Source organism: Streptomyces sp. NPDC087428, from assembly GCF_044744085.1.
Classification (GTDB): Bacteria; Actinomycetota; Actinomycetes; order Streptomycetales; family Streptomycetaceae; genus Streptomyces.
Genome location: NZ_JBIUXR010000008.1, coordinates 57,672 through 112,990, shown reverse-complemented (window position 1 = coordinate 112,990; position 55,319 = coordinate 57,672). Strand labels below are relative to the sequence as shown.

Genomic DNA, 55,319 nt, shown 5'->3' with positions numbered 1-55,319 from the left:
ACCAGCAGGTTGCGGGTCGTGGTGGTGTGCCGGCCCTTGCCGTCCATGTCACGGGTGGCCCGCACCTCCATCTCGTCGTGTCCGAGCAGGGTGTTGGCGAGGGTGGACTTGCCCGCACCGGAGGCCCCGAGGAGCACACTCGTACCGCCGGAGACGATCGCGGCGAACACGTCGACGCCCTCACCGCTCGCGGAGCTGACGGGCAGCACCTGCACCCCGGGCGCGAGGCGCTCGACGTCCTGGACGAGGTGGGACAGCGTGGCGGCGTCCGGGACCAGGTCGGCCTTGGTCAGGACGACGATCGTCTCGGCCGCCCCGTCGCCGGCGGACGCCCCGTCACGCAGCAGTGCGTCACCGCCGGTGCTGGACATGGCGAGGGCCAGGAACCGTTCGACCCGGCCCAGGTCGAGTTCCACCGCCAGCGAGACGCAGATGGCGATGTGGTCGACGTTGGTGGCGAGCACCTGGCCCTCGGAGCGCTTGGACGAGGTGGAGCGGACGAACGCCGTGCGCCGGGGGAGCAGCGTACGGACGAACTGCGGGTCGCCCTCGGGGTCGACGGCGGCCCAGTCGCCCGTGCAGACGATGCGCATCGGGTCGCGGGGCACGACGAACGCGGTGTCGGCGCGCAGGGTGCCCCGCGGGGTGACGATGTCGCACTGCCCGCGGTCCACCCGCACCACGCGGCCGGGCAGCAGCCCCTGTGCGGCGTACGGGGCGAACTCGGCCGCCCAGTCGTCGTCCCAGCCGTACGCGGCCAGCGGGTGCGACGGCGAGAAACCCTGCGGAGCGGAGGAGGAGAGGGAGGAAAGAGAGGATGAGGACGGGAAAGACAAGGGAAACCCTTCACAGGGTGGCCCCGGCACTGCGCACGGCGGCGCAGAAGTCTCGAAGAAGGTCAGCCGGCGGCCACGGGGGTGGGAACGATGCACTTCGGCTTGTGGGCAGCGCCCACCGCAACGACAGTCATCAATGTCCTCACCTCCTGGTTCACGCACGGTCCTGGAACAGCGGTCTCGCCCGCCGTCCGTCACGTCGCAAAAGATAGCCCGTGGCGGCCGGGGAGCGTCAAGCGAATTAACGCGTCGTCCGTACCGGTACTCGGGAACGGGCCGTTCCCGGTGTGCGCACCACCGATATCGGTAACTCTCCCTCGATCGGGTGATACGCATGCAGATCGACCGGTCACAGCCGGTTAGGGTGCCGGACATGACCTCCCCCCAGACAGCCAATGGCACGTTCACCCAGGCCCAGTTGGGCACCCTCACCCTGATCGGCTGGAGCGGCGAACATCCCCACAACGGGCAGGACGTCGCCTTCCTGCTCGTGTACTCACTCGGCGACGGATCGGACGGCCCGGCGGCCGGTGAGGCCGCCATGCGCGTCGCACTGGAGCGCAGCGGGCTGCACATCGGCGGCGCCCCGGTGCGCGCCGACGAGACCCCCGGGCTCCCGGTGAAGCTCCTCGTCCAGGCCGGTCAGGCCGTTCTGACACTTCCTCACTTCACCGCCCAGTACCCGGCCCGGTCGGAGTGGCTGGCGGCCGCCGGCGAACAGGGCGAGGTACAGGCGATGTTCGCCACCCGCCCCTGGCCGCAGGGGGCGCCGGGCAGTCCGGTGACCGAGGAGACGCTGCGGTCCTTCGCCGGCGACCCGGAGGTCATCGCCACCTCGGCGCACTGCGTGCTGCCGGTACGCAGCCTGGGCTGACCGCCCGGACACGCGCGATGCCCACCGCCCCCGTGGAGCGGTGGGCATCGTGCGTACTCAGGTGCCCCGCCGACGCGCGACGGGCGGCCCTGGACTTCCCGGACCGCCCGCGGCACGTGTGTCCCGCGTCAGTTGTTGGCGACGCCGTTCCCGGAGAGGACCGGGATGCCGTCCACCAGGTGCGACAGGGGCTCGTCGCCCTTGGCCTGGACGGAGTTGTCGGCGCACTGCTGGTTCTGCGGGTTGGACAGGACCTGGACGTCCTGAACCGCGATCGGGACGAGGCCGATCAGCGAACCGACGTTGGCCTTGACCGGCACGCCGAGGCAGAGGTCGTTCAGCGTGCCCTGGATGAGCTGGGCCTGCGGGCTGCCGTCGCCCCGGGTCACACTGTTGCCGTACGAGGACTGGGCACCGTTGCCGTTGACCGACGTCGTGCCCTGGTCGTTGCCGATCGCCATGGCCGCGGGGGCCACCGCGGCGGACAGGCCGACCATGGACACGGCTACGGCCGCGCCGGCCATCATCTTCTTCATCACACTTCACCTTTCGGAACGTCCCGTTCAGGGACGTACTGATCAACCGCGTACAGCCCAGACAGTTGCGCAGTACCACTCAAATGGGTTCGATCCCGCGTAAGTTCGACACTTTTCCGTCAACCCCGCAGAGCCTCGCCCGAGGTGCGCGCCGCCGGCACGAGGCCGCCCGCGCGGGGCGGGTCGGGCTCCGGATCGCCGCGGGTCGCCTGCCATTCGGCGAGGAGGCGGTCGTAGATCGGCGTGAGGCCTTCCGCGCCGCGGCGGTCGTGCGGGCTCCTGCTGTCGTACTGGTCCATGAGAGGGCCCTACCCGGTACGGCGGAAACGGCCCGGCACCACTGCGGCAACCGGCCCAGCGGGCAGCCCTTTCGAGGGAGACGGGACCTGCACCGGCACACACGAGAGGGCCGACGCGTCCCGGGCGGCCTTGGATCGGCAGCCACGTGAACGGGTCGGCCCCACGGGTACGGCAGAAGGGACTAGTCGTTGGCGGCACCGTTGCCGGACAGGATCGGGATGCTGTCCAGGATGTGCGACAGCGCCTCGTCACCCTTGGCCTGGGTGGAGTTCTCGGTGCACTGCTGGTTCTGCGGCGACGACAGGACGTTAAGGTCCTGGACCGAGATCGGCACGACGCCGAGCAGCGAACCGGCGTTGACCTTGGCGGGCAGGGCGATGCAGGGCTTGTTGAGCGAACCCTGGATGAGCGCGAACTGCGGGCTCCAGTCGCCGTGGGTGGCGGAGTTGCCGTACGACTGCATGGCGCCGTTGCCGTTGACCGAGGTGGTGCCCTGGTCGTTGCCGATCGCCATGGCCGAGGGGGCCACCGCGGCGGAGACGCCGACGATGGAAGCGGCGACGGCTGCCGACGCCATAATCTTCTTGATCATTGAATAGCCCTTCTGGGGTTTTCTGTTGCCCGCTGTCCTGAGCGCTTTGATCAACTCGCGGCGGCGGGAATGGTTGTGGCGCTTCACTCGAACGGTGCGTCTGTCGTCCGTCTGTTCACGGGAGGCACGGCACCGGAGCGACGCGGAACGCTTTTGGATCGGGAACTGCCGCCCTGGGGCGGGTCAGCCACCGAGCGGGAGGCCGCCCACGAGCGGGGCAGCACCCTTGGCCGCACCGGTGGCCTGGCCCGCGAGCTTGGTGATGGTGCCGTCCTTCTGCAGCTGCTGGGCGGCGCCGCCGACGGTGTCGACGATCGGGTCGACGGCCTGCGGGGCCGCGGCAACCACCTGGTTGACACCGCCGTCGAGGCTGAAGTTCGGGGCCGTCGCGGTGGAAACGGCGAAGGCGGGAGCAGCCGTTCCGAGAGCGACTACGGAGCCGGCAACGAACGCGGCGGTCTTCGCGTACTTCACTTTCAGGTTCCCTTCTGCAGCGGCAGCCGTTTCGGTCGCGTCCCCGCGCCGCACCAGCCTTCTTTAGCTGTGACTTCTGCCGCTTTCCCCATGACTAACGACCCGACCGCGGACGGGCAACTGGAGCTTTCGGCTTTTCTCGGAACGACTCGCAGGACACTCGATCGATTGCATGACTAATCACTGAATCGGGTGTGACTGCGGGACAGCGGACGCACATCGGTGGTGGACTGTCGGTACTCCGCCCCGCGCGCCCGCCCGGATGTCAGCCCCCAGCCGCCGGCGCACCGCGCCCCGGGCCGATGGAAATGGCGCAGGCCTTTCCATCGCGTCCGGGCAGGGCAGCGAACTCCCGGGACGGAGAACGCAGGAAAGAGGAAAGCCCCGGATCGCAGGAGATGCGATCCGGGGCAGACCGGTGCCGGGAAGGGCCCCGGCGGTACAGAGATCAGGCGTTGACGCAGGTGTTGCCGAAGGACGGGTTCAGCAGACCGATGACGTTCACGGTGTTGCCGCACAGGTTGATCGGAACGTGGATCGGGACCTGGATGACGTTGCCGGACAGGACGCCCGGGGAGCCCACGGCCGCACCCTCGGCGCCGGAGTCGGCGAACGCCGGGGTGGCGGCACCCATCGCCATGAGGGTTCCGGCGGCGACGGCGGCAATCTTGGTGTACTTCACGTTCAACCCTTTCTTTGACGGAGTCCGCAGCGGCAACGAATTTCGTGCCGCACGAGCGCGGGTCCTGAACACTCGTAACTCCGCTGCTGTAATTCGTAACGATTTAAGACGGTAAGCGAAACTCTTCGAGGCGAAGATTCCTCAAGGTCCGCCCGAATGACGCAGTTCCGATCGCACGACGTCACCGTCGCGATCGACGGACCACGCGCGGGCGGGCCTTTCGGAGGACAGCAGCAGGCCCGAGCCGCTCGGAGGAGGAGGAACGCCCGCGGCTCGGGCCTGAGCACAGCTGGATCAGCTGTTGCCGGCACCGTTGCCGGAGAGGACCGGGATGTCGTCCAGGATGTGCGACAGCGCCTCGTCGCCCTTGGCCTGGGTGGAGTTCTCGGTGCACTGCTGGTTCTGCGGCGACGACAGGACGTTGACGTCCTGGACCGCGATCGGGATGAGGCCGATCAGCGAACCGACGTTGGCCTTGAGCGGCAGGCCGACGCAGGGCTTGTTCAGCGAGCCCTGGACCAGGCCGAACTGGGGGCTGCCGTCGCCGTGGGTCTCGGCGTTGCCGAACGACTGCGAGGCGCCGTTTCCGTTGACCGACGTGGTGCCGCCGTCGTTGCCGATGGCCATCGCCTGCGCGGCGCCGAGACCGAGGATGGAGGCGGCAACGGCACCCGTAGCCAGGACCTTCTTGATCACGATGAACCCTTCTCGTACTGGATGCCCCGTACCGGAGCGCACTGACCAACTCGCTTCCGGACGTTTGGTTATGTCCATTCACCCGAATGCTGAGACTTCACGGACACCCGTGCGAAAGAGGCCGGGTAATCCACAGCGCATTCGGTAGACGCGCATCCTGATTCAAGAATCAACAGCCATGCCTCCATCCGGCGTCATGTGCGGCCACATGCGGCCACATGTACCGAATCCCGAAAACGAACACCCATGCGTAGTCCGTCCGAGTGGTCACATTCTTTTCACGGATTCCGCGTTTCCCGGCCACACGTGCGTCGTTATGGGTGGAGTCAAGCCCGCCCGACGGGACGCTCACCCAGCAGTAGTGGCATGCCCGACGGTTGCTGCCGGCTGATGAATGAACTGCGGGCAATGCGCCCGCGCGAAATGTCCTAAGGAAGGGCAACCAATGCGAAAAGCCTTGAGTAAAAGCGTGCTCGTCATGGCGGCGGCGTCAGGCATCCTGACCGCCTCCGGCGGCTACGCCTTCGCGGACGCCTCGGCCGACGGCGCCGCCGTCGGGTCACCCGGAGTCGTTTCGGGCAACGCCGTGCAGGTGCCGGTGCACGTGCCCGTCAACCTCTGCGGCAACACGGTCAACGTGGTCGGCCTGCTGAACCCGGCGTTCGGCAACGAGTGCGAGAACACCGACGGCGGATCGGGCACCGGCGACGCCCAGGGCGCGAGCGCCAACGGCGTCGCGGCCAACTCCCCCGGCGTGCTCTCCGGCAACCTGATCCAGGCCCCGGTGGACATCCCGGTCAACGCCTGCGGCAACACGGTCGACGTCGTCGGCCTGCTGAACCCGGCGTTCGGCAACGAGTGCGAGAACGGCGAGGGCGGGACCGAGACCCCGAAGCCCCCCACGCACCACAAGCCGCCGACGCACCACAAGCCGCCGACCCACCACCAGCCCCCGACGCCGCCGAAGACGGGCCACCATCATCACCACGGTGACTGCCCTCCCGGCCACCACCACAACCCGCCGACCCACACCCCCCCGAAGCACAACCCGCCGACCCACAACCCCCCGCACCACAACCCGCCCACGCACACCCCGCCGACCCACAACCCGCCCACCCACAACCCGCCCACCCACAACCCGCCGACGCACGCCTGGCACCCCCACAAGCCGGCGCACCACCACAAGCCGCCGCAGATGGCGCACACCGGTGCGAACAGCAACCTGGGCATCGCCGGTGGCGCCAGCGCCGCGATGGTGCTCGGTGGCGGCCTGCTGATGCGCCGCAGCCGCAAGTCGCAGAGCTGACACACCCCGCACGCTGAAAAGGTCCGGCCGGACAGCCCAAGCTGTCCGGCCGGACCCTTCATCGTCCCCGTCCGTACGACGGGGCGGGGCCGTCAGGCCCTGGAGAGCCCCGCGCGGTCCAGGCACGCGGCGATCGTCGCCGTCTCCGCCGCGTCCAGCGGGCGCATCGGCGGGCTCATCACATTGGTGGCGATGATCCCGCGCAGCATGAGCGCGGTCTTGAACGCGCCGAGTCCGGCGGCGGTGGCGGAGGCGGTTCCCGGGCGGGCGGCGCGGATGATGTCGAAGAGCGCGACGAGGCGGTCCTGTTCGGCCGTAGCCGCGGCCCAGTCACCGCGTACCGCGGCTTCGTGCAGGCGTACGTACCCGTGCGGGTCGACGTTGCCGAGCCCGGGGACCGAGCCGTCGGCGCCGCCGAGCATCATCGAGTCGACGACCAGCTCATGGCCGGTGAGCACGGAGAACCCGGGCAGTTCCCGGGCGCCGATGACGAGCCGGCGGAACGAGCCGTCGTCGCCGCTGGAGTCCTTCACTCCGGCCAGGACCCCGTCGGCCGCCAGCGGAAGCAGCAGTTCCGGGTCGAGCTTGCTGTGGACGCAGACCGGCACGTCGTACGCGAGGAGCGGCAGGTCGACGGCGGCCGCCACGTCCCTGAAGTGGCGGTCGATCTCGATGTCGTGGGTGCGGGTGTAGAACGGCGCGGTGACGACGACGGCGTCCGCGCCGAGCTCGGCGGCGCGGTTGGCGCGCTCGATGGCACGGTTGGTGGTGGTCTCGATCGCTCCGACGAGGACCGGCACCTGGCCCGCGGCTGCCGCCGTGATGACCTCGATGACCTGGTCCTGCTGTCCCGGCGTCAGATAGGCGGTCTCGCCGGAGCTGCCGAGGGCGAAGAGCCCGCTGACACCACCGTCGAGAAGATGCCCCACGACCCGCTCCAGGGAGGGGCGGTCGAGCTCGCCGTCCGCGGTGAGCGGGGTGACGACGGGCGGGATCACTCCCGAATAGCGGGGGGTTCGGGCGGTCATGCGGTGCTCCTTGCGGACGGTACGGGGATCGGGTCCCCGGAGGGGGACGCGGGGGTCTGGGGGTGGACGCAGTGCCAGCGGTGTCCGTCGGTGCCGTCGGTACGGACCGGGAAGACCGTGGCGCACGCGTCGTCCGCCTTCCAGCAGCGGGTGCGGAACGGGCAGCCGGTCGGCGGGTTGGTCGCCGAGGGGACCGGGCCGGTGAGCACGATGCGCTCGGTGGTCTCCAGCAGGCTGGGGGTCGCGGAGAGCAGTGCCTCGGTGTACGGGTGCGAGGGGGCGCCCGCGACGTCCGCCGCGCGCCCCTCCTCGACGATGCGGCCGAGGTAGAGGACGGCGATGCGGTCGGCGAGGTAGCGCACGGTCTGGATGTCGTGCGAGATGAACACCATGCCGAGGCCGAGCCGTTCGCGCAGGTCCACCAGGAGGTTCAGGACCTGGGCGCGGACCGAGACGTCGAGCGCGGACGTCGGTTCGTCGGCGACGATCAGTTCCGGTTCGAGCGCCAGGGCGCGGGCGATGGCGACGCGCTGGCGCTGGCCGCCGGAGAGCTGTCCGGGCAGTGCGGCCAGGGTGTGGCCGGGGAGGCCGACCAGGTCGAGGAGTTCCTCGACGCGTGCCTCCCGCTCCTCGCGGGTGCCGCGGCGGTGCACATCGAGCGGGTCGCGCAGGATCTGGCGGACCGTGAGCCGGGGGTTGAGGGCGGTGGAGGGGTCCTGGAAGACGACGCCGACGGCGGAGCCGAAGTCGTCGCGCCGCTGGGTCCCGGACATCTCCCACAGGTTCTTGCCGTGGAAGGTGACCGTGCCCTCTGTGGGCTTCTGCAGACCGGTCAGCACCCGGGCCATCGTCGACTTGCCGCAGCCGGACTCGCCGACCAGGCCGACGATCTCGCCGCGCTTGACCTCCAGGCTCGTGTCGGTGAGGGCGTGCACGGCGTCGCGGCGGAACACGCCTCCGCTGCGTGCCTTGTGGCGTACGTGGACGCCGTCGAGCCTGATCACAGGGCGCTCCCTTCCAGCTGTACGGCCTTCGCCGGGTGGTGGCAGGCGAAGCCGTGGTCGTGCGCGCTGCCGCGTGCGGTGAGTGCGGGGGTGGTGGTGCGGCACAGTTCGGTGGCGGCGCCGCAGCGCGAGGCGAACCGGCAGCCCTCGCCGAAGCCCTGGGGTGCGGGGACGACGCCGCGGATCTGGTGGAGCCGTTCGGCGCCCGCCTCCAGGGAGACGACCGAGCCGAGCAGGCCGCGGCTGTAGTGGTGGGTGGGGGCGGTGAGTACGGAGCGGGTGTCGCCGATCTCGGCCAGCCGGCCCGCGTACATCACCGCGACGCGGTGCGACAGGTCGCCGACGAGGGCGAGGTCGTGGCTGACGAGCACCATCGCGAAGCCGAGTTCCTCGCGCAGCCGGACGAGGAGTTCGACGACCTGGGCCTGGACGGTGACGTCGAGGGCGGTGGTCGGCTCGTCCGCGATGAGCAGGCGGGGGCTGCGGGACAGCGCCATGGCGATCAGGACGCGCTGGCGCTGGCCGCCGGAGAGCTCGTGCGGGTAGCTGCGCAGGGTGCGTTCGGGTGCGAGGCCGACCAGGTCGAGGAGTTCGGCCGGGGTCTTCGTGCCGCCGCGCGAGGTGAGCTGCTTGAGCTGGGTGCCCACGAGCACGGACGGGTTGAGGGAGGAGAGCGCGTCCTGGTAGACCATCGCGATCTCGGGGCCCATCAGGGCGCGGCGTTCCTTCGGCGGGAGCTTCAGCAGGTCCCGGCCGCGGTAGAGGATCTCGCCGCTGACCTCGGCGTTGCGGGCGAGGAGGCCCATCACGGCGAGGCTGGTGATGGACTTGCCGCAGCCGGACTCGCCGACCAGGCCGAGGGTCTCGCCCTCGTGGACGGTGAAGTCCAGGGAGTCGACGACCGGGACGGTGCCGTACCGGTCGGGGAAGCGGATGGCGAGGTCCCGTACGACCAGGAGTTCGGCGGCGTCCTCCGGTACCGGGGTGATGGCCGGTCCGTTGGCGTGGATGCGCTCCGCGAGCTTGGTGAGGGCGGCGTCGATGTCCACGGTGGAGCTCGCCTCCACCGGGTCCGGTGCCGTGGTGGTGTGGGAGGGGTCCGCGCCGGCACGGGCCTTCTTCGGGGCCGCCGAGGCGTCGGTGAGGCCCTCGGAGAGGATGTTCAGCGCGAGCACGGTGACCAGCAGGGCGAGGCCCGGGAAGAACGTGGCCCACCAGCCGCCCGCGAGGAGGATCTGCCGGCCGTAGGCCAGGACGCTGCCCCAGCTGGGGTCGGGGTCCTGCACACCGGCGCCGATGAAGGAGAGGCTCGCCTCGAAGATGATCGCCTCCGCGACCATCACGGTGGCGAACACCATGACCGGGGCCATGCAGTTGACGGCGACGTGGCGCAGCACGATGTACCCGCGCCGGGCGCCGATGACCTTCTCGGCCGCGACGTAGTCCTCGCCGTACTGGGAGAGGACGTTGGCGCGGACCACCCGGGCCAGCGACGGGGTGTAGACGAAGGCGATGGTGAAGATGATGACCGGGATGCTGGTGCCGAAGACCGCGACGAGAACGGCGGCCAGGGCGATCGGCGGGAACGACATCACCACGTCGAGGGTGCGCATCACGGACTCGTCGCCGAGCTTGCGCGAGGTGGCGGCGAGTGCGCCGAGCAGGGCGCCGGCGATCAGGGCCAGGGCGGTGGAGCCGAGTCCGATGATCAGCGAGTAGCGCGAGCCGTGCACGACGCGGGCGAAGACGTCGCGGCCGGCCCGGTCGGTGCCGAACCAGTGGTCGGCGCCCGGGGCCTGGACCGGGGTGCCGGTGGTGAGCGGGTCCTGGGTCAGCAGCGGGGCGAACACCGCGCCGAGGATGACGACGAGCAGCACGCAGAGCGCGACGCGGGAGGTGACCGGGAGGGCGCGGAACGCGATGCCCGGTCGGGACAGCTTGTTGGCCAGACGGCCCGTGGTGAACATGTCACACCGTCCTGATGCGCGGGTTGACCAGCAGATAGAGCAGGTCGACGATGACGTTGACCACCAGGAACGCGATGGCGATGGTCAGTACGGTGCCCTGGACCAGCGCGACATCGCCGCCGGTGACACCTTCGAGGATGAGCTTGCCCATGCCGGGCAGGTCGAAGATCGCTTCGATGACGACGGCGCCGCTGAGCAGGTAGCCGACCTTGACGCCGAGCACGGTGAGCGGGGTGACGAGCGCGTTGCGCAGCACCGAGCGGATCACCAGGAACACCGGCAGGCCGTTGCCGCGTGCGGTCCGGACGTAGTCGCGGTCGAGTTCGGCGACCATCGAGGTCCGGACGAGACGGGCGAGCGACGCCGCGACGGGCACGGCGAGCGAGAAGGCGGGCAGGGCCATGGTGCTGAGCCAGCCGCCGAGGGAGTCGGCCGGGTTGGTGTAGCCGCCGGTCGGGAAGATCCGGGTGTTGAGTGCGAACTGCTGGATGAGCAGGACACCGAGCCAGAACGAGGGGACGGCGACCCCGGCCATGGAGAGCACCCGGAACAGCTGGTCGGGCCAGCGGTCGCGGTACATCGCGCCGACGACGCCGAAGACGACGGCCAGGACGATCGCGAGGATCAGGCCGAGGACGGTCAGCTGGAGGGTGAGCGGGAAGGCGGCGGTGATCCGGTCGACGACGGGCTGGCTCGGCGGGACGGTCATCCCGAGGTCGAAGTGGAGCAGTTGGCCGAGGAAGTGGAAGTAGCGGACGGGCAGGGGGTCGTTCAGGCCGTTGGCCTCGGCGAAGGCCGCACGGGCTTCGGGAGTGGAGCTCTCCCCGAGCGCGTTGAAGGCCGGGTCGACCGGCGAGAACTGCAGCACCACGAAGACGAGCAGCGCGATACCGAGGATCATCACCGGCATCATCGCGACGCGGCGCAGCGCGAGCCGGAGAAAAGCAACCATCGTCGGGTTCCTTGCGGTTGGGCGGGCCGGTCCGGGACAGCGGGGTCTGTTGTCCCGGACCGGGCGATCTGGCGCCGGTGGGCCGGCGCCGGGCTGGGGGGCGGTCAGGCGCGGCTGACGTCCAGGAACGACAGTCCGGTGGTGGGCAGCGGCTTGAAGCCGGGCAGTGCCTTCTCGGTCCAGGCCGTGGGGAGCTTGCGGTGCAGGATCGGGTAGAGCGCGGCCTCGTCGGCGACGAGGTCGGTGACCTGGCCCCACAGCTCCTTGCGCGTCGCCTCGTCGCCCGCCTGGGCGGCCTTGTCGAGGGTCTGCTTGACCTTCTTGTACGCGGCGGACTTGCCCCAGCCGTAGCGGCTCTCGGGCCAGAAGCCGTAGTAGAACCAGCGCAGCAGCAGGTCGGCGTCGTTGCCGAAGACGGACGGGTCGCCGGGGGCGACGAGGACCTCGAAGTCGCCCTTGTCGATCTTGGCGTACTGGGCCGGGGACTGGGCGATGCTCAGGGTGACCTTGACGCCCGCCTGCTCCCAGCTCTCCTTCAGCAGCGGGGCGATGTCCTTGACCCAGCCGGTGTCGGTGGTGAGGACGGTGAAGGACAGGTTCTTCACGCCCGCGTCGGCGAGCAGTTGCTTCGCCTTGGCCACGTCGTGCGTGTAGACCGTGGCGGCCTTGTGGTAGTCGGGGTGGGTCGAGGGCACGTAGCCGGTGGCGGCCGCGGCGTTGCCGACCATCGCGGTGGAGATGATCTTCTCGGTGTCCAGGGCGTAGTGCAGCGCCTGGCGCACCCGCTTGTCGGCGAACCGCTTGTCGGCGGTGTTGAACATCAGGAAGAGCAGCCCGAAGGACTGCACGGACTCGGTCCTGGCGGTGCCCGAGAGCCGCTTGACGTCGATGTACGGAACGTCCTCGATGGCCTGGACGCGGCCCGACTCCATCGCGCTGACGCGCGCCGACTGGTCGGACATCAGGCGCCAGACCATCTTCTTGGCCTTGGCGGGGTGGGCGCCGTTGTACTTGTCGTACGCCTCGAAGACGATCTTGTCCTCGCGGGTGGCGGAGACGAACTTGTACGGGCCGGAGCCGACCGGCTTGGCGTCGAAGGCCTTGGGGTCGGGCGCGACGATCTTCTTCGGGACGATCCGGGCCACGGCTATGCGGGACGGGAAGAGCGCGAAGGGGTACTTGAGCTTGAACTCGACCGTGCCGGCGTCGACGGCCTTGACCGTGTCGATGAAGGGCACGAACTGCGCCATCAGCGAGGCGTTCTTCGGGTCCAGGATGCGTTCGAAGCTGAAGACCACGTCGTCGGCGGTGACGGCCGATCCGTCGTGGAAGGTCGCCCCCTTGCGCAGCGTCGCCCGGTAGGTGGTGGCGTTGATCTTCTTCGGCATCTCGGTGGCGAGCGCGGGGCGTGCCACGAGTGTTGCCGGATCGAGATCAACCAGACCCTCGAAGATGTGCATATTGGCGGCGTACGGGGTCGCGCCCGAGGTGATCATCGGGTCGAAGCCGGTCGACAGCGGGTAGGACAGACCGGCCTCGATGAGGTCGCTGCCGCTGCCCTTGTCCGTCGATCCGTCGGCGGTCGAGGACGGTCCGCCACAGGCGGCGAGGCCGGCCGTGATGGCGGCCGCAGCACCGACAGCACTGGTGTAACGCAGGAAGGTGCGGCGCTCGACACCGGCTGCTCTCAGCTCGGGCACGGGTCCTCCAGGGACTTTGAGGTGGGGCATCGGAGGTGGAGACGGGGGGTGGATCGGTGGTTCACGGGGACCGCGGAACCTGAAGCATCAGACGTCAGATGTCTGATGCCTTGATAGCGTGGGAACGTAGCTTGACAATCGAGAGGGGTCAAGAGGTGGGGAGTTCACATATGTCCGGAACGAGGCCCGGCCGGCAGTTGCTCCGGCAGGAAGTCGTCGACGGCATCAAGCGGTACATCCTCGAGGAACGGCTCCGCCCCGGGGACCCGCTGCCCACCGAGCCCGCCCTGTGCGAGGCCCTCGGCGCCAGCCGCTCCAGCGTCCGCGAGGCCGTCAAGATCCTCAACGCGCTGGACATCGTCGAGGTCCGCCACGGGCACGGCACGTACGTCGGCAGGCTGAGCCTGTCGGCGCTGGTGGAGAGCCTGACCTTCCGCGGGCTGCTCTCCCCCGACGACGACTTCCAGGTGATGTCCGACCTGGTCGACGTGCGCGAGCTCTTCGAGCGCGGGATGGCCGACCGGATCGTCACGCTGCTCACGCCGGAGCAGCTCGACGCGCTGGACGGCCTGGTGGCCACGATGCGCGAGACCGGGGCGCAGGAGGGGCACGGTTTCGTGGACGCCGACCGGGCGTTCCACGCACTGCTCGTCGCCCCGCTGGGCAACGAGCTGATCGGCCAGCTCTCGATGGCCTTCTGGGACGTGTACACGATCGTCGCGCCGCATCTCGACGGATTCACCCAGGCCGACGAGACGGCGACGGTCGCGGCACACCAGAACATCGTGGACGCCGCGCGGGCCGGGGACACCGCCGGCTTCATGCAGGCGCTCGGCGAGCACTACGCCCCGGTCAGGCGCAGGATCTCCGAGGCCCGGAGCCGCGACGGCGCCAAGGGCTGAACCGCGCGCCGACGCCTCCGGCGCGCTGGTCGCGCCGGGCCCCGTCCGTCCCGGACCCGGCCCGGCGCACCCTTGACGGGCGCCGCGGGGGCTGCCTAGGGTCCGTGTGCCGACAGGACATCTGACGTCATCCGTCTGATGACCTGTGCTTCATCTCGCACCCGGCACTTCCCGCCGCGCCCCCAGGAGGGCACCTCCATGCCGTTGACGGATCTCTCGCTCGCGGACTGCCGCGACTACCGGCCGTCGTTGCCCGTCCCGGCGGACTTCGACGACTTCTGGACCCGGACCCTGGACGGAGCCGGGGACGGCGACCGGCAGAAGCCGCTGTTCACCGAGACGGACACGGGGCTCACCCAGATCCGCACCTACGACGTGACGGTTCCCGGCTTCGCCGGCCAACCGGTGCGCGGCTGGCTGCGGATGCCCGCCGGGGCGCGCGAACCGCTCGGCTGCGTCGTGGAGTTCCTGGGCTACGGCCGGGGCCGGGGCCTCGCGCACGAGAACCTGCTGTGGGCGTCGGCCGGTTACGCGCATCTGGTCATGGACACCCGCGGCCAGGGCTGGTCGGCGGCGGGCGGCGACACCGCGGATCCGGACGCCGGGGCGGCCGGAGCCGTACCCGGCTTCCTCACCCGTGGCGTCGAGAGCCCCGAAACGTACTACTACCGGCGGCTGTTCACCGACGCGGTGCGCTGCGTCGAGGCGATGCGCGGCCACCCCGAGGTCGATCCGGACCGGATCGTCGTCACCGGGGTGAGCCAGGGCGGCGGTATCGCGCTGGCCGTGTCAGGGCTGGTGCCGGGACTGGCCGGGGTGATGCCGGACGTGCCGTTCCTCTGCGACTTCCCCCGCGCGACGCGGATTTCGGGGCGTCCGCCGTTCACCGAGATCGCCGAGTACCTGAAGCTCCACCGCGACCGCACCGAAGCCGTCTTCACCACCCTGTCGTACTTCGACGCGGCGCTGCTCGCCACCCGGGCCACGGCTCCCGCCCTGTTCTCGATCGCCATGATGGACGAGATCTGCCCGCCCTCCACCTGCTTCGCCGCCTACAACAACTACGCCGGGCCCAAGGACGTGACGATCTACGCGTTCAACGGGCACGAGGGCGGCGCGGAGTACCAGCAGCGGGAGCAACTGGCCTGGGTGCGCACCCTGTTCGCCGGCCTGCCGTCGGGGCAGGCCGGACACTCCTGACCGGAGGCACCTTCCGTGCGCAGACGATCCATGCTTCTTGCCGCAGGCGCGGCGGCCCTGAGCACCCAGCTCGGCGGCCGCGCCTTCGCCGCCGCGGGCAGCGGCCCGGTCCTGGACCACGACACCCCCGTGGACCTGGACGGCAGCGAGTACGTCGACCTGTCGAACCAGGTCGGCGTACTCGCCCCGCTCACCACGGGAACCATCGTGGTCACCTTCCGCACCACCAGTCACAACGAGGCGATGACGCTGTTCAGCGCCTCGGACCCCACCGCCCCGTCCTCCAACATCACCCTGAATCTGAGTGGCGGCGCACTCCAGTTCTCCGTACGCGAGAAGGGATCGGTGCTCATCAATGTCATGACCCGGACACGGTACGACGACGGGCTGCGCCACACCGTCGCCGTCACCGTCAACGCCTCCGGCACCACGCTGCACGCCGGCGGACGCGTGGTGTTCCGGACCGCGCAGCACGCCTTCTTCGGCAGCGTCTCCAAGCTCACCGCACTCGCCCTGGGCCGCAACACCGACAGCGACCACCCGGGCGGCGAGTGGTTCTGCACCGGCACCATCGAACGGGCCGCTGTCTGGGACCGGGTGCTGAACGAGAGCGAACTGGTCGCGCAGTGCCCGCGCCCCGACCTCGCGGACCTGGGCCGGATCTCCACGGTCCTGAACAGCGACACCCCGGCCACCTGGGTCGTCACCGGTGACAGCATCACGCACGGCGCCCTGCACACCAACGGCTGGCGCAGCTACCCGGAACACTGGACGGAGCGCGTCCGCTGGGAGCTGGGCAAGCCCAAGAACCGCGACTTCGTGATCGATTCCGGGGTGAGCGGCGCCACCAGCGCCGAACTCGTCGCACAGTTCGGCGAGCGGGTCACCGCCTTCTCGCCGCAGGTCGTCTCGATCATGATCGGGACGAACGACATCGCGACGTCCGGTCTCGGCCCCGAGACCTACCGGGCCAATCTCGTCTCCCTGGTGCGCTCGGTGCGCGCACTGCCCGGCTCACCGGTGCCGGTCCTCCAGGCACCCAACCCGGTCGATCCGGCGAAGTGGCCGGGCCGGGTGGGACTTTCGCAGTACGCCCGGGTCATGGGCGAGGTCGCGGCGCAGCAGAACGCGGTCTTCGTCGACCACTACAACGACTGGCTGGACGGCAACGGCGGCCAGGTTCCACTGTCCCTGCTCAGCGACGGGCTCCACCCCAACGAACGGGGCCACCACCGCGTCGTACTGAAAATGATCAAGGATCTGCGGATCTTCGACGGGAGCAGCCGGGTCTGCTCCCTGCACATCCCGTAATCCCGGCGAACCCCCCAATCTCCCACCCTTCGAGAAGCACCACCCCTTCCGAGAAGAGAGATCGTCCATGCAGCGAACCGTCCCTGTCGCCCTGCTCAGCGCCGCCATGCTGGTGGTCACCGTGACCGGCACCGCGCAGGCCGCGGCGCCCGCCCCCGGCACGCTCACGTCCCAGGACCTGACCGTCGACGGCGTGGGCTCCCCCCACTACCGCATCCCGGCCCTGACCACCTCGGTCAAGGGCACCGTGCTGGCGGCGTACGACGCCCGTCCCACCCTCGCGGACCTGCCCTCCAACATCGGCATCGTGCTGCGCCGCAGCACCGACGGCGGTACGACCTGGCAGGCGCAGCAGGTGGTCCGCAAGGACGCCGCGCCCAAGGGCTACGGAGACCCGAGCCTGCTGGTCGACCGGACCACCGGCCGTGTCTTCCTGTTCTACGCGGCCGGTGTGAACCAGGGCTTCGCGGGCTCGGCCACCGGCAACGACGAGAGCGACCCCAACGTCCTCCAGGCCGACTACAGCTACTCGGACGACGACGGGCTGACCTGGACCCATCGCCGGATCACCCAGCAGATCAAGGACCCGGCCTGGGCCGGGATGTTCGCCGCGTCCGGCGAGGGCATCCAGCTGCGCAACGGAGCGCACAAGGGCCGGCTGATCCAGCAGTACGCCGTCCGTATCAACGGCGCCAACTACGCGGCGAGCGCGTACAGCGACGACCACGGCGCCACCTGGAAGATGGGCAAGCCGGTCGGTCCCGGTGGTGACGAGAACAAGACCGTCGAGCTGAACGACGGCACGGTCATGCTCAACAACCGGTCGAGGCCGTACCGGACGATCGCGTACTCCACGGACGGCGGGGTCACCTACACCCCGTTCGCCCAGGACACCGCGCTCCCCGACCCGGCGAACAACGCCTCGGTCATGCGGTACGCACCCGACGCCGCGGCCTCGGACCCGCAGTCGTCCTGGCTGCTGTTCAGCAACACGGAGGACACCGGGTCACGGCGCAACCTCACCGTCAAGATGTCCTGCGACAACGGGAAGACCTGGCCGATCAGGAAGGTCGTCGACCCCGGCGCCGCGGCCTACTCGACCCTCACGCGGCTGCCGGACGGCCGGGTCGGACTGCTGTACGAGCGCGGCGACTACGAGCACATCACGTACGACTCGTTCGACCTGAACTGGCTGGGCGGCACCTGTGCCGATGTCACGATCACCCCGCCCGCCTCGCTCAAGGCGGGGACCAGTGCCCAGGTCACGGTCCGGGTCGTCAACCGGATGGACGTACGCCGGGACGCGGGCACGATCGACCTGACCGTGCCGAGCGGCTGGACCACCGCGCGGACCTCGATCCCCGCGCTGAACCCCGGCCAGGGCGCCAACATCAAGATCCCGGTCACCGTCGCGGCCGGCGCCTCGGGCAGCGCCGCGCTCACCGCGACGTACCGGGCGAACGGCAAGCAGGCCCAGGGCAGTACGACGGTGACGGTCACTCCGTAACCCGGGCGGGTCCCGTACGTCCGGCCGCCGCACGGCGGTTGGACGTGCCCCGCCCGGCGACCGTTGAATGGGTGCGACGCGCGGCAGGCGAAGCAACCGGGAAGTGGTGGCGGACATGGCGGGAGCGGTTTTACGCATCGGGGTGGTCGGCGGGAGCGTCGCCGGGTGTGCCATGGCGATCGCCGGGGCCAGGGCCGGCGCGGAGGTGACGGTCCACGAGCGCAGCGACGCGGCCCTGGAGGACCGGGGGTTCGGCATCGTCATTCCGCCGGCGCTGCACGGGGAACTGGTCGCGGCCGGCTACCTGGACGCCGCGATGCCGACGGCGCCGGTGGCCTCCCGGGTCTGGCTCACCCGGCAGAGCGGGCGCTCGACGGCGCGCGAACTGGCCCGCCAGGAGGCTGCGGTGACGGCCTGCCACTGGGGCCTCCTGTGGCGCACCCTGCACGCGAACACCGGCGGCGCGGTGCGGTACCACCGGGGCCGGCCCGTCACCGAGGTACGGCGCCACCCCTCGGGCGGCGCCGTGATCCGGACGGCGGACACCGAGCAGGTGTACGACATCGTCGTCGGGGCGGACGGCCCCCGGTCCGTCACCCGGGAGGCCGTCGCCCCGGGGGTGCGGCCGGTTCCGGCGGGGTACGCCGTGTGGCGGGGCACCCTGCCGCTGACCGCGCTCGCCGGTCATCCGCACCTGCTCGAACTGCTGCGCAGCGCATGGATCACGCTGGGATACCGGGGCGGGCACGGGGTCTTCTACCTGATCCCCGGCGCCGCACCGGACTCCCGGCTGCTGGCCTACGCCGTCTACGGCTCCCCTCCCCCGGCCTCGTGGACCGCCGGGCGCGAGGCGTACGTGCGGCGCATCGCCGAGGAGCACTTCCCGGCGGACTGGGCCGGTCTCGTCGGCCGGGGCGAGCACACGTCAACGGCGTACCACCCGGTCACCGACTTCCACGCCCCGCAGGTGGCCGATCCCCCGTTCCTGCTGGCGGGCGACGCGGCGAGCATCACCAGGCCCCACACCGCCAGCGGCGCGACCAAGGCGCTGCAGGACGCCCTCTGCCTGGAACGCGTCCTGCGCGGAGCGTCCTCCCCGGCCGACGCACTGCGCGCGTACGCGGCCGAGCGCTCGCCCGAGGGAGCCCGACTGGTCGCCCTCGGCCGCAGACTGGGACACGCGATGGTCGAACGGACCCCGGACTGGGCGTCGATGGGCCCGTCGGAGGTGGCGACGTGGTCCCGCGCGACGCTGGACGGCGCCGACAGCTATCTGTACGGGGCGGAGGAGGGCTGACGGGGGGGCTGGGCACGCGGGCTGGGCGCGCGGCTTTCGGCCGTCCCGCAGGCTTCGGCTACGGGTCTCAGGGGCTGACGTCAGGATTCCGTCATGCCGAGGGCCCGCCGCCGCTCCGCGAGCCGCTCCAGCGACCATAGGGTCCAAGGGTGTTCGGGCCCGAGCACCCGCACCCGCGCGTCCGCCACCAGCTCGGCCTGCGCCACCGCTTCTTCGATCAGACCGAGCTCGCCGAGGGCTCGGCTGAGCAAGGAGCGGGCGGCGAGGGTCTTGGGGTGGTCCGGCCCGCAGGCGTGCTCGAAGGCTGTGACCACGTCACGGACGAGGGGCAGGGCCCGTGACTGCCGGCCGGTAGCGATCAGGCCGAAGGCGTGGTTGAGCTCGGCGGCCAGGGTGATCGGGTGCCCGGGGCCGACCGCACTGCGGCAGTCCGCCAGCAGTTCGGGCCCGGTGGTCGGGTCCAGCTCCGGGCCGGCCGTGAACTCCAGCAGGTAGGTTCGCGCGATGAGCGTCGACGGATGAGCCGCGCCCGGCCCGGCGGTCCGGCCCTCGACGACCCGTCGCATCAGCGACACCGCCTCGTCCTTCCGGTCGAGTGCCCAGAACAGTACCGGGGACAGCCCGACGCAGCTCTCCAGTGTTTCGACGGCATCCGCGCCGAACGTGGCGGTGCAGTCCGCGAGGGCGAGACGGTGGGCCTCCTCCGCCTCCTCGTACCGTCCGATCCGGTAGAGGGCCCGCCCGACCCGTTGACGGATCGCGATCAGCGCAGGATGGTCCGCGTCCAGTAAGCCCGTACCGCGCTCGACCGCGTCCTGCGCCACCGACAGCGCGGACGCGTAGTCGCCCGCCCGGTGCAGGGCCACCACGAGCCGCAACGCGCAGTCCAGCACCCGCGCCACGGTCGTCGGGCCGACCTCGGCCCACCGGCTCGCCCGACGCAGCAACGCCCGGGTGTGCGGTGCGAATGGAGCGAGCGGCGGGTCCTCCCGTGTCCACGGCCGCGTCACGTCGGGCAGCAGCGCGCCGAGCAGCTCGGCGGCAGCACCGACAAGCGGGTCACGCCGATCTGCCGGGACACCCCGGGCGATGCTGTCGAGCAGTACCCCGTGGGTGCGCACGCAGCGCGGCGACCCCGGTACGAGGCGGGTGAGCGAGTGATCGAGGAGGCCACGGAGTGCCATCTCCACCCGCGCCCGGGGCAGCACCGCGCCGATGCCCGTACCGGCCAGCAGAGGGAGCGGCAGCGGGTCGTGGGACCAGCACGCGAGCAGTTGGATCAAGGTCGTGGCCTCGGGCAGCCCATGGGCGCGCAGTGCGGCCAGGGACAGCTCCCAGGTGCTGCTGGCAAGATGGCGCGAGTCGTGGCCGCTGCCGTACTCGGCCCCTTGGTCCAGCAGCTCGATGGCGTCTGCCTCCGGCCCCCGGTCGAGAGCCCGTCCGTACTCCGCCATGCTCCACGGACTGATCACCTGGTGCGCCAGGTAGCCGCCCGCCAGGGTGAGCGCCAGCGGCAGCCGCCCGAGCCGGTCAGCGATCTCGGCCGCTTCCTCCACCGTCCCGCTCTCCGGCGCCAGATCACACAGCACCCGCGCCGCGTCCTGCCGCGGAAGGACGCCCACGTGGTGCAGCTCGGCGCCGGGCCACCAGTGCGCTGCGACCTGCCGCGTGGTGACCAGGGTGGTGCCGCGCGGGCTGGTGCGCAACCAGTTGCCGTCGCGCAGGACGGCCGGGTCGTCGGCGTTGTCGATCACCAGCAGCCATGGCTGGTCGGACCCGTCCAGCCGGTCCCACACCAGGTCCGCGGCTGCCCGCAGCCCGCTGCGCGCGGCGGTGAGCTCGCCTTCACTCGCCCCGCGGTCGGCGGCGACGGCGAGCATCCCGGCGCGTAGTGACGTCAGGTCGGAGGCGTTGACCCACAGTCCGGTCCGGCTGCCGTCGGAGGTCGCGGTCCGGAAGATCTCGGAGGCGACGGCGGTCTTGCCACAGCCGCCCAGACCGTGCAGCACGTAGACCTGATCGGCTCCGCCGTCCGCAAGGGAGGTACGCAGTCGCGCCATCAGTTCCGACCGGTCGCGCAGGACGACCGGAGGGCGCCCCACGGCCGGCCGCCTCACGGAGTCCGGCGCAGCCCCCGGCACGGCCGTCCGGGGGTCACCGTGGTGGTGGTGCTCGGTGATGTACTGGTCCCCGGTGGCCTGGTAGACCCGGCCGTTGCCCTCCGCACGGCCCTCGGTCGACCCGCTCACCGCTCGGTGATGCGCAGATCGCGGCCGGCCTGGTAGACCCGGGAGTCGCCGGAGGCGGTGGCGCGCTGTGAGACAGCCGGTCCGGGTGCCGGGCCGGGGGCGAGTTCGTCCAGGAGGCTCCGCAGCTCCACCACCACCTCGGGCCGGTCGACCAGCAGCCGCCGGATCCGGCCCTGCCACTCGGCTGCCAGCTCGGCCTCGGAGCCCGGGTGCACCGCCAGGTCCTCGCGGGTGCTGTCCAGCTCGGCGGCCACCGCATCGGCCCGTTCCGGCCGGGCCCGCCGCCAGAGGGCGACGATGCCGTCCCTGGTGCGCTCCCAGGAGTCGGTCGCCATCAGTGTGACGAGGGTCAGGCTCGCACTCTGTGCGAGCGTGGTCAGCTCCGGGTCCATGGCGCATGCTCCTCGCGCTGCCGCTTAATGGTTGTCATATCAGTTGGCCGTGGGTGGTCCGAGCGGGGCGATCTCCCTCTCGAAGAACTCCGAGAACTCCTCGCCCTTGCGGCACAGCGTTTCGAATTCGGTGACGGTCGTCGCGATCTGTCCGGGTTCGGTGAAACGGCGCGCTCCCGCACCCTTCAATTCCTCGTCGTAGATCACGGCGTACATCACCGAATCACCCAGGACGACGACCTCGGGGAGCGGTGCGTCGCGCTCCAGGTCCGCGATCTCCCGTGCGTCCAGCACGCGAATCTCCTCGCCCAGCTCCGACCGGAGCCGGAAGGAGTTCATTTCCCACTGGAGGTACGGAGTCACCGGGAATTCGACGATACGAAGCCTCCGGAACGCCAGGCCGCGTCCGGCGGATTCCTGGAAGTACGCGGCAACGGAATCCCTTTCGGCCTCGATCAGCCGCAAGGCGGCCGCCCAGTCCCCGGCGGCGAAAGCGTCCCAGCTCGGTGAGCCCTGCTCCTTGAACGTCTGGCCGCGTTCGATCTTGGCAAGGAGGCGGATGCCGCCCTCGTGGAACCGGCTGAAGTCGGCCAAGTAGTCGGGCCGCGCGAGGACCTCGCCGCCGTTGCCGCGGAAGCACTCAAACACCGGGGATGTCCCCCTTAGCCGCGACGAGCATGCTGCGGGGGATGACCACGAGGCGTTCGTCCGCGCCGATCGAGACTCCGTCCGGCAGGCGGGTGCCGAGGGAGGTGGTGAGGTCGCGTCCGATCACCGCGACGTCGCCGTTCTCCAGCTCCCAGATGTCCGGGCATTCAGGGCCGGAATTGGTCGCACCCAGTTCCAGGGCCGACTTGCCCAGGCGCCGCTTGAAGTCCGTTGCCGGGTCCGCTTCCCATGGCCTGCTCATGGTGTCGCCCTTCCGCTGCCTCGCCTTCAATATAGCAGTGACGATCTATCAAATTCCTTGCCGAATAAAGCATTTGGCCTGATCGACGGGTTCGGTCGCTCCGTCGGCGGGAGCACGGATCAGGCCGGGCTGAGCCTGGTGCGGATGCCGTCGAAGTGGGTGCGCATCGCGCTTACCGCGCGCAGGCCGTCGGCCGCCGCCACCGCCGCGACGATCTCGCGGTGCTGGGCGCAGGTGACCCATGGGTCCTGGTGGCCGTCGTCGAGGTCCTCGCGCACCCGGTCCATCGCCGCCCAGAAGGCGTCGAGCACCTCGCTGAGCAGGTGGTTTTCGAGCGAGGCGTACAGCGCGAGGTGGAAGGCCCGGTCGGTGGCGCGGGCGACCCGGCCGGTGCCGGCCTCCTGTTCCATCTGCGCCACCAGCGCGCGCAGCACTTCGATGTCCTCGTCCGGGACCCCGGCCGCGACGGAGCCCACCAGTCCCGCTTCCAGGGCCTCGCGCACCTTCATCAGCTCGGCGAGGCCCGGTTCGCCCTGGCGGTGGCGGACCGCCGCGCGGAAGGCGAGTCCCTCGGCGAACGGCGACAGGGAGAGCGAGCCGACGAAGGTGCCGAATCCGCGCCGGATCTCGACGACGTTGACCGCCTGGAGCGACTTGAGCGCCTCGCGCACCGATACCCGCCCGGCGCCGAAGAGCTCCATCAGCTCGGCCTCCGTGGGCAGTGCGTCGCCGGGCGCGAGCCTGCGCTCCAGGATCAGTTCCTTGATCCTGCGCTCGATGTCCTGAGCCATGGTGGGCCGCGCCACAACGTCCTCCTGAGGTGCCGTTGCCCCTTGACCGGTCACAGGAGCATCTGTTTAAGGTGAAGCAAGACATAGGACATCTTACGTCTCACGTCTCGATCCGAGTAGCCGTACAGGCCCCGGATCGGTATCCCGATCAGCTGGAGCCTCCACCATGCCTCTGACCGCACCGCTGCACGGCGTAGTCCCGCCGGTCTGCACCCCGCTCGACCCCCGCGGGGAGGTCGACACCACGTCCCTCGCCCGGCTCGTCGAGCACCTCATCGCCGGGGGCGTGCACGGACTCTTCGCGCTCGGGTCCACCAGCGAGGTCGCCTACCTCACCGACGAACAGCGCGCGACGGTCCTGGAGACCGTGGTCAACGCGACCGACGGCCGGGTCCCGGTGCTGGCCGGGGTCATCGACACCACCACGGCCCGGGTCGTCGAGCATGCCAGGTCCGCCGCCCAGCTGGGCGCTGACGCACTGGTCGCGACCGCGCCGTTCTACACCCGCACCCACGGCAAGGAGATCGCCGGGCACTTCCGCCGGCTGCGCGCCGAGGTGGACCTGCCGCTGTTCGCGTACGACATCCCGGTCGCCGTGCACAGCAAGCTGTCCGCCGCACTGGTCCGTGAGCTCGCGGAGGACGGCACCCTGGCCGGGCTCAAGGACAGCAGCGGCGACGAGGGCGGGCTGCGCAGGCTCGTCGTCGAGCTCGGTGGCCGCGAGGGGCGCGCGCGGGGTCCGGTGCCGGAGTTCAGCATCCTCACCGGCTCCGAACTGACCGTGGACGCGGCCCTGCTGGCCGGGGCCGACGGTGTCGTCCCGGGTATCGGCAACGTGGACCCCTCCGGCTATGTGCGGCTCTACGAGGCCGCGCGGGCCGGGGACTGGACGCTGGCCGCGAAGGAGCAGGAGCGGCTCATCAAGCTGTTCGCCATGGTCGACGTCGGCCCAGAGGCGGACATGGGGCGCAGCTCCTCGGCGCTCGGCTCGTTCAAGTCGGCGCTCCGGCTGCTGGGCATCATCGACTGCGGCGACACGGCGTTCCCGCAGATCCAGCTGTCCGCCGAATCCGTCGCGCTGGTCTCCGGACTGCTGCGCGCCGCCGGTCTGCCGCCGGTCCGATGACCTCGCCAGCTCGGACAGCGCGGGCCGGACGGCCGGTCGTCGGCCTCGATCTCGGCGGTACGAAGATCGCCGCCGCGCTCCTCGCCGCGGACGGCACGGTCCTGGCCCGCCACAGCCGTCCCACCCCGGCCCGTGACGGTGCGGCGGCGGTGCTCGACGCACTCGCCGCCGCCGCGGCCGAGGTCGACCCCGGCAAGACCGCCGCGGTGCTCGGCATCGCGGCGGCCGGGGTGATCGATCCCCGCACCGGCATGGTCACCAGCGCCACCGACTCCATCCGCGGCTGGGCCGGTACCGCTCTGGGCGCCGGTCTCGCGGACCGTACCGGGTACCCGGTGGCCTGCGACAACGACGTACGCGCCACGGCCGGGCCGGAACTCGCGGCGCTGGCCGCGGACGGTACGGGACACGGCTCACTGCTCTTCGCCGCCATCGGCACCGGGGTCGGCGGCGCCATCGCCGTCGACGGGCGGATGCTGCACGGCGCGTCCGGCATCGCCGGGCACCTCGGCCATCTGCCCAGCCCAGAGGCGGCCGGGCTGCCCTGCACCTGCGGCGCCACCGGCCACCTGGAGGTCATCGCCTCCGGGCCCGGTATCGCCGCCCACTACGAGCGGCTCACCGGCGCCCCGGTGGACCGGCTGGAGACCGTTGCCGCGCGGGCCGCGCGCGGCGACACCGACGCCGTGTCCGCCATCACCACCGGGGCGGCCGCCGCCGGCCATGTGCTCGGCGGACTCGCCAACGCCTTCGGCCCCGACCGGGTCGTCGTCGGCGGCGGGGTCCCGCGCATCGGCGCCCTGTACGAGGACGCCCTGCGGACAGCCTTCGCCTCGGAACTGATGGAGCCGCTGCGCGGACTCGTACCGCGGGCTCCGCTCCTCGGCCACGACGCGGCCGTGCTCGGAGCGGCCGCCCTGACCACCACCCTTCCCCTCCACCACCCGGGAGCTCTCCGATGACCGCACAGAAACTGGCCGCCCTCCTCGAGGGCAAGCTGATCGTGTCCTGCCAGGCCCCGCCCGGTGACCCCATGCGGGAGACCGCCACCCTGGTGCGCCTCGCGCAGTCGGCGGTCGCCGGTGGCGGCGCCGCGATCCGGGCCAACGAGCCGGCGGTCGTCGCCGCGATCGTCGAGACCGTCGACCTGCCGGTCATCGGCCTGTGGAAGGACGGCGACATCGGCGTCTACATCACGCCGACCGTCCGGCACGCCCTGGCGGTCGCCGAGGCGGGTGCGGCCGTCGTCGCCGCCGACGCCACCGACCGGCCGCGCCCCGACGGCTCGACGTTCGCCGAGCTCGTCGAGGCCGTCCACGCGGCCGGCGCCCTGGTCATGGCCGATGTCTCCACCCTCGAAGAGGGCGTGGCGGCGGCCCGGCTGGGCGCGGACTTCGTCTCCACGACACTGTCCGGCTACGTTCCCGGTACCCCGAAGCAGACCGGCCCCGACCTCGATCTGGTCGCCGCGCTGTCCGCCGCGATCGACGTCCCGGTCGTCGCCGAAGGCCGTATCAACACCCCAGAGGAGGCGGCCGAGGCCCTGCGCCGCGGGGCGCACAGCGTCGTCGTCGGCACCGCCATCACCGCTCCCACGGCCCTGACCGCCCGCTTCGTCGCGGGCATCGCCCGGCCCTGACCCTCCCCCACCACGCGGGGCGGCTGTTCAAGGGAGAGCGCCGTCCCGCATCCTGGAGTCACCGTGCAGACCACATCACCCCCCACGCTCCCCTGGTACCGCCAGGTCAGCCGCACCCAGTGGAAGTCGTTCTTCGCCGCCTGGATCGGCTATGTCCTCGACGGCTTCGACTTCGTGCTGATCACCCTCGTGCTGACGGAGATCAGTGACGAGTTCGGCCTGAGCACGGTGCAGGCGGCCAGTCTGATCTCCGGCGCGTTCATCACCCGCTGGCTGGGCGGGGCGGTGCTCGGCGCCATCGGTGACCGGTACGGCCGCAAGCTCTCCATGGTGCTGAGCATCCTGCTGTACTCGGTGGGCACCTTCGCCTGCGGGTTCGCCTGGAACTACCACAGCCTGTTCGCCGCCCGGCTGGCCATCGGCATGGGAATGGCCGGTGAGTACAGCGCCAGCTCCACGTACGTCATGGAGAGCTGGCCCGCCGGGATGCGCGGCCGGGCCAGCGGCTTCCTGATCTCCGGCTTCTCGGTCGGTTCTGTGCTCGCCGCCCAGGTCTACGACTGGGTGGTCCCCTCGCTCGGCTGGCGCTGGATGTTCTATCTGGGCCTCGTCCCGATAGCCGTCGCGCTGTGGATGCGACGCGCGCTGCCGGAGGCCGAGGAGTGGACGGAGTCCGTCGCGGAGAAGGGCGCCAGGCCCAATCCGTTCGGGCCGCTGTTCGTCACCCGCGGCCGGGCCACGGCCAACACGGTGCTGGTCGTCGTCGCGACGGTCTCGCTGTTCCTCGTCTTCACGCCCGGCGGCGCCGGGATGGTGCCGGTGCTCTCGGTGATCGCCGGTCTCTCGCTCGCCGCGTTCGCCGTGCAACTGGGCGGCAGGCGGAGCTGGGTGCTGTATCTGTCGATGATCGTGACGCTGTTCTTCGCGTTCCTGTACTCGTGGCCGATCCAGGCGCTGCTGCCGACGTATCTGAAGACCGAGCTGGGCTACAGCACGGACCAGGTCACCGACGTCCTGTACTTCGCCGGTTTCGGCACCATGGTCGGCTGCTGGGTCGCGGGCTTCCTGGGTGACCGGATCGGGGCGAAGAAGGCGTACGCGCTGACCCTGCTGGCCTCGCTCGCCTTCGTCTATCCGGTGTTCGCCGTGCAGGACAACCTGCTGGTGCTCGGCATCCTGCTCTTCCTGCTCCAGGCGACGAGCTTCGGCATCTCCGGGCTGCTGCCGCGCTACATCGGCGGGCACTTCCCGACGGCGAGCCGGGGTGCGGCGCTCGGCTTCACGTACAACGTGGGCGCTCTCGGCGGGGCCGTCGCCCCGGTCCTCGGCGCGCACCTCGCCTCCGGCATGGACCTGGGGCAGGCGCTGGCGGTGCTGACGTTCGCGGGCACGGTGATCGTGGTGGTGCTGGTCGGATTCGACGTACCGGCGCGGCTGAACCGGCTGACGGACCCGGACGCCACGCCGGACCACCTCGCGGTGGCGACGGCGGAGAAACCCGTGCCTGTGGCGCGGTAGGCCACCCGACCCGGCGCAGCCGTGCGGCTGCGCCGGGTCCTTTCACGAACCGGCCGGCGAGCACGCCGGCGAGGGCCGCGTGGCCGAGGCAGTGCGGGACGGTGGCGGTTCTCAGACCGCGATGCGCTCGAAGACCGCGGCGAGGCCCTGGCCGCCGCCGATGCACATGGTCTCCAGGCCGTAGCGGGCCTCGCGGCGGTGCAGTTCCCTGGTCAGCGTGGCCAGGATGCGGGCGCCGGTGGCACCGACCGGGTGGCCGAGGGAGACTCCGGAGCCGTTCACGTTGATCCGCTCCTCGTGGTCCTTCTCGCCGAGTCCCAGTGCGCGGGTGCAGGCCAGCACCTGCGCGGCGAAGGCCTCGTTGAGCTCGATCAGGTCCAGGTCGGCGAGGGTGAGCCCGGCGCGGGCGAGCGCCGTGCGGGTGGCGGGGACGGGGCCGATGCCCATGGTGGCGGCGGGCACCCCGGCACGGGCGAAGGAGACCAGCCGGACGAGCGGGGTGAGGCCGAGCCGCTGCGCGGTGGCGGCGCTGGTGACCAGGCAGGCGGCGGCCGCGTCGTTCTGGCCGCTGGCGTTGCCCGCGGTGACGGTGGCCGCCGGGTCGGCCTTGCCCATGATCGGGCGCAGGGCGGCGAGTTGTTCGGCGGTGGTGTCCGGGCGCGGGTGCTCGTCGGCGGTGACCACCGTCTCGCCCTTGCGGGTGCGTACGGTGACGGGGACGGTCTCCGCGCCGTACCGGCCCTCGGCCGCGGCCCGGCCGGCGCGCTGCTGCGAACGCAGGGCGAGGGCGTCCTGGTCGGCACGGCTGATGCCGTACTCCCGTCGCAGGTTCTCGGCGGTCTCGATCATGCCGCCGGGCACGGGGTGGTTCACGCCGCCCGCGGTGACCCGGCCCCGGGCGAGGCTGTCGTGGAGCTGGAGGCCGGGGCCCTTGATGCCCCAGCGGCCGTCGTGCGTGTAGTAGGGGGCGGCGCTCATCACGTCGACACCGCCCGCGATCACCACCTCGCTGAAGCCGGCCCTGATCTGCATCGCCGCGTCGAGGACGGCCTGCAGCCCGGAGCCGCAGCGGCGGTCGATCTGCGTGCCGGTGACGGACTGCGGGAGCCCGGCGTCGAGCGCGGCGACCCGGCCGATGGCGGGGGCGTCGGCGGACGGGTAGGCGCTGCCGAGGATCACCTCGTCGACCCGGTCCGGGTCGATTCCGGTGCGGGCGACGACCTCGGCGATGACGAGCGCGGCGAGGGAGGCCGGCGCCTGCCCCGCGAGCGCTCCGCCGAAGCGGCCGATGGGGGTGCGCAGCGGTTCGCAGATCACGACATCGTTCTGGTCGGGCACGGCGGGACCTTTCCGGGAGCGGGTACGGAGCGGAGGACGGGTACGGAGCGGAGGACGGGTACGGAGCGGAGGACGGGACGGGCTGGAGGGCGCGATCGGCGCGGGGAGGAGGCGGCAAGGGTGTGGGGTGACCCTCGCACCCGGCGACCGAGCCGGTCCAATATCCAGTTACCCCTGATTCGAGACGGAGCGCGTCTCAATCGGGGCGAGCGGTCACGAGGACGGTGTGGGCAGGGCGTTCTCCGCGACGGCGAGCACCGCGCGCAGGGCGGCGGACGGGTTGTCGGCCCGCCAGGCCAGAGCCGCCTGGCGCCGGATGGGCGGGCCGGCGAGCGGGCGGTAGACGAGGCCGTTCTGCTGGATGTGCTGGACGGAGGTGACGGTGAGGGTCACCCCGACGCCCGCGGCGACCAGCGCCAGAATCGTGTACGAGTCGGGGGCCTCCTGCACCACGCGCGGGTTGAACCCGGCGGCCTCGCAGGCCCCGACCATCGCGTCGCGCACGGTCGAGCCGGTGTTGGCGGGGAACGAGACGAACGGCTCCTCGGCCAGGACCCCGATGGGGACACTGTCCCGGGCGGCGAGCGGGTGGTCGGAGGGGAGCGCGCAGACCAGCTCCTCCTCGTCGATCACCCGGTGGGCCACGCCCGGCTGGGTCACCGGCAGCCGGACGAACCCCAGGTCCAGCGAGCCGTCCGCGACCCGCGCCAGCGCGACGTTGGCGTAGGTCTGGCCCGTCATCACCAGCTCGATGCCGGGGTGGGCCGCGCGCACCGCCCGGGTCAGCCGGGGCAGCGTCTCGTGGCTGGAGGCGCCCGCGAAGCCGATGCTGACCCGCCCGTACTCGCCGCGACCCGCGGCCTTCGCGGCCCGTACCGCGATGTCGAGGTCGTCGAGCACGGTCCGTACCGGCTGGAGGAACGACTCCCCCGCGCTGGTGAGCCGCACCGAGCGGGTGTTGCGCTCGAAGAGCTGGACGCCGAGCTCCTTCTCCAGTTGCCGGATCTGCTGGCTCAGCGGCGGCTGGGCCATCTGGAGCCGCTTGGCGGCCCGGCCGAAGTGCAACTCCTCGGCCACAGCGACAAACGCGGACAGATGACGCAGTTCCATACCCACCCCTCGCCTCAGCGATGATTGATTAATCAGCAGTCTTGATCCGACCTTAATTTGGTATTGGACAGCAATCAATGGCCGGTGGCACGGTAGGGCGACGCGCACGCACCGCGGGGCGCGACGACGCACACGCAGCGGAGGAGCACCGTGGCCGGTACGGACCGGAAAGACAGGACGGACCGGAAGGACAAGACGATGTCGATGAGGGCGGCGATCGCCGGCTTCGTCCACGACGGTGACACCGTCTGCCTCGAAGGCTTCACCCACCTCGTCCCGACCGCCGCGGGCCACGAGATCATCCGCCAGGGCCGCCGGGACCTGACGGTCGTCCGGATGACCGCGGACATCGTGGTGGACCAGATGCTCGCCGCGGGGTGCGTGACGCGCCTGGTCTCCTCCTTCGTGGGCAACTCCTCGGCCGGTTCGCTCGGTGAGCTCCGCCGCCGCGTGGAGAGCGCCGACCCGGCACCGCTCGCCTTCGAGGAGTACAGCCACTACGGGATGATCTGCCGCTATCTCGCAGGTTCCCAGCGGCTGCCGTTCTATCCGCTGCGCTCCTACGGGGGCAGCGATCTGCCGTCCGTCAACAGCGATCTGCGCAAGGTCACCTCGCCCTATCCTGGCCCGGACGGCGAACCCGAGCAGATCTACGTCGTACCGCCCGTCAACCCGGACGTGACGATCATCCACGCGCAGCGCGCCGACCGCGGCGGCAACACCCAGATATGGGGCCTGACGGGCATTCAGGCCGAGGCGGTGTACGCGGCGGGGAAGGCGGTCGTCGTCGTGGAGGAGATCGTGGACGACGAGGTGATCCGCTCCGACCCGAACCGCACCCTGGTTCCCGCCCACGCGGTCGACGCGGTCGTCCGCTGCCCGCGCGGCGCGCATCCGTCCTTCGCGCAGGGGTACTACGACCGGGACAACGCCTTCTACCGGGCCTGGTCACACATCAGCAAGGATCCGCGGCGGCTCCAGGACTGGCTGGACGAGTGGGTGCGCGGCACGGCGGACCACGCGGAGTACGTCGAGAAGCTCGGCGAGGAGTACTGGGCCGGGCTCGCGGTCGGCGAGGCGCTGAGCGAGCCGGTGAACTACGGGCGCCGGCTGTGAGCACCCACCGGCTCCGCGCGGATCCGCACACGGGACACGAGAGGGAACGGGTCATGACCACCACCGCACCGGGCACCATCACCTCGTCCGAGCTGCTCTCCGTCGTCGCCTCCCGCGAACTGGCCGGGCGCCGCACGGTGTTCGCCGGGATCGGACTGCCGACCCTCGCCACCGAACTGGCCCATCTGACGGTCGCCCCGGACATCGAGGTGGTGTACGAGTCCGGGGTCTGCGGCGCCCACCCCTCGCGACTGCCGGAGACCATCGCCGACGCCGTCCTGATCACGGGGGCGGAGGCGGTGATCTCGATGCCGATGCTCTTCGGCTGTGTGCTCCAGGGCGGCCACATCGATGTCGGGTTCCTCGGTGCCGCGCAGATCGACCGCTGGGGCAGCCTCAACACCTCGGTGATCGGTGACTGGGAGAGCCCGTCGGTGCGTCTGCCGGGTTCCGGGGGCGGGGTCGAGGTGATGGCCAACTCCCGCGAGGTCTTCGTGGTGATGCGCCGTCACGATCCGCGCTCCTTCCCCGCGGAGCTGGACTTCTGCACCACGCCCGGACCGGACCGCGCGCTGGCCGAGGGCATCCGGCCGCTGGGGGCCGGGGTCACCCGCGTCATCACCGAACTGGGCATCCTGGCCCGTGCGGGGGTGGGCGAGGAACTGCGGCTGGTCGCCGTCCACCCCGGCGTCACCGTCGAGCAGGTGAGGGCGGCCACCGGCTGGGACCTCCGGGTCGCCGGCACCGTCGAGGAGGTACCACCCCCGACGCGGGACGAGCTGCGGCTGCTGCGCGAGGATGTCGACCCGGACCGGGTGTACCTCCGCTGAACCCCACGGCCCGTCCGATCCACCCGTCCACCACCCCGAGAGGCCTCAACCGCCATGCGTATCAGGATCGTCGGAGCCGGAGCCATGGGCCGCGGCATCGCCCAGTGGGCGGCCGCCGCCGGACACACCGTCGAGCTGTGCGACGTACGGCCGGAGGCGGTGACCGAGGCGGCCGGCTTCGTACGCTCCATGCTGGAGCGGGCCGTGCGGAAGGGCCGGATGTCCGCCGGGGACGCGGCGGCCGCCGTGGACCGGCTGATCCCGCTGGCGGACCCGTGGGCCGAGGGCCCGCAGGTCGAGCTGGTCATCGAGGCCGTGCGGGAGGACCTCGCCACCAAGACGGAGGTCTTCGGCAGGCTGGAGCGGGTGCTGCCCGCCTCCGCCGTGTTCGCGACCAACACCTCCTCGCTGTCCGTGACCCGGATCGCCGCCGCGCTGGAGGACCCGGCGCGCCTGGCCGGGCTGCACTTCTTCAACCCGGTCCCCCTGATGCGGATCGTCGAGGTCGTGCCGGGCGCGGCCACCCGCCCCGGCATCCCGCCCCTGCTGACGGCGCTCGTGGAGAGCTGCGGGCACCGCGCGGTCACGGTCGCCGACACCCCCGGCTTCCTCATCAACCACGCCGGGCGCGGCCTGGTCACGGAGGCACTCGCGCTGCTGGAGGAGGCGGTCGGCGACCCGGCGGACATCGACCGGATCGCACAGGACGTACTCGGCCTGCGGATGGGCCCGTTCGAGCTGATGGACCTCACCGGGCTCGATGTGACCGCGGCGGTGATCGACTCGATCTGGGAGGGCTTCCGCCACGAGGACCGGCTGCGCCCCTCCTACCTGACCCCGAACCGGGTGGCGGCCTCTCTGCACGGCCGCAAGACCGGACGCGGCTGGTTCGTGTACGGCTCCGAGGCGCCCGCCCCGGCCGCGGAGGCGCCGGTCACGGGGGACGCGGACCGTCCGGTGCACGTCTTCGCCGACGCGGCGCACGCGCGGGACGCCACCGCCCTGCGCGAGGCGCTGACCGCCGCGGGCGCCACGGTCGGGTCCGGCCAGGAGCCCTCGGCCGGGGCCCTGGTGCTGGTCCCGGTCTGGGGCACCACGGTCGCCTCCGCGGTGGCCGCGCACCGGCTGCCCCCCGGGCGCACCTTCGGGGTGGACCCGCTGCCGGCGGCCGGGCGCCGCCGGGTGCTGGCCGTGACACCGGCCGCGGAACCGGCCGCCGCGCGGGACGCCCGCGCGGTACTGGCGCGGGCATCGGACGGCGGCGAGCCGTTCGCGGTCTCCGTGGTACGGGACACGGCGGGCTCGGTCGCCCAGAGGCTGCTGGCCTCGATCGTGTCGGTCTCCGCGTCCATCGCGGAACGCGCCCTGGCGACCCCGGCCGATATCGATCTGGCCGTCACGACCGGTCTCGGCTACCCGGTCGGACCGCTGGCCTGGGGCGACCGGATCGGCGCGGCCCGGATGCTGGAGCTGCACCGGGCCCTGTACGCGACGACCGGCGACCCGCGCCACCGCCCGAGCCGCTGGGTCACCGAACGCGCCGCACTGGGCCTGGCCCTGACGGACCCGGGCACGTCCCCGGCGGACTGCCTGGACGGCGCGGAGCGCGACAGCACGGGCTGAGCGCGGCCGGACGGGTGCGTGACCGGACGGGGTGCGTGACCGATTCGTACAAGACCGCGGGCCGGTGCCCGGCCTACGGTCGGACCATGACTCCACGACTCGACGCGCTCTCCATCACCACGGCGGATCTGGCCGCCTCGCTCGCCTTCTACCGCCGGCTCGGCCTCGACATCCCCGCCGACGCGGAATCCGCACCGCATGTCGAGGTGACCCTCCCGGGCGGGCAGCGCCTGTTGTGGGACACCGAGGACGTCGTGCGCTCCTTCGACCCGGAATGGGCGGCGGCGGACGGCGGGGAACGGCTCGGGCTCGCCTTCCTCTGCGACGGTCCGGCGGAGGTCGACTCCGTCTACGAGGAACTGACCGGCGCCGGGTACCGCGGTCATCTGAAGCCGTGGGACGCCGTATGGGGGCAGCGGTACGCGGTGGTGCTCGACCCGGACGGCTGCGCGGTGTCGCTGTTCGCCGCGACACCCTCCTGAGGCGACGCGGCCCAGAGGCCCCCGGCCGGACCGGCGGTCCGCTCCCCCGGGTGGTCTCAGGCGAAGTATCCGGTCAGGGTGGTCCCGGCCAGTTCCCGCATCTCCCGGGCGAGATGCGCCTGGTCGGCGCAGCCCGCGGCGAGCGCGGACTCGGCGTACGGCATTCCGGAGCGTACGAGAGCCAGTGCGCGCTGGAGCCGCAGGATCCGGGCGAGCGTCTTGGGGCCGTATCCGAAGGCCGCCAGCGAGCGGCGGTGCAACTGGCGCGCGCCGAGGCCGACCGCCTGTGCCGTGTCCGCGACGGACCGGCCGCTGTCCAGGTACCCGGCGACGAAGCGCATCGCCGGGTCCGGCGGTGCGGTACCGGCCGCCCTGCGCAGGGCGATCTCCTCCAGGGCCGCGGCCGGGTCGACGGCCTCCGCGACCCGCTCGGTAAGTTCCCGGACCTCCGCGTCCGGCCACAGCCCGGCCAGCGCGATCCTGCGGTCGCGCAGTTCGTGCGCGGGCACGCCGAGCAGGGCGGGCGCCGTGCCCGGGGCGAAGCGGATGCCCGCGACACCGCCACCGCCGGTCACGGACGCGGGTTCCGCGTGGGTGTCCGGGCCCGCGACGAGCAGCCGGCCGCCGATCCAGAGCAGGTCCATGCAGCCGTCGGGCAGCACCGGATGGACCGAACCCCGCGGCACGGTCAGGGTCCACACCCGCGCACCGTCCACCCGCGACGCGCGCTCCTCGTACCTGTCGCCCATGGGCACTATTGTCGTCGACCGACGGAGAACGGGCGGAATCGGCATCCCGGGGGCGGCCATGGCGGCACTGATGGAGTTCACCACCGACAGCGGCGCGACGGTGACGGTCGAGGTCGACCGGCACGCCCCGGGTGCGCAGCTGGTCTCACGCGACGGGAACGCCCTGGCCCGGTCGGGGCGCACCTTCGACAGTGCGCTCCAGGGGATCCGGGCGGCGGCCGAATCGGCGCTGGCGGTGTTCCGGGACGGCTCGCTGAAGCCGGACGGGGTGGAGATCGAGTTCGGGGTGAAGATCACCACCGAGGCCGGGGCCGTGATCGCGAAGAGCGCGGTGGAGGGCCATCTGTCGGTCAAGCTGTCGTGGTCGCCCGGTTCGACGCCCGGGACCGTGCCGGCGCCACCGCCCGTACCGGCGCAGCAGACCGCACCCGCCCCGGAGGTACCGCCGGCCGCGCCTGCCGCCCCCTGACGGCCGGTCTCACTCGCCGGGCTGGTACGGCTTGTCCGCTTCCTTCTCGCGGCCCGGCTGAAGCCTGGACTTCACGTCGTCGGGCGGCAGGAACCGGGACCACCGCTCCGGGAACTCGGACGGCATGTAGGGGCTGTCCCCCTCGTCCCCGTCCTCCTCGTCGTCCATGTCGTCGTTCCAGCTCTCCGCCTGGGTGCGGGCCACGAACTCCGCCGCCTGGACCGCGCGCACCCGGTCGTTGGCCGCACGTGCCGCGGCCGTCGCCACCGAGGGCCACACCCGGTCGATGGCCGCGTTGACGGCGGCGCCCACCAGCACCGCGAACGCGGAGACGCCGATCCACAGCAGTACGGCGATCGGCGCGGCCAGGGAGCCGTAAATCGTCGGTCCCTCGACCGTACTGGTGAGGTAGATCCGCAGCAGGAAGCTGCCCAGCACCCAGATCGCGAGCGCCATCAGCGCGCCCGGTGTGTCCTCGATCCAGGGCGAGCGGACGGGGACGGACACGTGGTAGAGCGTCGTCAGGAAGGCGATGGACAGGAGTATCACCAGGGGCCAGTACATGACGCTTATCAGCTCGGTGCCCCAGGGGATGTACTCCACGACCCGGTCCGGGCCGACCACCAGGAGCGGCAGCACGATCGCGCCGAGCAGCAGCGCCACCACGTACAGCGAGAAGGCGAGCATCCGGGTCTTGACGATGCCGCGCTGGCCGTCCAGGCCGTACATCACGGTGATGGTGTCGATGAAGACGTTGACCGCGCGGGAGCCGGACCAGAGCGCGATCGCGAAACCGATCGAGATGACGTCGGGCCGGGCCCCGGTGGTGACATCCGCCAGGAGCGGTTTGGCGAAGTCGTTGACGCCCCGCTGGGAGAGCACGGTCTGCGCCGCGCTGAGGATGTTGTTCTCGATGGAGGCGACCGTGGTGGTGCTGGTCCACTCGTCGACGTAGCCGAGCAGGCCGATCAGTCCCAGCAGCAGCGGCGGCAGGGACAGCAGGGTGAAGAACGCCGCCTCCGCGGCGAGTCCCAGAATGCGGTACTCCATGCACGAGTTGACGGTGTCCTTGAGCAATTGCCACGCCATCTGCCGCTTGGAGACGTTGCGGTAGAGGACTCGGGCCCGGTGGAGCCGGCCCGGTGGCCGCTCGGGTGTTTCATTTGCTGCCTGCACGTCCTTACCGTATCGACATGGCAGCCACCACCCACACAGTGTCCAACCAGGCCCCTCCCCTGTCCGGCTACGACGTCTTCTCCGCGGACCGGGCACTCACCGAAGCCGTGGACCGGCACCTCCCACCCGGACTGCTCGACGAGGCGCGGGCCGGGCTCGTCCGGCTCGGCCGGTCCGCCGGTTCCGCGCAGGCGCAGCGGTGGGGTGCGCAGGCGAACGAGAACCCGCCCCGGCTGCGCACCCACGACCGCTACGGAAACCGGGTCGACGAGGTGGAGTTCCATCCGTCCTGGCACCGGCTGCTCGGCCATGCCGTCTCCGCGGGTCTGACCGACGCCTGGGACCGGCCGGGCGGTCATGTGCGCCGGGCGGCCGGTTTCCTGGTCTGGACGCAGGCCGAGGCGGGCCACGGCTGTCCGCTCTCGATGACCCACGCGGCGGTGCCCGCGCTGCGCACCGATCCGGCGACGGCCGCCGCGTGGGAGCCGCTGCTGACCTCGCACGTGTACGAGGAGGGGCTGCGGCCGGCCGGGGACAAGGCCGGTGTGCTCCTCGGGATGGGCATGACGGAGAAGCAGGGCGGCACGGACGTGCGGTCCAACACGACGCGCGCCGAACCCCTGTCCGGTGACGACGGGTATCTGCTCACCGGGCACAAGTGGTTCTGCTCGGCGCCGATGTCCGACGGCTTCCTGGTGCTGGCGCAGGCCCCGGCCGGTCTGACCTGTTTCCTGCTGCCCCGGGTGCTGCCGGACGGCACCCGCAACGCCTTCGCGATCCAGCGGCTCAAGGACAAGCTGGGCAACCGGTCCAACGCCTCCGCGGAGGTGGAGTTCGACGGTACGTGGGCGCGCCGGGTCGGTGAGGAGGGGCGCGGGGTCCGCACGATCATCGACATGGTGGCGGCGACCCGGCTGGACTGTGTGATCGGTTCGGCCGCGCTGATGCGGCAGGCGGTGGCGCAGGCGGTCCACCACGCCACGTACCGCAGCGCGTTCGGCGGGGTGCTCGTCGACAAACCGCTGATGCGCAACGTGCTGGCCGATCTGGCGCTGGAGTCGGAGGCGGCGACGGTGCTGGCGATGCGGCTGGCGGCCGCGTACGACGCCGGGACGGAGAGCGAGCTGGCGTTCCTGCGGATCGCGGTGCCGGCGGCCAAGTACTGGGTGACGAAGCGGTCCACGCCGATGGTGGGCGAGGCGCTCGAATGCCTGGGCGGCAACGGATACGTGGAGGAGTCGGGGATGCCCAGGCTGCTGCGCGAGGCGCCGCTCAACTCGATCTGGGAGGGCTCGGGGAACGTACAGGCGCTGGATGTGCTGCGGGCGCTCCGGCGCGAGCCGATGGCGCTGAACGCGTTCCTCTCTGAGGTCGGCCGGGCGCGCGGCGCCGATCACCGGCTGGACCGGGCGATCAGGAACCTGCTGACCGAGCTCGCGGACCTGGAGGGCATCGAGGCGCGGGCGCGGCGGCTGGTGGAGCGGATGGCGCTGGTGCTCCAGGGTTCGCTGCTGGTGCGCTGGGCGCCGCCGGAGGTCGCCGACGCGTTCTGCGCGTCACGGCTGGGCGGGGACTGGGGCGCGGCGTTCGGGACGCTGCCGCACACCCTGGATCTGGCGTCGGTCGTGGAACGGGCGCGGCCCGTGGAGCGTTGAGCGGAGGGGGACGGTCCGCCGGGGCAGCAACAGAGGGTGGTGCTGCGCCGACACGGCACCACCCTCCATGCTGTACACACCGGGCTGCGAGGCCGAGGCCGCGCCGTCCGGTGTACCGCCACTCTTGTACGGACCGGGGAGCGTCGCCAGAGTTGCAGAGGGTTGCAACCATTATGTGGAGTTGCGGTACGGGGACCCCGGCAGCGGCAGGATGGGGCCCGCGGCCTTGACACGGGAAACAAGAGGCTCCAGGGGGGATCCGGCATGGAGGCACGTCCTGTCGATGTGATGCGGCTGGCTGTCCGGGAGTCGGACCGGGCCGTGCGCCTGGTCCACCGGGCCCGTGAGGCCCGGCTGGCGGGCGAGCGCATGCCGGTCGCGCCGCGGGCCGAGATCGGGGCCTCGTGGGACCGGGTGCTGCGCAGCGGGGTCGATCCGGAGAAGTCCACCCACAGCGTCCTGCTGGAGCCGGACGAGATCGAGCACCGGCGCCGCAGCTCCGCGCTGGGTGAGGTGATGCCGCTGCTCGGCGACGCCCTGACGGCGATCGCGGACGCCTCGCAGCAAATCATGGTGGTCACCGATGTGGAGGGCCGGGTGCTGTGGCGCCAGGGCAACACGGGGGTGCTGCGCCGGGCCGACGACATCTGTCTGGCCGAGGGCGCCGCCTGGTCGGAGGAGAGCACCGGCACCAACGCGATCGGCACGGCGATCGCCGTGCGCACCCCGGTGCAGGTCCACTCCGCGGAGCACTTCGTGCGCAGTCTGCACGGGTGGACGTGTGCGGCGGCCCCGGTGCGCGATCCGCGGGACGGCCGGCTGATGGGGATCGTCGACATCAGCGGGCCCGCGTCCACCTTCCATCCGACGACGCTCGCCCTGGTCGGCTCGGTGGCCCGGCTGGCCGAGAGCGAGATCAGGACCCGGCATCTGGAGTCCATCGACCGGCTGCGCTCGGTGGCGGCGCCGATGCTCTGCCGGCTGGGCGGCCGGGCGATGGCCGTGGACCCCCACGGCTGGCTGGCGGCGGTCACCGGGATGCCGCCGGTGGACCGGCTGCCGCTGCCGAAGTCCCTCCAGCAGGGCCGGGTGTGGCTGCCCTCGCTCGGGATGTGCCGGGTGGAGCCGCTGCCGGGCGGCTGGCTGGTGCAGGTGGCGGACGGAGCGACGGACAGCCCGCCGCGCCGGGTCGTGCTCGATCTGAGCCGGCCGCGCGGACTCGCGGTGAACGTGGTGAGCCCGGTGGGCGCCTGGGCCCAGCGGCTCTCCCCGCGCCATGCCGAGCTGCTGTTCGCGCTGGCGCTGCACCGGGAGGGGCGTACCGCGTCCGAGCTGGCGGAGGACATCTTCGGAGATCCGACCCGGACGGTGACGGTACGGGCCGAGATCTCCCGGCTGCGGCGTCATCTCGCGGAGGTGCTGGCGCACCGCCCGTACCGCTTCGGCGACGGGGTCGAGGTGGAGGTGATCCACCCGGAGCACCCGGCGGATCTGCTGCCGCGCTCGAAGGCCCCGGTGGTGACGGCGGCGCGCAGCGCCCGCTGAACGGTGTTCTCGCAGGTCCTGGGCGTCCGTCTGCCGGGACCGGCTTGGGCCGGGGCCGCGGGGCATGGTTTTCTGGCAGTCATGAGCAACCCCGCGCGCCCCGCCGAACCGACCGCCGAGGTGACCGTCTGGTCCCTGGAGCAGACCTCCCCCGATGATCTGCGGCCCTCCGCCGTACCGGAGGGGGACATCCGGATCGTCCGGTCCGGGACACCGCTGCCCGAGTTCAGCCGCTTCCTCTACACGGCGGTCGGCGGCGACATCCGGTGGACGGACCGGCTGACGATGACCTACGCGCAGTGGCAGGAGGCGCTGGACCGGCCCGGCGCGGAGACCTGGGTGGCGTACGCGGACGGCACACCGGCCGGGTACATCGAGCTGGACCCGCAGGACGACGGCGTGGTCGAGATCATGTACTTCGGTCTCATACCGGCGTTCCGGGGGCGCCGGATCGGCGGCCATCTGCTCGCGTACGGGGCGGCCCGCGCCTGGGACCTGGCGGAGCGGTGGCCGCAGCGGCCGGCGACGAAGCGGGTGTGGCTGCACACCTGCTCCAAGGACGGGCCCCACGCCATGGACAACTATCTGCGGCGCGGCTTCCGGCTCTTCGACACCAGGACCGAGCTGGAGCCCGAGGTCGCCACTCCGGGGCCGTGGCCCGGTTCAGGCCGGGAGCTGCATCCGTAACCGTTCACTCGGAGGAAATACGCATGGTTGTCCGGTTATCCGGACGGTCCGGCGCCCGGCACCTCAGTGACGGGCGCCACATGATCTCACCTGTCGGGACAGTCTCGTCCACATCATGGATAGTGGTGGACTGGTCCGAGATTCGCGTGACACGCTTCCGTCATGTCTGGAACTGGAATTGCCTTGGTGAGTCGACGCCACGTCGACCTCGGCCGCATGTCCAGCGCCATCTGTCCGGCGAGCTGAGAGTCTCCAGCACCGCCGCGATCCCCTTTTCTCTGCAAACCCTGCGCACCGCCGCGCCCAGACGCGAGTGTGCAGTTCAGAGCCGCCCTCCTGCAGTCCCGAAGGACGTACTGTCATGGCCGCTACCCCGGAACAGCCTGCGCCCGCCACCCCTCGCCGCAAGGCAGGACGCCACCGTGGCGAAGGTCAGTGGGCCCTGGGGCACTACACCCCCCTCAACGGCAATGAGCAGTTCAAGAAGGACGACGACAGTCTCAACGTGCGGACACGCATTGAGACGATCTACTCCAAGCGTGGGTTCGACTCGATCGACCCCAACGACCTTCGCGGACGCATGCGTTGGTGGGGCCTGTACACGCAGCGCAAGCCCGGCATCGACGGCGGCAAGACCGCGATCCTGGAGCCGGAGGAGCTGGACGACCGCTACTTCATGCTCCGGGTCCGCATCGACGGCGGCCGGCTGACGGCGGCGCAGCTGCGGGCCATCGGTGAGGTCTCGCGGGACTACGCGCGGGGCACCGCCGACGTCACCGACCGGCAGAACATCCAGCTGCACTGGATCCGCATCGAGGACGTCCCGGCCATCTGGCAGAAGCTGGAGGCCGTCGGCCTGTCCACCACGGAGGCCTGCGGCGACTGCCCCCGGGTGATCATCGGCTCCCCGGTGGCGGGGATCGCCGCCGACGAGATCATCGACGGGACCCCGGCGGTCGACGAGATCCACGACCGCTACATCGGCAGCAAGGAATTCTCCAACCTGCCGCGCAAGTTCAAGACCGCGATCTCCGGCTCGCCCGTGCAGGACGTGGTCCACGAGATCAACGACATCGCCTTCGTCGGCGTCGTTCACCCCGAGCACGGCCCCGGCTTCGACCTCTGGGTCGGCGGCGGCCTCTCGACCAACCCCCGGCTCGCCGAACGCCTGGGCGCCTGGGTGCCGTTGGACGAGGTCGCCGATGTCTGGGCCGGCGTGGTCGGGATCTTCCGGGACTACGGATACCGGCGGCTGCGCACCCGTGCCCGGCTGAAGTTCCTGATGGCCGACTGGGGCCCCGTCAAGTTCCGCCAGGTGCTGGAGGACGAGTACCTCAAGCGGCCGCTGCTCGACGGCCCCGCCCCCGAGCAGCCCAGCAGCCGCTGGCGCGACCACGTGGGCGTCCACCAGCAGCAGGACGGCCGCTTCTACGTCGGGTTCGCGCCCCGGGTCGGCCGGGTCGACGGTCCCACCCTGATCAAGATCGCCGAGCTGGCCGCCGCGCACGGCTCCGACCGGCTGCGCACCACCGTCGAGCAGAAGATGCTGATCCTCGACGTGGAACCGGACCGGATCGACTCGCTGTCCGCCGGACTCGAGGAGCTCGGCTTCCAGGTGAAGCCGTCCCCGTTCCGCCGCGGCACGATGGCCTGCACCGGCATCGAGTACTGCAAGCTGGCGATCGTCGAGACCAAGGCGCGCGGTGCCTCGCTCATCGACGAACTGGAGCGCCGCCTCCCGGAGTTCGACGAGCCGCTCACCATCAACATCAACGGCTGCCCCAACGCCTGCGCCCGCATCCAGACCGCGGACATCGGTCTCAAGGGCCAGCTCATGCTGGACGCCGAGGGCAACCAGGTGGAGGGCTACCAGGTGCACCTGGGCGGCGCGCTCGGCCTGGAGGCCGGATTCGGGCGCAAGGTCCGCGGCCTGAAGGTCACTTCGGACGAACTGCCCGACTACGTCGAGCGGGTCCTGGGGAACTTCCAGAAGGAGCGCGAGGGCGACGAGCGCTTCGCGACCTGGGCCGCACGCGCCAGTGCGGAGTCGCTGGCATGAGCGAGCGCGCCGCACCGTTCCACTGCCCCTACTGCGGTGACGAGGACCTGCGCCCGCACGAGACGGGGCACGGGGCCTGGGAATGCGCCTCCTGCAACCGGGCGTTCCAGCTGAAGTTCCTGGGCCTGCTGACCCGGGGGCTGGCGCGCAACGACGGTGAAGGGGACGGGATATGACGGACACCCTGAAGATCGAAGAGCTCACGTCGCAGGACCTCAGGGAGCTGGCGGAGCGGGCCGGCCGCGAGCTGGAGGACGCCTCCGCACCGGAGATCCTGCAGTGGGCCACCCGGACCTTCGGGCCGCGCTTCTGCGTCACCTCCTCGATGGAGGACGCGGTCGTCGCCCACCTCGCCTCCCGGGCCCTGCCCGGCGTGGACGTGGTCTTCCTCGACACCGGCTACCACTTCCCCGAGACGATCGGCACCCGCGACGCGGTGGAGGCGGTGATGGACGTCCACGTCATCACGCTGACCCCGCGGCAGAGCGTGGCCGAGCAGGACGCCGAGTACGGTCCGCGGCTGCACGACCGCGACCCCGACCTCTGCTGCAAGCTGCGCAAGGTCAAGCCGCTGGAGGAGGGCCTGACCTCGTACACGGCCTGGGCGACCGGGCTGCGCCGCGACGAGTCCCCCACCCGGGCGAACACACCGGTGGTCGGCTGGGACGAGAAGCGGCAGAAGGTCAAGGTCTCGCCGATCGCCCGCTGGACCCAGGACGACGTGGACGCGTACGTCGCGGAGCACGGTGTGCTCACCAACCCGCTGCTGATGGACGGTTACGCCTCCGTGGGCTGCGCGCCCTGCACCCGCCGGGTGCTGGAGGGCGAGGACGCACGCGCCGGCCGCTGGGCCGGGCGCGGGAAGACCGAGTGCGGGCTGCACGGCTGATGACGACTGATCAGGAGACTTCGATGAGCGTGACGGAGACGGGAGCCACCATCTGGCTGACCGGTCTGCCGAGCGCGGGCAAGACCACCATCGCCTACGAACTCGCCGGGCGGCTGCGCGGCGAGGGCCACCGGGTGGAGGTGCTGGACGGCGACGAGATCCGGGAGTTCCTCTCCGCGGGCCTCGGCTTCTCCCGCGAGGACCGGCACACCAACGTCCAGCGGATCGGCTTCGTCGCCGGACTGCTGGCGGCGAACGGCGTGAAGGTCCTGGTCCCGGTCATCGCGCCGTACGCGGACAGCCGGGACGCGGTCCGCAAGCGGCACCAGGCCGAGGGCACCGCGTATCTGGAGGTGCATGTCGCCACTCCGGTCGAGGTGTGCTCGGTGCGCGACGTGAAGGGGCTTTACGCCAAGCAGGCGGCGGGCGAGATCAGCGGGCTGACCGGGGTGGACGACCCCTACGAGGCTCCCGAGTCGCCGGATCTGCGGATCGAGTCGCACCAGCAGACCGTGCAGGAGTCCGCGGCGGAGCTGTACGCGCTGCTGAGCGAGAGGGGTGCAGCGTGACGACCGTCGCGACTGTGTCGGAAGGCACCGGCAATCCGTACGCACTCAGCCACCTGGACTCCCTGGAGTCCGAGGCGGTGCACATCTTCCGCGAGGTGGCGGGGGAGTTCGAGCGGCCGGTGATCCTGTTCTCCGGCGGCAAGGACTCGATCCTGATGCTGCACCTGGCGCTCAAGGCGTTCGCGCCCGCGCCGGTGCCGTTCACGCTGCTGCACGTGGACACCGGGCACAACTTCCCCGAGGTCCTGGAGTACCGGGACCGCACGGTCGCCGAGCACGGGCTGCGTCTGCACGTGGCGTCCGTGCAGGAGTACATCGACGCCGGGAAGCTCCGCGAGCGCCCCGACGGCACCCGCAACCCGTTGCAGACCGTGCCGCTGACCGAGGCGATCCAGCAGCACCGCTTCGACGCGGTGTTCGGCGGCGGCCGCCGCGACGAGGAGAAGGCGCGCGCCAAGGAGCGGGTCTTCTCGCTGCGCGACGAGTTCTCCCAGTGGGACCCGCGCCGCCAGCGCCCCGAGCTGTGGCAGCTGTACAACGGCCGGCACGCCGCCGGTGAGCACGTCCGGGTGTTCCCGATCTCCAACTGGACCGAGCTCGACGTGTGGCAGTACATCGAGCGCGAGGGCATCGAGCTCCCGCAGATCTACTTCGCCCATGAGCGCGAGGTCTTCAGCCGCTCCGGGATGTGGCTGACCGCGGGCGCCTGGGGCGGCCCCAAGGAGCACGAGAGGACGGAGACCCGGCAGGTCCGCTACCGCACGGTCGGCGACATGTCCTGCACCGGCGCCGTCGACTCCGACGCCACCACGCTGGACGCCGTGATCACCGAGATCGCCGCCTCCCGGCTCACCGAGCGGGGCGCGACCCGCGCCGACGACAAGGTGTCAGAGGCCGCGATGGAAGACCGCAAGCGCGAGGGGTACTTCTAACATGACCACACCCATCCAGCCGACCGAGCGGCTGTCGACCACGACCCTCCTGCGGTTCGCCACCGCGGGGTCCGTGGACGACGGCAAGTCCACCCTCGTGGGACGGCTGCTGCACGACTCCAAGTCGGTCCTCACCGACCAGCTGGAGGCGGTCGAGGACGCGTCCCGCAAGCGTGGCCAGGAGGCGCCCGACCTGGCGCTGCTGACCGACGGGCTGCGGGCCGAGCGCGAGCAGGGCATCACCATCGATGTCGCCTACCGCTACTTCGCCACCCCCCGGCGCCGGTTCATCCTCGCCGACACCCCGGGCCATGTGCAGTACACCCGCAACATGGTGACGGGCGCCTCCACCGCCGAGCTGGCCGTGGTCCTGGTCGACGCCCGCAACGGGGTCGTCGAGCAGACCCGCCGGCACGCCGCCGTCGCCGCCCTGCTCCGCGTCCCGCACGTGGTGCTGGCCGTGAACAAGATGGACCTGGTCGACTACGCGGAGCCGGTGTTCGCCGCCATAGCCGAGGAGTTCACCGCCTACGCGGCCTCCCTGGGCGTCCCGGAGATCACCGCGATCCCGATCTCCGCCCTGGCCGGCGACAACGTCGTGGAGCCGTCCGCCCACATGGACTGGTACGGCGGCCCGACCGTCCTGGAGCACCTGGAGACGGTCCCGGTCAGCCACGACCTCACCGCCTGCCACGCCCGCTTCCCGGTCCAGTACGTCATCCGGCCGCAGACCGCCGAGCACCCCGACTACCGGGGCTACGCGGGCCAGATCGCCGCCGGCGTGTTCCGGGTCGGCGAGCCCGTCACCGTACTGCCCTCCGGCCGTACGTCGACGGTCGCCGGGATCGACCTGCTCGGCGACAGCGTCGACATCGCCTGGGCCCCGCAGTCGGTGACCGTACGGCTCGCCGACGACATCGACGTCTCGCGCGGCGACCTGATCGCACCGTCGGACGACGCCCCGGCGGTCACCCAGGACGTCGAGGCGACCGTCTGCCACGTCGCGGACCAGCCGCTCACCGTGGGCCAGCGGGTGCTGATCAAGCACACCACCCGCACGGTCAAGGCGATCGTCAAGGACATCCCGTCCCGCCTCACCCTGGACGACCTCTCGCAGCACCCGGCCCCGGGGCAGCTCGTCGCCAACGACATCGGCCGGGTCGTGGTGCGTACCGCGGAGCCGCTCGCGCTCGACGCCTACGCCGACTCGCGCCGCACCGGCTCCTTCCTGCTGATCGACCCGGCGGACGGCACCACCCTGTCGGCCGGCATGGCGGGCGCCTCGTTCGCCGCCGTGACCCGGGCACCGGCCCCGGCGGGCGACGACGCCGAATGGGACTTCTGATGAGCACCGACATCTTCTCGACCTTCGCGAAGGAGGGCGGCCGCGTCGGCAGCGGCGCCCTCGGCAGCGGCCAGGGCGGGGTTGCGCGATGTGCGCGATGACGTACGCGCACTGCCTGCGCGCCCGGATGCACCAACCGCACCGCCCGCAACGCCCGTTCAGACGAAGACCTGCCGACCTCCCGGCCGCCTCCCCGGATTTCCGAGGGACGTGAGCACCGGGCCTCCGAGAGGAATCCTCCCGTGTCTGCCCCCCGTACCACGCTGCGCCGCAGCATCGCCGCTGCCGCCGCCCTGCCGCTGCTCGCCGTGGCACTCACCGCCTGCGGCTACGGCTCCGACTCGAAGGACGACGACGCCAAGAAGGCGAACGTCTCCGCGGGCGGCAAGAAGCTCTCCGCGGACACCGTGAAGATCGGTTACTTCCCGAACCTCACGCACGCCACCGCCCTGGTCGGCATCCAGGAAGGCATCATCGCCAAGGAGCTCGGCGCCACCGAGGTCAAGCCCTCGACGTTCAACGCGGGGCCGTCCGAGATAGAGGCGCTCAACGCCGGTTCGATCGACATCGGCTTCATCGGCCCCTCGCCCTCCATCAACGGCTTCACGAAGTCCAAGGGCAAGAGCCTGCGCATCATCGGCGGTTCGGCCTCCGGCGGGGTGAAGCTGGTCGTCAACCCGGAGAAGATCAAGACCCTGGACGACCTCAAGGGCAAGAAGATCGCCACCCCGCAGCTCGGCAACACCCAGGACGTGGCCTTCCTCAACTGGGTCTCCGAGAAGGGCTGGAAGGTCGACGCCCAGAGCGGCAAGGGCGACGTCTCCGTGGTCCGCACGGACAACAAGGTGACCCCGGACGCCTACAAGTCCGGCTCCATCGACGGCGCCTGGGCCCCCGAGCCGACCGCCTCCAAGCTGGTCGCACAGGGCGCGAAGGTGCTCCTGGACGAGTCGACGCTGTGGCCGGACAACAAGTTCGTCATCACGAACATCATCGTGTCGCAGAAGTTCCTCGACCAGCACCCGGACGTCGTCGAGGCGGTGCTGCGCGGTTCGGTCAACACGAACAAGTGGATCAACGCCAACCCGGACGAGGCGAAGGCCTCCGCCAACGCCGCGCTCAAGACGCTGTCCGGCAAGGAACTGCCGGCGGACGTCATCGACCCGGCGTGGAAGTCGATCCAGTTCACCGACGACCCGCTGGCCGCCACGCTCGACGCGGAGGCCCAGCACGCGGTGAAGGCCGGTCTGCTGGACGAGCCGGATCTGACGGGCATCTACGACCTGAAGCCGCTGAACAAGATCCTCAAGGCCGCGGGCAAGCCCGAGGTCGCCGACGCCGGTCTCGGCGTCAAGTAAGCACCCAACCCCGTTCCAGGATCTCCCAGGAGGTGACGACCATGGCCACGACCACGCTCACCAAGGCCGAGGACCGTACGGCGGTCGGGCACGCGGCCCGTATCGACCACGTCTCGAAGTCCTTCGGCGGTCCGGAGGGACAGCAGCTCGTCCTGGACGACATCACCCTCGATGTCGCTCCCGGCGAGTTCGTCACCCTCCTGGGAGCCTCCGGGTGCGGCAAGTCGACGCTGCTCAATCTGGTGGCCGGACTCGACCGCCCGTCCGCGGGGTCCATCGAGACCCCCGGCGGGCGGCCGGCCCTGATGTTCCAGGAGCACGCGCTCTTCCCGTGGCTGACCGCGGGCAAGAACATCGAACTGGCGCTGCGGCTGCGCGGCGTACCGAAGCACGAGCGCCGCCCAGAGGCGGAGCGGCTGCTCGAACTCGTCCGGCTGGGCGGGGCGTACGGCAAGCGGGTGCACGAGCTCTCGGGCGGTATGCGCCAGCGGGTGGCGATGGCCCGCGCGCTCGCCCAGGACAGCCAACTGCTGCTGATGGACGAGCCGTTCGCCGCGCTCGACGCCATCACCCGGGATGTGCTGCACGACGAGCTGACCCGGATCTGGCGCGAGACGAACGTCTCGGTCCTCTTCGTCACGCACAACGTGCGGGAGGCCGTCCGGCTCGCCGAGCGGGTCGTCCTGCTCTCCTCGCGGCCGGGCCGGATCGCCCGGGAGTGGACGGTCGACATCGAGCAGCCGCGCCGCATCGAGGACACCGCCGTGGCGGAGCTCTCCGTCGAGATCACCGAACAACTGCGTGGGGAGATCCGCCGACATGGCCAGCACTGAGACCACCGCCAAGGACAGCGCCGCCGAGGACGGTGCTCCCGGGGACGCCGCCCGGGACATGGCCGGCCTCGAAGCGGGGCTCGACGCTCTCGACGCGGTGCGGGTGACCCGGACCCCGGTGCGCCAGGTGCTGGTGCAGAAGGTGCTGCCCCCGGTGGTGGCCGTCGCACTGGTGCTGATCATCTGGCAGATCCTGATCTGGGCGAAGGTCACCGACGACTACAAGCTGCCGTCGCCGGCCCACGTCTGGGACGAGGTGTCCAGCGCCTGGGCCCAGGGCACCCTGCTCGGCTACATCTGGACCAGCGTCTCGCGCGGTCTGCTCGGCTTCCTCCTCGCGCTCGTCATCGGCACCCCGCTGGGGCTGCTGGTCTCGCGGGTCAAGGTGGTGCGCGCGGCGATCGGCCCGGTGCTCTCGGGTCTCCAGTCGCTGCCGTCGGTGGCGTGGGTGCCGCCCGCGGTCATCTGGCTGGGGCTGGACGACAGGATGATGTACGCGGTGATCCTGCTGGGCGCCGTCCCGTCGATCGCCAACGGGCTCGTCGCCGGTGTCGACCAGATCCCACCGCTGCATCTGCGGGCCGGGCAGACGCTGGGCGCCACCGGGCTGCGCGGTACCTGGCACATCGTGCTCCCGGCTTCCCTGCCCGGCTATCTCGCGGGGCTGAAGCAGGGCTGGGCGTTCTCCTGGCGCTCGCTGATGGCCGCCGAGATCATCGCCTCCTCGCCCGATCTGGGCGTGGGGCTGGGACAGTTGCTGGAGCAGGGCCGTGAGACCAGCAGCATGTCGATGGTCTTCCTCGCCATCTTCCTGATCCTGATCGTCGGCATCGCCATCGATCTGCTCATCTTCAGTCCGCTGGAGCGGTGGGTGCTCCGCAGCCGCGGTCTCCTGGTCAAGAGCTGAGAGGCCCCGGCATGACGTCCCCGGTCCTCCTCGTCATCGCCCACGGCAGCCGCGATCCCCGGCACGCCGCGACCGTGCACGCGCTCACCGCGCGGGTACGGGCGCTGCGGCCGGGGCTGCGGGTGGAGACCGGATTCCTGGACTTCAACGCGCCGTCGGTGCCGCGGGTCCTGGAGCGGCTGGCCGCGGAGGGAACGGACGAGGTGGTGGCGCTGCCGCTGCTGCTCACCCGGGCCTTCCACGCCAAGTCCGACATCCCTGCGGTACTGCGGGAGGCCCGCGCCGGGCTCCCGCGGCTGCGGGTGCGGCAGGCCGAGGTGCTCGGCCCGTCGCCGCTGCTGAACGCCGCCCTGGAACGGCGGCTGCACGAGGCCGGGGTCCGCCCCGGCGACAGAGGCTCGACCGGGCTCGTCCTGGCCTCGGCGGGCTCCACCGACCCGGAGGCGATCGCAGTGATCGCTGAAATCGCGCGGGAGCTGCGGCACACCGGTTGGTGTTCCGTGCGGCCTGCGTTCGCCTCCGCATCTCTCCCCCGCACCGGTGACGCGGTACGGGCCCTGCGCGCCGAGGGGGTACGCCGGGTGGCGGTCGCCCCGTACGTGATCGCGCCCGGCCGCCTCCCGGACCGTATCGCGGCGGGGGCGGCCGAGGCCGGCGCCGAAGTGCTGGCCGGGGTGCTGGGCCCGTCGCCGGAGCTGGCGCGGCTGCTGCTGGACCGGTACGACGAGTCCCTGGTGCCCGCCGCCCGGCCGGCGTCGATCGGCGCGTAGCCCCCGCTCAGCCGACGTCGAGGCCGCCCGTGCGGGTGCGCTTGAGCTCGAAGAAGTCCTCGTGGCCGGCGAGCACCCGGAAGCTGTCGAACAGCAGCGCCGCCTTCTCGCCGCGCGGCACCGCCCGCAGCACCGGGCCGAACCAGACGCTCCCGTCGACATGAATGGTGGGCGTACCCACGTATCCGTCCGCCTCCGGGTCCTTGCCCGCGTCATGGCTGCGCCGCAGTGCCGCGTCGTACGTGTCCGTGTGCGCGGCGGCCGCCAGCCCGGCGGGCAGCCCCAGCTCGTCGAGGGACTGGGCGACCACCTCGTCGAAGTCCTCGTTCTTCCGCTGGTGTATCCGGGTGCCGAACGCCGTGTACAGGTCGCGCAGGACGCCCTCGCCGTGCTGCTCGGCCGCCGCCGCGGCGACGCGCACCGGACCGATCGACTTGTCGACCAGGGTGCGGTACCAGTCGGGGAGTTCGTTGCCGGTGTTGTGCAGATACAGGCTCATCACGTGGAAGCGGAGCTCGATGTCGCGCTGCTGCTCCACCTCCAGCATCCAGCGCGAGGTGATCCAGGCGAACGGGCAGGCGGGGTCGAACCAGAAGTCGACGGCGGGCCTGCCCGGGTCCGGGCTGCGGTGAGTGGTCATGACATGAGCGTAGCCAGCCGGTGGCACACCCCCGCGGGCCATTCAGCGGCCGTTCGGCTGGGCCACTTTCAGGCGGCGCCCCACCGCGGATCGCGCCCGCTCAGGGCGAGGGCCCGCTCGAATCCGGAGGCCCGGTTCCCGACGGTGATCTCGGCGGCGAAGCCTTCGTACTGCCGGTAGAGCGCGGCGGTCTTCTCCACGACCTCCAGGACGTAGCCGGCCGCCCCGTCGGAGAGCCGGAACTCCTGGCCGGTGGCCCGTGCCACGTCCCAGCCGTGCAGCGCCGTCTCCATGACGAGCATCTCGGCGGTGTCGGCGGCCGGTGAGGCCGCGTCGCCCTGGCCGATGGTGCCCTCCCAGACGGCAGGGTCCGACCAGGCGGCGACGGCACGGTCCAGTTGCGCCGCGTACCGCGCGGCCCAGTCGGCGTCCGCCGTGAAGTCGCGGGCGGTGAGCTCCTCGGGGATCTCCGTGCGCAGGGCGCGGTGCTCCATGCCGTGCGAGGTGTAGAGCACCCAGTGGTTGACGAGCCCGCGGACGTCCCAGCCTTCGCAGGGAGTGGCGGAGTCGTCGAGTCGCGCGGCGCGGACGCCGCGGGCCACTCGGGCTGCCTCTGCGGCGCATTCGGTCATATGTGCGTGCTCGGTCTTCATACGGAACAGGCTAGGACCGGCGCCCGCCCCGGGTATTGAAGAAAGGCGACAGCGGCGGTCAGACGGCCGCGTCGCGACCAGTGCGGTCGGCTCGGCGACGGACATCGGGCCGGGCTCCCGGCGCTCGCGGCCACCGCGAGGTCACACCCCGGGCCAGAAGTTGTATCCGCCATCCGGACTACTGTTTCCCCCATGTCCTCCGTGCTGCGATCCCCCGACGACTCCTTCCTCCTCGGCGGCGAGCTGCCCGTGCGCCGTCTCGGCTACGGCACCGCCCAGCTGACCGGCCCCGGGTACTGGGGTCCTCCCGGCGACCGGCAGAAGTCACTGGCCGTGCTCAGGGCAGCCGTCGACCGGGGCGTGACCCTGATCGACACCGCCGAGAACTACGGCCCCGGGGTGGCCGAGGAACTGGTCGCGGAGGCGCTGCACCCGTACCGCGACGATCTGGTGATCGCGACCAAGGGCGGTGTCGTGCGCACCAGCGACAGCACCTGGCACATCGCGGGGCGGCCGCAGGAGCTGCGGACGAGCTGCGAGGCCAGCCTGCGCCGGCTGCGGACCGACCGGATCGACCTCTACCAGCTGCACCGGCTGGATCCGCAGGTGCCGATGGCCGAGCAGCTGGGCGCTCTGGACGCACTGCGGCAGGAGGGTAAGATCCGGTACATCGGTCTGGACAGCCTTACCGCCGACCAGCTGGAGCAGGCGCTCTCCCTGACCGGGATCGTCTCGGTGCAGAACCGGTTCAATCTCCTCGACCGTTCGTCGGACGCGGTGCTGAAGGTGTGCGAGGCCCACGGCCTGGCCTTCCTGCCCTGGTTCCCGCTGGCGAACGGCGCACTGACCGGCGCGGGCGCAGCGGCACTCACCGGAGTCGCGGAACGCCACGGTGCCACCCGCGGGCAGATCGCCCTCGCCTGGCTGCTGCACCACTCCCCCGTGCTCTGCCCGACTCCGGGCACCGGTTCGTCCGTCCATCTCGCGGAGAACCTCGCGGCCCGGGACATCCGGCTGTCGGCCGACGACATGAGCCTCCTGGAGGCGCTCGCATCCGTATGAAGGAGTACTGCACGTGACCACCACCGCCACGGTCGCCCCGTCCTCTCCCACCGTCCCGGTTCCGGTGATCAGGGCCGACGGCGTCACGCTCGTCCGGGACGGCAAGGTCCTGCTCGACTCGGTGTCACTGACCGTGCGGGGCGGGGAGCACTGGGCGCTGCTCGGCGCGAACGGTGCGGGCAAGAGCACCCTGCTGGGGCTGCTCGGCGCGATCAGGCATCCCACCCGGGGCGCGGTGGAGGTGCTGGGCCGCACCATCGGACGGGTCGATCTGCGGGAGCTGCGGACGCTGCTGGGGCATGTCGATCCGCGCCATCCGCTGCGTTCGCCGCTGTCGGTGAACGAGGTGGTGCTGACGGGACTGACGAACTCGGTCGAGCCGGTGCCGCGCTGGTCGGCGAGCCCGGAGCAGCGGGAGCGGGCGGCGCGGCTGCTGAACATGCTGGGCATGGGCGGCAAGGAGGGGGCGCGCTGGCCCGCGCTGTCGCAGGGCGAGCGGGGCCGTACGCTCATCGCCCGCGCGCTGATGCCGCAGCCCCGGCTGCTGCTGCTGGACGAGCCGGCCACCGGTCTTGACCTGGCCGCCCGGGAGCAGTTGCTCGACAGCCTGGACGCGCTGCGCGAGGAGCACCCGGAGCTGGCGACGGTGCTGGTCACCCACCATCTTGAGGAGCTGCCCGCCTCCACCACCCATGCGATGCTGCTGCGCGGCGGACGGTGTGTGGCCTCGGGGCCGGCGGACGAGGTGCTGACCACGGATCAGGTCAGCGACTGCTTCGGCCATCCCGTACGGATCTCCCGCACCGACGGCAGGTGGACGGCGCGGGCCCAGCGGGCCGCCCGCCGCTGATCCGGCGGATGCTGATCCGGGCCGCCGTTGATCCGGGCCGCTCAGTCCTCGGTCGTCGGTCCGGTGACGAAGGGGGTGGCCTGGTGGTAGTAGAGCAGCCACCCCGTCGCGGTGAGCCGCCACAGTGAACTGCGGTGGGCGCGCTTGCCCTTGGCCTCGGTGTCGAAGGTGACGTGGACGAGCTCGTCGGCGAGCTGGATCCCGCGCATCCGTGAGGCGGTGAGCTGTCCTGGGCCCGCGGCGGTGCCCGTGATCAGCGAGGCGATGACCATGTCGCGGTCCCAGTGGCGGCCGGTGGTGTCGACCTCGTGGAAGTCGGGGTGCAGGACCTGGACGAGGAGTGCGGTGGAGGCCCGGACCAGCGGGTCGAGGAGGCGGAGTTCGCCCTCGACCGCCGCGGCCACACCGGGGGACGGCTCGCTCACGCGTCGCCTCCGGTCATCTCCACCAGTTTGATGACGGTGTTCCAGTTGCGTGAGGTGGCGACGAGGCCCTTGTTGAGGGAGGGGCGGGAGAGCGCGGCGGCGAGCTTGGAGCCGCCCAGCCCGCCGGGGGCGTGGAGGTAGAGGGCGCGCTCGCCGAGCCGGAACTCCTCTGGGCGGAAGGCCTCGGCGTCCAGCGGGGCGAACCGGGCCGCGTCGACCGGCTGGTCGAAGAAGGTGATGTGGAGCTCCTTGGGCAGGAGCTCGGCGGCCGGGAACGGGCAGGCACCGGCCACTGCGGCGAGATAGGCCGCGTCCCTGACCAGGCACTCCACCCCGAAGCCGAACTGCTCCTCGATGGCCTGCTCCAGCTCCGCCGCGAGCGTGTTCTCGTCGCCCGAGTCGCTGCTGAAGACCGCGTTGCCGCTCTGCAGATAGGTACGGACGTCGCCGTGGCCCAGCCCGGTGAGCAGGGTGCGGAGTTCGGCCATCGGGACCTTGCGGTGGCCGCCGACGTTGATCCCGCGCAGCAGCGCCGCATACATCGTCATGGGCACACCATAGGACGATCAGCCCGAGCCGTGCGGCCGCCGCGCCCCGTGGGGGAGAGCGCGGCGGCCACCGGTCGGGGGGGGTGGCGCTGTTACTCAACGACCTTCAGCAGCTTGTTCGCCGTGCCTGCGGTGGCGTTGCTGATGGCGTCCGGGGTGGCTCCGTCGGTCAGCGCCGTGGAGACCTCCGCCGGGGTGGCGTCCGGGTGTCCCGCCAGGTAGACGGCGGCGGCACCGACGACGTGCGGGGTCGCCATGGACGTACCGGAGATGGTGTCGGAGCCGGTGTCGCTGTCGTTCCACGCCGAGGTGATGTCCGAGCCCGGGGCGTAGATGTCCACGAGTGAGCCGTAGTTGGAGAAATACGACTGCTCGTCGTCCACCGTGGACGAGGCGACCGTGATGGCCTCCGGGACGCGCGCCGGGGAGCTCTCGCTCGCGTCGCCCGACTCGTTGCCGGCGGCCACCGCGTAGGTGACTCCGGAGGCGATGGACTTCTGGACCGCCGCGTCGAGTGCCTCGTCCGCGCCGCCGCCGAGGCTCATGTTGGCGACGGAGGGGCCCGTGTGGTTCGCGGTGACCCAGTCGATGCCGGCGACGACCTGCTCGGTGGTGCCCGAGCCGGAGTCATCGAGGACCCGGACGGCCACGATCTTGGCCTTCTTGGCGACGCCGTACGTCGCACCGGCGATGGTGCCGGCCACGTGGGTTCCGTGGCCGTAGCCGTCGGCGGCGTCGTTGTCGTCGTCCACAGCGTCGTAGCCGTAGCTGGCCCGGCCCTCGAACTCCTCGTGGGTGATGCGGACACCGGTGTCGATGACGTACGCGGTCACGCCCTCACCCGCGCTGTCCGGGTAGGTGTACGCGTTGTCGCCGGCGGTCTCGGTCTGGTCGATGCGGTCCAGGCCCC

The 55,319-nt window shown here is 71.4% G+C and carries 58 protein-coding genes (2 of these 58 cut by a window edge); 32 read left to right on the top strand and 26 right to left on the bottom strand.

The window, feature by feature from the left end:
* Nucleotides 1-836, bottom strand: partial view of a ribosome small subunit-dependent GTPase A gene (gene rsgA, locus ACIO3R_RS18440; protein ID WP_402106770.1) — the 5' portion only. It extends 352 nt beyond the left edge of the window; only the first 836 of its 1,188 coding nucleotides appear in the window; it begins with the start codon at nt 834-836; its stop codon lies beyond the left edge, outside the window.
* A gap of 373 nt (nt 837-1,209) precedes the next feature.
* Here rsgA and ACIO3R_RS18435 point away from each other — a divergent pair, with 373 nt between their 5' ends.
* Nucleotides 1,210-1,710, top strand: a complete 501-nt coding sequence (locus tag ACIO3R_RS18435) for a DUF5949 family protein (RefSeq protein ID WP_385037507.1) — start codon at nt 1,210-1,212, stop codon at nt 1,708-1,710.
* Between the two features lie 128 nt (nt 1,711-1,838).
* Here ACIO3R_RS18435 and ACIO3R_RS18430 read toward each other — a convergent pair whose 3' ends face one another.
* From ACIO3R_RS18430 to ACIO3R_RS18405, 6 genes are all read right to left on the bottom strand, one after another.
* On the bottom strand, nt 1,839-2,246 hold the full coding sequence (locus tag ACIO3R_RS18430; protein ID WP_402106768.1) for a rodlin: 408 nt from the start codon (nt 2,244-2,246) through the stop codon (nt 1,839-1,841).
* 119 nt (nt 2,247-2,365) lie between these two features.
* Entirely contained in the window at nt 2,366-2,545 is a 180-nt protein-coding gene (locus ACIO3R_RS18425) for a hypothetical protein (protein WP_402106766.1), read from the bottom strand.
* A 182-nt stretch (nt 2,546-2,727) separates the two neighbouring features.
* Nucleotides 2,728-3,138, bottom strand: coding sequence for a rodlin (locus tag ACIO3R_RS18420; protein ID WP_385037501.1), 411 nt, complete (start codon nt 3,136-3,138; stop codon nt 2,728-2,730).
* A gap of 183 nt (nt 3,139-3,321) precedes the next feature.
* Nucleotides 3,322-3,612: a hypothetical protein gene (locus tag ACIO3R_RS18415; RefSeq protein ID WP_385037498.1), complete on the bottom strand. Its 291-nt coding sequence runs from the start codon at nt 3,610-3,612 to the stop codon at nt 3,322-3,324.
* Between the two features lie 448 nt (nt 3,613-4,060).
* Nucleotides 4,061-4,294, bottom strand: coding sequence for a chaplin (locus tag ACIO3R_RS18410; RefSeq protein ID WP_385037495.1), 234 nt, complete (start codon nt 4,292-4,294; stop codon nt 4,061-4,063).
* 294 nt (nt 4,295-4,588) lie between these two features.
* Nucleotides 4,589-4,990 carry a rodlin gene (locus ACIO3R_RS18405; RefSeq protein WP_385037492.1) on the bottom strand — a complete coding sequence of 134 codons (402 nt, stop codon included), beginning with the start codon at nt 4,988-4,990 and terminating at the stop codon, nt 4,589-4,591.
* 445 nt (nt 4,991-5,435) lie between these two features.
* Between ACIO3R_RS18405 and ACIO3R_RS18400 the strand changes: the two genes are divergently transcribed.
* Entirely contained in the window at nt 5,436-6,296 is an 861-nt protein-coding gene (locus ACIO3R_RS18400) for a chaplin family protein (RefSeq protein WP_402106762.1), read from the top strand.
* 92 nt (nt 6,297-6,388) lie between these two features.
* On the opposite strand, the gene ACIO3R_RS18395 is transcribed toward ACIO3R_RS18400, so the two are convergent.
* From ACIO3R_RS18395 to ACIO3R_RS18375, 5 genes are all read right to left on the bottom strand, one after another.
* Entirely contained in the window at nt 6,389-7,324 is a 936-nt protein-coding gene (locus ACIO3R_RS18395) for a dihydrodipicolinate synthase family protein (protein WP_363020949.1), read from the bottom strand.
* Entirely contained in the window at nt 7,321-8,328 is a 1,008-nt protein-coding gene (locus ACIO3R_RS18390; protein ID WP_363020950.1) for an ABC transporter ATP-binding protein, read from the bottom strand. Before ACIO3R_RS18390 ends, ACIO3R_RS18395 begins: the two co-directional genes overlap by 4 nt.
* Entirely contained in the window at nt 8,325-10,295 is a 1,971-nt protein-coding gene (locus tag ACIO3R_RS18385) for a dipeptide/oligopeptide/nickel ABC transporter permease/ATP-binding protein (RefSeq protein ID WP_402106760.1), read from the bottom strand. Before ACIO3R_RS18385 ends, ACIO3R_RS18390 begins: the two co-directional genes overlap by 4 nt.
* Before the next feature lies 1 nt (nt 10,296).
* Nucleotides 10,297-11,247 (bottom strand): ABC transporter permease, encoded by a 951-nt coding sequence (locus ACIO3R_RS18380; protein ID WP_385040879.1) that lies wholly within the window; start codon nt 11,245-11,247, stop codon nt 10,297-10,299.
* 104 nt (nt 11,248-11,351) lie between these two features.
* On the bottom strand, nt 11,352-12,947 hold the full coding sequence (locus tag ACIO3R_RS18375) for an ABC transporter substrate-binding protein (protein WP_385346997.1): 1,596 nt from the start codon (nt 12,945-12,947) through the stop codon (nt 11,352-11,354).
* A 170-nt stretch (nt 12,948-13,117) separates the two neighbouring features.
* Here ACIO3R_RS18375 and ACIO3R_RS18370 point away from each other — a divergent pair, with 170 nt between their 5' ends.
* From ACIO3R_RS18370 to ACIO3R_RS18350, 5 genes are all read left to right on the top strand, one after another.
* Nucleotides 13,118-13,849 carry a FadR/GntR family transcriptional regulator gene (locus ACIO3R_RS18370; RefSeq protein ID WP_363020954.1) on the top strand — a complete coding sequence of 244 codons (732 nt, stop codon included), beginning with the start codon at nt 13,118-13,120 and terminating at the stop codon, nt 13,847-13,849.
* A 198-nt stretch (nt 13,850-14,047) separates the two neighbouring features.
* Nucleotides 14,048-15,049, top strand: a complete 1,002-nt coding sequence (locus ACIO3R_RS18365) for an acetylxylan esterase (RefSeq protein ID WP_402106756.1) — start codon at nt 14,048-14,050, stop codon at nt 15,047-15,049.
* 30 nt (nt 15,050-15,079) lie between these two features.
* Nucleotides 15,080-16,360 carry a GDSL-type esterase/lipase family protein gene (locus ACIO3R_RS18360; RefSeq protein WP_402106753.1) on the top strand — a complete coding sequence of 427 codons (1,281 nt, stop codon included), beginning with the start codon at nt 15,080-15,082 and terminating at the stop codon, nt 16,358-16,360.
* Between the two features lie 67 nt (nt 16,361-16,427).
* On the top strand, nt 16,428-17,867 hold the full coding sequence (locus ACIO3R_RS18355) for an exo-alpha-sialidase (protein ID WP_402106751.1): 1,440 nt from the start codon (nt 16,428-16,430) through the stop codon (nt 17,865-17,867).
* 115 nt (nt 17,868-17,982) lie between these two features.
* Complete coding sequence (locus ACIO3R_RS18350; protein ID WP_402106748.1) at nt 17,983-19,164, top strand: FAD-dependent monooxygenase; 1,182 nt, start codon at nt 17,983-17,985, stop codon at nt 19,162-19,164.
* An 80-nt stretch (nt 19,165-19,244) separates the two neighbouring features.
* Here the strand turns inward: ACIO3R_RS18350 and ACIO3R_RS18345 are convergent, their stop codons facing one another.
* From ACIO3R_RS18345 to ACIO3R_RS18325, 5 genes are all read right to left on the bottom strand, one after another.
* The gene (locus ACIO3R_RS18345; protein ID WP_402106746.1) at nt 19,245-21,413 is read right to left on the bottom strand and encodes a tetratricopeptide repeat protein; all 2,169 of its coding nucleotides are present in this window, start codon (nt 21,411-21,413) and stop codon (nt 19,245-19,247) included.
* Complete coding sequence (locus ACIO3R_RS18340) at nt 21,410-21,805, bottom strand: hypothetical protein (RefSeq protein ID WP_402106743.1); 396 nt, start codon at nt 21,803-21,805, stop codon at nt 21,410-21,412. The genes ACIO3R_RS18345 and ACIO3R_RS18340 overlap by 4 nt, the downstream gene beginning before the upstream one ends.
* Before the next feature lie 39 nt (nt 21,806-21,844).
* A complete protein-coding gene (locus ACIO3R_RS18335; RefSeq protein WP_402106741.1) occupies nt 21,845-22,453 on the bottom strand; it encodes a DUF6879 family protein in 609 nt (202 codons plus the stop codon).
* Complete coding sequence (locus ACIO3R_RS18330; protein WP_402106739.1) at nt 22,446-22,715, bottom strand: hypothetical protein; 270 nt, start codon at nt 22,713-22,715, stop codon at nt 22,446-22,448. The genes ACIO3R_RS18335 and ACIO3R_RS18330 overlap by 8 nt, the downstream gene beginning before the upstream one ends.
* A gap of 119 nt (nt 22,716-22,834) precedes the next feature.
* Nucleotides 22,835-23,521, bottom strand: coding sequence for a FadR/GntR family transcriptional regulator (locus ACIO3R_RS18325; protein WP_385026325.1), 687 nt, complete (start codon nt 23,519-23,521; stop codon nt 22,835-22,837).
* A 151-nt stretch (nt 23,522-23,672) separates the two neighbouring features.
* On the opposite strand from ACIO3R_RS18325, the gene ACIO3R_RS18320 reads away from it, so the two are divergent.
* From ACIO3R_RS18320 to ACIO3R_RS18305, 4 genes are all read left to right on the top strand, one after another.
* Nucleotides 23,673-24,632: a dihydrodipicolinate synthase family protein gene (locus ACIO3R_RS18320; RefSeq protein WP_385026322.1), complete on the top strand. Its 960-nt coding sequence runs from the start codon at nt 23,673-23,675 to the stop codon at nt 24,630-24,632.
* Entirely contained in the window at nt 24,629-25,594 is a 966-nt protein-coding gene (locus ACIO3R_RS18315; protein WP_402106737.1) for an ROK family protein, read from the top strand. The genes ACIO3R_RS18320 and ACIO3R_RS18315 overlap by 4 nt, the downstream gene beginning before the upstream one ends.
* Nucleotides 25,591-26,271: an N-acetylmannosamine-6-phosphate 2-epimerase gene (locus ACIO3R_RS18310; RefSeq protein WP_385026316.1), complete on the top strand. Its 681-nt coding sequence runs from the start codon at nt 25,591-25,593 to the stop codon at nt 26,269-26,271. Before ACIO3R_RS18315 ends, ACIO3R_RS18310 begins: the two co-directional genes overlap by 4 nt.
* A 63-nt stretch (nt 26,272-26,334) precedes the next feature.
* Nucleotides 26,335-27,789, top strand: coding sequence for a sialate:H+ symport family MFS transporter (locus ACIO3R_RS18305; protein WP_385026313.1), 1,455 nt, complete (start codon nt 26,335-26,337; stop codon nt 27,787-27,789).
* Nucleotides 27,790-27,900: 111 nt separating this feature from the next.
* On the opposite strand, the gene ACIO3R_RS18300 is transcribed toward ACIO3R_RS18305, so the two are convergent.
* Both ACIO3R_RS18300 and ACIO3R_RS18295 read right to left on the bottom strand, forming a co-directional pair.
* A complete protein-coding gene (locus ACIO3R_RS18300; RefSeq protein ID WP_402106733.1) occupies nt 27,901-29,127 on the bottom strand; it encodes an acetyl-CoA C-acetyltransferase in 1,227 nt (408 codons plus the stop codon).
* A gap of 213 nt (nt 29,128-29,340) precedes the next feature.
* Nucleotides 29,341-30,237 carry a LysR family transcriptional regulator gene (locus ACIO3R_RS18295; protein WP_385026307.1) on the bottom strand — a complete coding sequence of 299 codons (897 nt, stop codon included), beginning with the start codon at nt 30,235-30,237 and terminating at the stop codon, nt 29,341-29,343.
* A 198-nt stretch (nt 30,238-30,435) separates the two neighbouring features.
* Here ACIO3R_RS18295 and ACIO3R_RS18290 point away from each other — a divergent pair, with 198 nt between their 5' ends.
* The 4 genes from ACIO3R_RS18290 to ACIO3R_RS18275 all read left to right on the top strand — a co-directional run bounded on the left by ACIO3R_RS18290 (nt 30,436) and on the right by ACIO3R_RS18275 (nt 34,288).
* Entirely contained in the window at nt 30,436-31,353 is a 918-nt protein-coding gene (locus tag ACIO3R_RS18290; protein ID WP_385347016.1) for a CoA transferase subunit A, read from the top strand.
* A 53-nt stretch (nt 31,354-31,406) separates the two neighbouring features.
* Nucleotides 31,407-32,183 (top strand): CoA-transferase subunit beta, encoded by a 777-nt coding sequence (locus ACIO3R_RS18285; protein ID WP_402106730.1) that lies wholly within the window; start codon nt 31,407-31,409, stop codon nt 32,181-32,183.
* A 54-nt stretch (nt 32,184-32,237) separates the two neighbouring features.
* Complete coding sequence (locus ACIO3R_RS18280) at nt 32,238-33,806, top strand: 3-hydroxyacyl-CoA dehydrogenase (RefSeq protein ID WP_402106728.1); 1,569 nt, start codon at nt 32,238-32,240, stop codon at nt 33,804-33,806.
* An 86-nt stretch (nt 33,807-33,892) separates the two neighbouring features.
* On the top strand, nt 33,893-34,288 hold the full coding sequence (locus tag ACIO3R_RS18275) for a VOC family protein (RefSeq protein WP_402106725.1): 396 nt from the start codon (nt 33,893-33,895) through the stop codon (nt 34,286-34,288).
* A gap of 56 nt (nt 34,289-34,344) precedes the next feature.
* On the opposite strand, the gene ACIO3R_RS18270 is transcribed toward ACIO3R_RS18275, so the two are convergent.
* Nucleotides 34,345-35,037, bottom strand: a complete 693-nt coding sequence (locus ACIO3R_RS18270) for a DUF6597 domain-containing transcriptional factor (protein ID WP_402106722.1) — start codon at nt 35,035-35,037, stop codon at nt 34,345-34,347.
* A gap of 58 nt (nt 35,038-35,095) precedes the next feature.
* Between ACIO3R_RS18270 and ACIO3R_RS18265 the strand changes: the two genes are divergently transcribed.
* A complete protein-coding gene (locus ACIO3R_RS18265; protein WP_402107147.1) occupies nt 35,096-35,506 on the top strand; it encodes a CU044_2847 family protein in 411 nt (136 codons plus the stop codon).
* Between the two features lie 9 nt (nt 35,507-35,515).
* Here ACIO3R_RS18265 and ACIO3R_RS18260 read toward each other — a convergent pair whose 3' ends face one another.
* Nucleotides 35,516-36,682 carry a YihY/virulence factor BrkB family protein gene (locus tag ACIO3R_RS18260; RefSeq protein WP_385026295.1) on the bottom strand — a complete coding sequence of 389 codons (1,167 nt, stop codon included), beginning with the start codon at nt 36,680-36,682 and terminating at the stop codon, nt 35,516-35,518.
* 17 nt (nt 36,683-36,699) lie between these two features.
* Between ACIO3R_RS18260 and ACIO3R_RS18255 the strand changes: the two genes are divergently transcribed.
* From ACIO3R_RS18255 to ACIO3R_RS18190, 14 genes are all read left to right on the top strand, one after another.
* Entirely contained in the window at nt 36,700-38,337 is a 1,638-nt protein-coding gene (locus tag ACIO3R_RS18255) for an acyl-CoA dehydrogenase family protein (protein WP_402106719.1), read from the top strand.
* 264 nt (nt 38,338-38,601) lie between these two features.
* Nucleotides 38,602-39,882: a GAF domain-containing protein gene (locus ACIO3R_RS18250; protein WP_402106716.1), complete on the top strand. Its 1,281-nt coding sequence runs from the start codon at nt 38,602-38,604 to the stop codon at nt 39,880-39,882.
* An 81-nt stretch (nt 39,883-39,963) separates the two neighbouring features.
* Nucleotides 39,964-40,569 (top strand): GNAT family N-acetyltransferase, encoded by a 606-nt coding sequence (locus ACIO3R_RS18245; RefSeq protein WP_402106714.1) that lies wholly within the window; start codon nt 39,964-39,966, stop codon nt 40,567-40,569.
* Between the two features lie 162 nt (nt 40,570-40,731).
* Entirely contained in the window at nt 40,732-40,815 is an 84-nt protein-coding gene (locus ACIO3R_RS18240) for a putative leader peptide (protein WP_309486338.1), read from the top strand.
* Between the two features lie 115 nt (nt 40,816-40,930).
* Complete coding sequence (locus ACIO3R_RS18235; protein WP_385026283.1) at nt 40,931-42,628, top strand: nitrite/sulfite reductase; 1,698 nt, start codon at nt 40,931-40,933, stop codon at nt 42,626-42,628.
* Complete coding sequence (locus tag ACIO3R_RS18230) at nt 42,625-42,804, top strand: hypothetical protein (RefSeq protein ID WP_385026280.1); 180 nt, start codon at nt 42,625-42,627, stop codon at nt 42,802-42,804. Before ACIO3R_RS18235 ends, ACIO3R_RS18230 begins: the two co-directional genes overlap by 4 nt.
* The gene (locus tag ACIO3R_RS18225) at nt 42,801-43,517 is read left to right on the top strand and encodes a phosphoadenylyl-sulfate reductase (protein ID WP_402106708.1); all 717 of its coding nucleotides are present in this window, start codon (nt 42,801-42,803) and stop codon (nt 43,515-43,517) included. The genes ACIO3R_RS18230 and ACIO3R_RS18225 overlap by 4 nt, the downstream gene beginning before the upstream one ends.
* A gap of 23 nt (nt 43,518-43,540) precedes the next feature.
* Complete coding sequence (gene cysC, locus ACIO3R_RS18220; RefSeq protein WP_385026274.1) at nt 43,541-44,086, top strand: adenylyl-sulfate kinase; 546 nt, start codon at nt 43,541-43,543, stop codon at nt 44,084-44,086.
* A complete protein-coding gene (cysD, locus tag ACIO3R_RS18215) occupies nt 44,083-45,018 on the top strand; it encodes a sulfate adenylyltransferase subunit CysD (RefSeq protein ID WP_402106703.1) in 936 nt (311 codons plus the stop codon). The genes cysC and cysD overlap by 4 nt, the downstream gene beginning before the upstream one ends.
* Nucleotide 45,019: 1 nt before the next feature.
* Nucleotides 45,020-46,363 (top strand): sulfate adenylyltransferase subunit 1, encoded by a 1,344-nt coding sequence (locus ACIO3R_RS18210; protein WP_402106700.1) that lies wholly within the window; start codon nt 45,020-45,022, stop codon nt 46,361-46,363.
* 242 nt (nt 46,364-46,605) lie between these two features.
* Nucleotides 46,606-47,721, top strand: a complete 1,116-nt coding sequence (locus ACIO3R_RS18205; RefSeq protein ID WP_402106698.1) for an aliphatic sulfonate ABC transporter substrate-binding protein — start codon at nt 46,606-46,608, stop codon at nt 47,719-47,721.
* Between the two features lie 41 nt (nt 47,722-47,762).
* The gene (locus tag ACIO3R_RS18200) at nt 47,763-48,554 is read left to right on the top strand and encodes an ABC transporter ATP-binding protein (RefSeq protein ID WP_402106697.1); all 792 of its coding nucleotides are present in this window, start codon (nt 47,763-47,765) and stop codon (nt 48,552-48,554) included.
* Nucleotides 48,541-49,461 carry an ABC transporter permease gene (locus tag ACIO3R_RS18195; protein ID WP_402106695.1) on the top strand — a complete coding sequence of 307 codons (921 nt, stop codon included), beginning with the start codon at nt 48,541-48,543 and terminating at the stop codon, nt 49,459-49,461. Before ACIO3R_RS18200 ends, ACIO3R_RS18195 begins: the two co-directional genes overlap by 14 nt.
* Before the next feature lie 11 nt (nt 49,462-49,472).
* Nucleotides 49,473-50,231 carry a sirohydrochlorin chelatase gene (locus tag ACIO3R_RS18190; RefSeq protein WP_402106693.1) on the top strand — a complete coding sequence of 253 codons (759 nt, stop codon included), beginning with the start codon at nt 49,473-49,475 and terminating at the stop codon, nt 50,229-50,231.
* Between the two features lie 7 nt (nt 50,232-50,238).
* Here the strand turns inward: ACIO3R_RS18190 and ACIO3R_RS18185 are convergent, their stop codons facing one another.
* Nucleotides 50,239-50,871 (bottom strand): DsbA family protein, encoded by a 633-nt coding sequence (locus ACIO3R_RS18185; RefSeq protein ID WP_402106690.1) that lies wholly within the window; start codon nt 50,869-50,871, stop codon nt 50,239-50,241.
* Nucleotides 50,872-50,939: 68 nt separating this feature from the next.
* Nucleotides 50,940-51,524, bottom strand: coding sequence for a TIGR03086 family metal-binding protein (locus ACIO3R_RS18180; protein ID WP_402106687.1), 585 nt, complete (start codon nt 51,522-51,524; stop codon nt 50,940-50,942).
* Between the two features lie 192 nt (nt 51,525-51,716).
* Here ACIO3R_RS18180 and ACIO3R_RS18175 point away from each other — a divergent pair, with 192 nt between their 5' ends.
* Nucleotides 51,717-52,586 carry an aldo/keto reductase gene (locus ACIO3R_RS18175; RefSeq protein ID WP_402106685.1) on the top strand — a complete coding sequence of 290 codons (870 nt, stop codon included), beginning with the start codon at nt 51,717-51,719 and terminating at the stop codon, nt 52,584-52,586.
* Nucleotides 52,587-52,599: 13 nt separating this feature from the next.
* Nucleotides 52,600-53,436, top strand: coding sequence for an ABC transporter ATP-binding protein (locus ACIO3R_RS18170; RefSeq protein WP_385026244.1), 837 nt, complete (start codon nt 52,600-52,602; stop codon nt 53,434-53,436).
* A 41-nt stretch (nt 53,437-53,477) separates the two neighbouring features.
* On the opposite strand, the gene ACIO3R_RS18165 is transcribed toward ACIO3R_RS18170, so the two are convergent.
* The 3 genes from ACIO3R_RS18165 to ACIO3R_RS18155 all read right to left on the bottom strand — a co-directional run.
* Complete coding sequence (locus tag ACIO3R_RS18165) at nt 53,478-53,861, bottom strand: DUF4440 domain-containing protein (protein ID WP_385026241.1); 384 nt, start codon at nt 53,859-53,861, stop codon at nt 53,478-53,480.
* Nucleotides 53,858-54,409, bottom strand: a complete 552-nt coding sequence (locus ACIO3R_RS18160; protein WP_385026238.1) for a DUF1697 domain-containing protein — start codon at nt 54,407-54,409, stop codon at nt 53,858-53,860. Before ACIO3R_RS18160 ends, ACIO3R_RS18165 begins: the two co-directional genes overlap by 4 nt.
* 92 nt (nt 54,410-54,501) lie before the next feature.
* On the bottom strand, nt 54,502-55,319 hold the 3' portion of the coding sequence (locus ACIO3R_RS18155) for a S8 family serine peptidase (RefSeq protein WP_385026235.1). Its footprint extends 385 nt past the window's final position; 818 of the gene's 1,203 nt are visible here — the last part of the coding sequence; its start codon lies off the right edge, out of view; it ends in the stop codon at nt 54,502-54,504.

Bases quoted from the DNA above. Each gene is read 5' to 3' on its own strand.
- ACIO3R_RS18385 (WP_402106760.1), bottom strand. From the start codon at position 10,295: ATGTTCACCACGGGCCGTCTGGCCAACAAGCTGTCCCGACCGGGCATC.
- ACIO3R_RS18370 (WP_363020954.1), top strand. From the start codon at position 13,118: ATGTCCGGAACGAGGCCCGGCCGGCAGTTGCTCCGGCAGGAAGTCGTC.
- ACIO3R_RS18190 (WP_402106693.1), top strand. From the start codon at position 49,473: ATGACGTCCCCGGTCCTCCTCGTCATCGCCCACGGCAGCCGCGATCCC.
- ACIO3R_RS18320 (WP_385026322.1), top strand. From the start codon at position 23,673: ATGCCTCTGACCGCACCGCTGCACGGCGTAGTCCCGCCGGTCTGCACC.
- ACIO3R_RS18245 (WP_402106714.1), top strand. From the start codon at position 39,964: ATGAGCAACCCCGCGCGCCCCGCCGAACCGACCGCCGAGGTGACCGTC.
- ACIO3R_RS18175 (WP_402106685.1), top strand. From the start codon at position 51,717: ATGTCCTCCGTGCTGCGATCCCCCGACGACTCCTTCCTCCTCGGCGGC.
- ACIO3R_RS18225 (WP_402106708.1), top strand. From the start codon at position 42,801: ATGACGGACACCCTGAAGATCGAAGAGCTCACGTCGCAGGACCTCAGG.
- ACIO3R_RS18315 (WP_402106737.1), top strand. From the start codon at position 24,629: ATGACCTCGCCAGCTCGGACAGCGCGGGCCGGACGGCCGGTCGTCGGC.
- ACIO3R_RS18250 (WP_402106716.1), top strand. From the start codon at position 38,602: ATGGAGGCACGTCCTGTCGATGTGATGCGGCTGGCTGTCCGGGAGTCG.
- ACIO3R_RS18160 (WP_385026238.1), bottom strand. From the start codon at position 54,409: ATGACGATGTATGCGGCGCTGCTGCGCGGGATCAACGTCGGCGGCCAC.
- ACIO3R_RS18400 (WP_402106762.1), top strand. From the start codon at position 5,436: ATGCGAAAAGCCTTGAGTAAAAGCGTGCTCGTCATGGCGGCGGCGTCA.
- ACIO3R_RS18430 (WP_402106768.1), bottom strand. From the start codon at position 2,246: ATGAAGAAGATGATGGCCGGCGCGGCCGTAGCCGTGTCCATGGTCGGC.
- ACIO3R_RS18420 (WP_385037501.1), bottom strand. From the start codon at position 3,138: ATGATCAAGAAGATTATGGCGTCGGCAGCCGTCGCCGCTTCCATCGTC.
- ACIO3R_RS18180 (WP_402106687.1), bottom strand. From the start codon at position 51,524: ATGAAGACCGAGCACGCACATATGACCGAATGCGCCGCAGAGGCAGCC.
- ACIO3R_RS18340 (WP_402106743.1), bottom strand. From the start codon at position 21,805: ATGGACCCGGAGCTGACCACGCTCGCACAGAGTGCGAGCCTGACCCTC.
- ACIO3R_RS18185 (WP_402106690.1), bottom strand. From the start codon at position 50,871: ATGACCACTCACCGCAGCCCGGACCCGGGCAGGCCCGCCGTCGACTTC.
- ACIO3R_RS18365 (WP_402106756.1), top strand. From the start codon at position 14,048: ATGCCGTTGACGGATCTCTCGCTCGCGGACTGCCGCGACTACCGGCCG.
- ACIO3R_RS18360 (WP_402106753.1), top strand. From the start codon at position 15,080: ATGCTTCTTGCCGCAGGCGCGGCGGCCCTGAGCACCCAGCTCGGCGGC.
- ACIO3R_RS18270 (WP_402106722.1), bottom strand. From the start codon at position 35,037: ATGGGCGACAGGTACGAGGAGCGCGCGTCGCGGGTGGACGGTGCGCGG.
- ACIO3R_RS18355 (WP_402106751.1), top strand. From the start codon at position 16,428: ATGCAGCGAACCGTCCCTGTCGCCCTGCTCAGCGCCGCCATGCTGGTG.
- ACIO3R_RS18235 (WP_385026283.1), top strand. From the start codon at position 40,931: ATGGCCGCTACCCCGGAACAGCCTGCGCCCGCCACCCCTCGCCGCAAG.
- ACIO3R_RS18255 (WP_402106719.1), top strand. From the start codon at position 36,700: ATGGCAGCCACCACCCACACAGTGTCCAACCAGGCCCCTCCCCTGTCC.
- ACIO3R_RS18195 (WP_402106695.1), top strand. From the start codon at position 48,541: ATGGCCAGCACTGAGACCACCGCCAAGGACAGCGCCGCCGAGGACGGT.
- ACIO3R_RS18310 (WP_385026316.1), top strand. From the start codon at position 25,591: ATGACCGCACAGAAACTGGCCGCCCTCCTCGAGGGCAAGCTGATCGTG.
- cysC (WP_385026274.1), top strand. From the start codon at position 43,541: ATGAGCGTGACGGAGACGGGAGCCACCATCTGGCTGACCGGTCTGCCG.
- ACIO3R_RS18330 (WP_402106739.1), bottom strand. From the start codon at position 22,715: ATGAGCAGGCCATGGGAAGCGGACCCGGCAACGGACTTCAAGCGGCGC.
- ACIO3R_RS18380 (WP_385040879.1), bottom strand. From the start codon at position 11,247: ATGGTTGCTTTTCTCCGGCTCGCGCTGCGCCGCGTCGCGATGATGCCG.
- ACIO3R_RS18230 (WP_385026280.1), top strand. From the start codon at position 42,625: ATGAGCGAGCGCGCCGCACCGTTCCACTGCCCCTACTGCGGTGACGAG.
- ACIO3R_RS18265 (WP_402107147.1), top strand. From the start codon at position 35,096: ATGGCGGCACTGATGGAGTTCACCACCGACAGCGGCGCGACGGTGACG.
- ACIO3R_RS18275 (WP_402106725.1), top strand. From the start codon at position 33,893: ATGACTCCACGACTCGACGCGCTCTCCATCACCACGGCGGATCTGGCC.
- ACIO3R_RS18200 (WP_402106697.1), top strand. From the start codon at position 47,763: ATGGCCACGACCACGCTCACCAAGGCCGAGGACCGTACGGCGGTCGGG.
- ACIO3R_RS18280 (WP_402106728.1), top strand. From the start codon at position 32,238: ATGCGTATCAGGATCGTCGGAGCCGGAGCCATGGGCCGCGGCATCGCC.
- ACIO3R_RS18210 (WP_402106700.1), top strand. From the start codon at position 45,020: ATGACCACACCCATCCAGCCGACCGAGCGGCTGTCGACCACGACCCTC.
- ACIO3R_RS18395 (WP_363020949.1), bottom strand. From the start codon at position 7,324: ATGACCGCCCGAACCCCCCGCTATTCGGGAGTGATCCCGCCCGTCGTC.
- ACIO3R_RS18285 (WP_402106730.1), top strand. From the start codon at position 31,407: ATGACCACCACCGCACCGGGCACCATCACCTCGTCCGAGCTGCTCTCC.
- ACIO3R_RS18295 (WP_385026307.1), bottom strand. From the start codon at position 30,237: ATGGAACTGCGTCATCTGTCCGCGTTTGTCGCTGTGGCCGAGGAGTTG.
- ACIO3R_RS18240 (WP_309486338.1), top strand. From the start codon at position 40,732: ATGTCTGGAACTGGAATTGCCTTGGTGAGTCGACGCCACGTCGACCTC.
- ACIO3R_RS18425 (WP_402106766.1), bottom strand. From the start codon at position 2,545: ATGGACCAGTACGACAGCAGGAGCCCGCACGACCGCCGCGGCGCGGAA.
- ACIO3R_RS18350 (WP_402106748.1), top strand. From the start codon at position 17,983: ATGGCGGGAGCGGTTTTACGCATCGGGGTGGTCGGCGGGAGCGTCGCC.
- ACIO3R_RS18290 (WP_385347016.1), top strand. From the start codon at position 30,436: ATGTCGATGAGGGCGGCGATCGCCGGCTTCGTCCACGACGGTGACACC.
- ACIO3R_RS18435 (WP_385037507.1), top strand. From the start codon at position 1,210: ATGACCTCCCCCCAGACAGCCAATGGCACGTTCACCCAGGCCCAGTTG.